Source organism: Gordonia sp. AC31 (assembly GCF_031844505.1).
Lineage (GTDB): Bacteria > Actinomycetota > Actinomycetes > Mycobacteriales > Mycobacteriaceae > Gordonia > Gordonia hongkongensis.
On record NZ_JAUZVK010000027.1, the window covers coordinates 1 to 49,735 of the forward strand.

Below are 49,735 nucleotides of genomic sequence, written 5' to 3' on the forward strand. Positions count from 1 at the left end.
ACTCAGGCAGCTGCTGACCGTCGTCGTGCTGCTTATCGTCTAACGCCATGCTCATAGATTGTCCTCTCACTGATGAGCACTGGACTTACACAGACCATCTGACACCCCCAGATCGTGCGGTTGACCAAGACGAGCACTCCACCCGGGCATACCCATTGGTCGTGCCGCACGATGGCCGCCCATGTTGGGGTGAGTCCGGCTACCGTGCAACGCATTTGGTCTGATCTTGGGCTTAAGCCGCATCGGGTGGACACGTTCAAGGTATCCAACGATCCGCAGTTCGAAGAGAAGCTGATCGATGTGGTCGGCTTGTACCTGACACCGCCGGACAAGGCGATTGTGCTGTGTATGGACGAGAAATCACAGATCCAAGCCCTCGACCGAACCCAGCCGTCGTTGCCGATGGTCACCGGCCGTGCCGCTACGATGACCCACGACTACAAACGCAACGGCACCACCACCTTGTTCGCCGCGCTCGACGTGCTCACCGGCACGGTGATCGGACAATGCTTACCCAGACATCGCCACAGCGAGTTCATCACGTTCCTCAACACCGTTAACCGTGAAGTCCCCAAGGGATTGCAGGTGCACGTGATCCTGGACAACTACGGCACCCACAAACATCCCGAAGTCCTGCGATGGTTGGAGCGGCACAAACGTTTTCACTTCCATTTCACCCCGACCTCGTCGTCGTGGCTCAACCAGGTCGAACGCTGGTTTCGGGAGTTGACCGACAAGAACATCCGCCGTGGGATCTTCGCCAGCGTGCCCGACCTCATCGAGAGCATCGAGGAATACCTCAACGCCCACAACGACAACCCGACACCATATGTCTGGACCGCAACCTCCAGGTCGATCCTGGCCAAGGTCGCCCGCGCCCGCGCCGCACTCGAACAAGGAGTTAGCTAAAACCGAGACACACCACTAGGTGTCTGCGTTGCCGTTCTTCCATTGTGGCCACGGGATGTTCCAATCGCCGAGTCCATCAACTCCCGGCAGTGTGTCGGCGTTGGTGTTCTTGACCGTGACGGGGTCACCGCGCAGGGTGTTCTTCACGAGCCATTCCGCGTCAGTGGGACTCAGGTTTGGGCAACCGTTGCTGACGTTGCTGCTGCCTTGCGCCGACATCGACCACGGTGCGCCGTGCATGTAAATGCCGCTGTAGGACATTTGCACCGCCCATTGAACGGGTGTGCGGTATCCCGCTGCGGACTCGACAGGCACTCCGTAGGTGGACGAGTCCATGATGATGTGCTCGACGCGATCTCCGATCATGTAGATACCGCGGGGCGTCGGAGTGCTGTCTTTGCCGAACGAGGTCGGCATCGTGCGGATGACCTTGCCGTCTCGTTTGACGACTATCGTTTTGGTGTTGTCGTCGGCAACGATTTCCTGAGCTCGGCCAATCGTGAAGTCGTAGGACAAGTTCTCGTCGCCGTAGAGCCCGTCGCCGAGGTCGACTCCGTAAATGTTGACGGCGACACTGACTTTGGTGCCCGGCGTCCAGAAGCGTTCGGGCCTCCACCGGACTTCGGAGTCGCTGATCCAATAGAACGCACCCCGCATCTGGGGGTCAGACGACACGGTGATCGCCGCCTGTGCCTTCTTTCGGTCGGGGATGGGATCGGCGAACCGCACCCCGACTGTGTGGGCGATCCCGACGGTTTTCTCGCCGAGGATGGCAGCGCTGGTCAGTGACTCCGGTGAGGTCGTGGTGAAGCGCTGCGAGACGACCGATCGACCGCCCACGCCCACGGCCTCGGCTTGAACGGAATACCGCTTCGAATATCCCAGGGGTTGGGTGCTTGTCCACGTTGAGCCGTCCTCGCTCAGTGAGCCCGCCAAGGGACGGCCGCTGGCTGTGGGGATACGGACGTTTGTCAACGCGCCGCGGCTGGCCGTGACAACAATAGGAAGCCCAGGTTCGACAACCGCGTTGGGCGCGAGTCGACCGCCACCTTCGGTGGCCACAGCAATGGAAGGCTGTGCGATGTCGGCGAAGCTGTCAACGGCCTGAATCTCGTTGCTGTAGGCGCCTCCGGTTGAGCTGCACGAGGTCAATAACATCACCACAGCCGTCAAGGCTGCGAGCATCAGCAGTCGCGGAATACCTGCCCGGACCGACCCGCGGCATCCACGAGCGCTCGAGCACTGCGGCTGCGCACCGTAAGCCGCCAAGAGATCACGTGGCTCTTCGATAGCTCGAGTCCTTCTTACGCGGCCCATCGATTGTGGCGAACCCTCTCACTCGGCGCCTGGACTAGGTTTACTATCCACGATAGTAGTTGAATGCTGTGCGCTCCTCTACCCGCTGCACAGCGCGAGAGAAGGTTCGAAACGTCTTCGTGGTGGGCGACCGCCGAGCGGTCACGTCGACCTCATTGTTGCCGTGTGGCGACACCCCACAGGTAGTCCCCGCCGATGCGTGTTCGCCACCGCTCGCCGACGTCGAGGCCGTGGTGCGACAACTCTCGCGACACCTGCGGGACCACTCGTCCTCATACCTCCCGCGCGCCGATAAGGCGGGTCGTCCGACGACGTAGACTCCCCGGGTTCTCAACCACGGTGCAGGATCGAGTTTGGGTCCATCTTGCTGCCACACCTTGTAGTGCAGGTGTGGGCCGGTGGAGTAGCCGCGGTTTCCTACCGTTGCGATCTGCGCGCCGGCCAGGACTCGCTGCCAGACGCTCACCAGTGTCTCGCTGATGTGCCCATACACGCCGATCGTGCCGTCGTCTTGCAGCACTCGCATCCACAGCCCGAAGCCGGCGGCCTTCGATAACCGTCCCCGCCCAAGGCGATCTTTGAGGTCGCGGGTTCGGTGTGCTCACGCAGCTGTGACACGCGCAGCAAGTTCGTGGGGTAGTCGGGGCTGCTCGTCTCATCGATAACGACAGTGACGTCTTCGAAGACGTGGCGTTTCTGGGTGCCGTCAGGTGGTCGAGAGTGACCACCCAGGTCGGCCGGGTGCCACCGTCTGTCAGATCCTGCTCGTGGAGTGGGTGGAGTGGACGTGATCAAAAGCGCGTCCGGATCTGAGTCGCCTCCTTCCTTCGTTGCTCCACACGAGTCCGTTAGCTGAGCGTGTAGAGCAATTGTTCGTTTGCGGCGTATGCATTTTCGGCGTTTCTGGCGACCAGCGCGTTGACACTATTGATGGTGCTGCGTTGTTCCCAGTGTGTGCCGTCTGGGCTGCGCCAGACGGTGTCGGCGGTGTCGATGCCCCAGAGCGTGCCATCGGGTGCGGCCGCCAGGAGAGCTAGGGCCGGCGCATCGGGAACGGTTGTGAAGGTCTGGGCGTCGTCGGTGCTGTGTTGCAGGCCATCTGGGGTAGTCGCCCATACGCCGCGGTCGGTGATCGCGAGTGCTGCTGCGGCCAGGGGCGCGCCGGGGGTCCAGCTTCTCCCGTCATCGGTCGATACGAGCAGGCCGTTGATTCCGTCGAAGCCTACGAGTAGTTGTCCGTTGGTGGCGAGCGCGTGGAAGTCGATGTCGCCGGCCACCGATCTCGGTGTCCATGTCTGCCCGCCATCTTCGCTGGCGACGAGTCCCAGCGGGTTGGGTGCCGAGCTCCGCGGGCCGGGATGGCCGGAGGCGAAGATCCGATCAGAGCCGGTTACCCCGGCCAGTCCCATGAAGTCGTCGTCGGAGACGCCGACCCGGCTGGTGGTTCCATCTGCGGTGAGGGCGATTACGCCGGTGTGAGTTCCGGCGAGGATAGTGCCGTCGGCGCGGATGTGCAGGGCGTGGAGGTGGTCGAGTTCTGGGGTCAGTGTTGCGCTCTCTGCTGAGGTTGCCGACGGTGGTGGGGATGTGGGTTGTTCCCGGGTGGAGCAGCCGGTTAGCACAATCAGCCCACCATCGCGGCGGCCGGTTGCAGGTCGGTGACTCCCGTGACTGGATCGACGGTCAATCGCACGGCGCTGACGGTAACCGGGCACTCGGATTCGACGTGTGCGCTCGCCCCGATCACGGCGGGGAAGACGAGCGTGTCGGGCGCACACCAGGTGTAGAGCTGATGGCCTGCGACGGTGAATCGGTGCGGGGTCGGATTCAGGGTCAATCCCCACCCGAGGACCCGGCCCTGCTCGTCGTATTCGATGTCGGCGCCGATCGGTGTCTCTTCGAGATCTCCGGCGTCGACACCGGCTGCGGCCGCCAACTCCGTGACGGTGACCGGCGCTCCGTGGGCCAGCAGCCGCAGCGCGGCCCGCAGCAGCGCCCGGTCACGGTCGGCTGGTGCGATCGTGGCGAAAACGTCGGCGGGAATGGAGTCGGTGCTCATGAGAGTCAGCCTTTCCGAGAATGCGTCGGGTGCGATGTCGATGACGGTAGGGTCTGCCCCCGGGGGCAGAGTCAAGCCCGCGTCGGGCATCGGCACGGACCTCGGTCCAGCACACATCGTCGGCGGCCCACCGCGCACGGTGGATGCTGGTGAAGTCGTCGATGCGGTCGAGGATCTGCTGGGCGTCGCTGATCCGGCGGTGCAGCCGCTGTCGCGACCGCTCCAGTAGCTCGGCCAGACGCGCGCCGACCGCTCCGTCTCCACTATCGACGGCGTCATCGGTGAGCTGGCAGATCTCGGCGATGGTGAGCCCAAGCCCGCGCAGCTCGCCGATGAACCGCACACACCACAGTGCGTCATCGGTGTACAGGCGGTAGCCGGCCGCGCTGCGCCCCAGGGTGTGGATGAGCCCGAGGTCGGTGTATTCACGCAACGCCTTCACCCTCACCCCGGTCCGCGCCGACAACACGCCGATCGTCATGTGCCCGTTCATCTCGGCCTTTCCTGGAGGAGATCGTCAGCCTGCGCAGCAGGACAGTTTCGTCACGTCGGTGGTGAAGGTCTGGGCGGTCAGTTTCAACGCTTCGGCCATGGTCAGATACGGCGCCCAGCTGTGGGCGAGCCGGTCGACGGTCATACCCGCGGTCATCGCGTATCCGGCGGCGGTGATCAGGTCTCCGGCACCCTCGGCCAGCGCGTGCACGCCCAAGATCCGGCCGGTATCGGCGTCGGCGACGATCTTGGCCAGGCCACGGGTATCGCGATTGACCAGCGCCCGCGCCACACTCGACAACGCCAGCGTCCGGCACCGGCACCGGTATCCGGCCGTCACCGCCTCGGCCTCGGTGAGCCCCACGGCGGCGATGGCGGGGCTGGTGAACGTCAGCCGCGGCACTGTGGCGTAGTCCAGGACCCGATCCGCGTCGGCGAACGCGTTGTCGGCCACCAGCGTTCCCTGCGCGGCGGCCACATACACGAACTGCGGGCCCCCGGCCACGTCCCCGGCCGCCCAGATCCGGGCATTGCCGGTGCGCTGACGGTCATCGACGATCACCGCGCCGCGCCCGTCGACACCGACCCCGACCGCCTCCAGGCCCAGCCCCGCGGTGTTCGGGCGGCGACCGGTCGCGACCAACACGTGTTCGGCCCGCAGCTCGCTGACCCCGGCCCGAGTGCGCACGCTCACCAGCTTGTGGCCGCCACCGGCCAGGACCTTCTCGACGGTGGCCGCGGTCAACACGGCGATATGCTCATCGGCGAAGACAGCCTCGATCGCGGCCGAGATTTCCGGTTCCTCGCCCGGCGCCAGCCGCCCCAGGGCCTCGATCACCGTCACCCGGGTGCCGAGGCGGGCGAACAACTGGGCTTGTTCGAGCCCGACAGTGTTGCCGCCGATCACGATCAGCGACTCCGGGAGCCGCTTCAGGTCCATGGCGGTGGTCGAGGTCAGATACCCGGCCTCGACCAGACCGTCGATCGGCGGGATCCACGGCGTCGCACCGGTCGCGATCAGGTAATGGCCAGCCTCGATCACCCGGGTCCCGCCGTCGTTCGCTCCGACCCGCAACCCCGGCGCCGCACTCGTGCCGTCGAACACTGCCGTGCCGGAGACGATCTCCCACCCGTACTCGCCCGCCAGCTCGATGTACTTGTTTGCCCGCAGCTGCGCGACCAGCGCGTCCTTACCGGCGATCAGGCCCGGAAAATCCAGCGGCACCGCAGCGGCACCCAGGCCGGGAAACCGGTCGGCGGCGGCTGCGGCGTGGCGGGCCTCCGCGGCGGCCAGCAACGTCTTCGACGGCACACACCCGACGTTCACGCAGGTGCCACCGACGGTGTCGCGCTCGATCATCACCACGGACCTGCCGTGGCCGACCGCGGCGATAGCGGCGGCGAACGCCGCCGAACCGGACCCGACGATCGCCAGATCCGGACGGGATTGTGTCGTGGCCACGCCTGCCTCCTGAGGGGTTGAGCAACCGCGTCGCCAGCCAACGGCTGCTATTCGCATTGACGAATACCTACAGGGCTCATACTATGCGCTTAAGCGAATAGTTCAAGTGGTGTGGAGGTGCCCCATGTCCCGGTCCACGACCGCCGTGCCCGGCGACGAGCTGGCGTGCACACATCTGGATACGACGGCGAAGTTCTTTCGCGCCCTGTCGGATCCGACCCGGTTGAAGCTGCTGGAATACATCCTCGCCGGCGAACGCACCTCGGCCGACTGCGTCGCCCACGCCGGCATCTCCCAGCCGCGGGTGTCGGTGCACCTGTCGTGTCTGGCCGATTGCGGATACATCGTCGCGCGCCGCGACGGCAAGAAGCTGCGGTACACGGTCGGAGACCCGCGCGTGGCCGAACTGGTGCTGCTCGCCCGGTTGCTCGCGGCCGACAACGCCGCCGCCCTGACGTGCTGCACCCGCATCGACCAGGTACCGGACGGTGACCGGACATGAACGCCCTCGACAGCCCTCACGTCTCGGCAGCCGCTCACCGTCGGCGGGTTCACCGCGGCTGGGACTGGGTGTCAAGCTCGCCGAGGTCGATGCCGAGCTCGCCGAACTCACCGCGGTCCGGCGACACCCTGGCCGCCGCGCTGGCGGCCGGACGCGAAGACCTGCTCGAGCGCAGCGAATCCCCCTGCTGCCCTGTCCCATCGACACCGAACCCAGCGCCAGGCAGCGGTGGCTCGGCGAGCTGCGGGGGAGGCCGTTGTGGCTGCTGCGACCTAGACACGCCGCTGGCGGGCTTGCATCGGGACCGCGGCACTGCTGCCTGGGCTGTTGCGCGGTGGTGCCCCGCTGCTGATCGCGGCCGTAGCACTGAGCAGCGGCACGCTGCTGGTGAGCCTGTCATGGCTCCAACCGCTCGGATTCGCCCATCGGACTCGGGCTCCTCGGACTGATCTGGTCCCGCCAATGACTCGCGCCCGCGGCTGCGATGAGGGCTGCGCAGCCACACCTTCCGGCGACGCGGGCACTCCGGCCCGCACCACCGCCGCGACCTGGCTCAGGCCGTCACCGAGTTTGGCGCCTGCGAGGCCACCACGGTGATCAGCACCGTAGCCATCAACGGCGCCATCGCCGGTGCTCACCGCGCGCCGAGACCCGCTGCCCGGTCCCGGCGCGCGGTACACCTGGGGTGAGCCACGCCAGCGTCAGTGGGATGACGATCAACACGAGGAACGCTTCCAGGAACGGTCCGGCCTCCACGAACTCGGCCAGATCCGACGTAGAGCCGCAGCTGGTGGCAGGGACACCGCTCCGCCGCGCCAGCTGGGTAATACGCATCATCACCACCCCGCGACCCTGAACCTTCGACTCGACTCGAAGGTCAGACCGGCCGTGACGGTTGCCCCCGAGGGCGGTGTGGCCCCGGCGGCCGGTCCCGTGTCCGCGACGAATCAACCTGGTCTGATCGCCGCGCTACTCAGCGGCGGCCCGTGGTGCGCGAGTGTTGGGTGGGCGAAACCTGAGGGCGGGCAGCCACCAGTTCCAGCCGCCGAGCAGGCGCATGAGGGCGGGGACGAGGACGAGGCGGATGAGGACGGCGTCGATGGCGACGGCGACGGCAAGGGCGAGTCCGAGTTGTTTGAGTTCGAGGATGTCGGCGGTGAGGAAGCTTGCGAAGATGGCGATCATGATCGCGGCGGCCGCGGTGATGGGGCGTGCGGTGTGGGTGAGCCCGGCCGCGACGGCGCGCTGGTTGTCGCCGCTGGCGTCCCAGTATTCGCGGATGCGACGAATCAGGAACACCTCGTAGTCCATCGAGAGCCCGAACAGTAGCGCGAACACCACGGTGGGTAGGTAGACCTGCACGAATCCGGGGCTGGTGAAGTCGAGGACGTTCTCGCCCAGACCCCACTGGAACACCGCGACGGTGATACCGAGGGCGGCGCCGGTGGCGAGCAGGTTCATCGCGATGGCCTTGAGGGGTAAGGCGATACTGCGGAAAGCGGCGATGAGGAAGACCAGCGAGGCGGTCAGCACCAGGGCTACGACCAGCGGAAGTTTGGTGGTCATTTCGTCGGAGAGATCGACGAATTCGGCGGTGCTGCCGCCGATGCGGATCTCGGCTCCGGCTGCGCCGGCGGCTGTGTTGCGCAGGTCGCGGACGAGGTCGGTGGCGGCCATCGAGTCGAAGGTGACCGAGGGGATCGCCATCGCGAGCATTCGACCGTCATTGAGCTGGGCGGGCAGGACGGTGTCGATGCGGGCGTCGCCGTCGATCTCGGTCAGGAATCGGTTGACCCGTGCTTCGGCGTCTGCGGTGAGTGGGGTGTCGCTGGGGCCGGTGGCGATGATCTCGACCGGGGAGAGTGCTCCGGGCGGGAAGTTGGTGTTCAATGCGGTGCTGGCGCGTCCGGTCGGGGTGTCGTCGAGGGCGGTGGTGCCCATGTCGAGGCCGTAGCGGATCCCGAATACCGGCAGCGCGGCGAGGACCAGCACCGCTGCGGCCGCGGTGCCGAAGAGGACGGGTCGGCGCATGACGAGATACGCCCAGCGCGCCCAGCGGCCACCGAGAACGCCGGGAGCGTCGGTGGCGCTGTCGGCAGGGCGCCAGCGGGCCGGGAGACTACCGCGGTTGACAGCCGGGCCCAAGGCGGCGAGCAGGGCGGGTAGCAGGGTGACGGCGACGGTGAGCATACTGGTGACGGCGGTGGCGACGCCGATGGCGATGCCACGGAAGATCGGTGCCTGGATGATGATCAACGCGCACAGCGAGATCATCACCACCAAGCCCGAGACCAGAATCGTTTTGCCTGCTGTGGCGAGGGAGCGACCGACGGCGCCGCTGATCGCGGCATGGTCTGGCCCGGTGTGGTGGGTGAGTTCTTCGCGGAAGCGGCTGACGATGAACATCGCGTAGTCGATACCGACGCCGAGGCCCACCATGGTGGCCATGGCCACGGTCAGCGAATCGAACGCGGTCACAGCAGTGAGGGTGAACAACACTCCGACCGCGGTCAGCATCCCGGCGATGGCCACTGCGATCGGGACCGCCGCTGCGGCCAGGGCGCCGAGGGCGAGGACGAGCAGGACCAGCGCGACCGGGATGCCGATTGCCTCGGCGCGGGCCAGGTCGGCGTTCTGCAGTTCGGTGGCCGCGTTCTGTACCGCCGAGTACCCGGTGACCCCTACGTCGATGGAATCGTCGCCGGTGGTGGCGATGGCGTCTTGCAGGTCGCGCGCGACTTTCGCGCGTTCGGCCATGTCGCCGTCCATGCCGGCGAGCGCGATCGCGACGTGACCGTCGGCCGAGATCTGGGATCCGGGCAGCCCGTCGTAGGGGCCGACGACGTCGACCACGCCCTCGACCGCGGTGGCGGCGGTGATCGTGCGAGCCACCGCTGCACGGAACTCGGCGTCGGTGGCGGTGACCGCGCCAGACTGCAGCACGATGACCGCCTGTTCCGTACCGAACTGCGGGAAGTGCCGGGCAACCAGGCGATCCACCTCGGTGGACTCCGAGCCCTCGACACCGAAATCCATCGCACCGAGCCGGTTCTCGAGCAGCGGGTAGGCCACCGCGCACACCACCAGCAGCAGTCCCCAGACCGCCAGGACCGCACGTCTGCGCCGGGCCATCAGAACGCCCCACCGATATAGCACTCCGGGCGAGCCCGGCGGCGATGGTTGCTGAGGCGAGTTCTCGACGACGGCGGACTTCTGCTGGTTCACGCGTCCTCCCTCCGTAGCGACCACGAATTGATCGCCATATCACGATGTAATCGTTGAAACGAGATTAATCACACTCTCACTCGATATCAATAGCTTTCGCCGCTATCATCGCTTTATGGCGATTAATGATGGCGGGGGTTGCCTCGTCGAGACGCAGGGGTTGGATCCGGCGGTGGCCCTGTTCCACAGCCTCTCCGATGCGACACGGTTGGCGATCGTGCACCGGCTGGCGTGCGGGGAAGCGCGGGTCTTGGACCTGATGGCCGGGCTCGGACTGGCTCAGTCAACGGTATCGGCGCACGTAGCGTGCCTGCGCGACTGCGGGCTGGTCGTGGGCCGCCCGCAAGGGCGGCAGGTGTTCTACAGCCTGGCCCGCCCGGAGTTGATGGACCTACTCGCCTCGGCAGAGACCTTGCTCGCGGCGACAGGCAATGCGGTGGCGTTGTGCCCGAACTACGGCACCGACTCCACCACCGAGACGGAGAGCGCGGAGGTACGAGCATGAGCGACGCATGCGGCTGCGGCCACGACGAACCCGCCGGTGACGGCGAGGCCGAGGAACGCGAACCCGAAAAGCTCTGGGAAGTCAGTGAACTGCGCGCCGCCGCGGTCGCCGGAGTGCTGCTGGTCGCGGCACTGATCGTCGGCTGGACCGGCGGCCCACGCGCCGTCGAGTTGGGGTTGGAGATCGCCGCACTGCTCGTCGGTGCATACACCTTCGTCCCCTCCACGCTCAAACGGCTGGCCAAGGGCAAGATCGGTGTCGGCACGCTGATGACGATCGCCGCGATCGGCGCGGTGATCCTCGGCGAGGTCGGCGAAGCCGCCATGCTGGCGTTCCTGTTCTCCATCAGCGAGGGCCTCGAGGAGTACGCGGTCGCGCGCACCCGCCGCGGGCTGCGCGCCCTGTTGAACCTGGTACCGGACCGGGCCACCGTGCTACGCGACGGCACCGAAACCGTCATCGCCCCTGCCGAGCTGCGCGTCGGGGATCGGATGCTGGTGCGCCCCGGTGAGCGGGTCGCGACCGACGGGGTGATCGTCGACGGGCGTAGCGCGCTGGATGTTTCGGCGATCACCGGCGAATCGGTACCGGTAGAAGCCGGGCCGGGCGCGGAGGTGTTCGCCGGGGCGATCAACGGCACCGGTGTGCTGACCGTCGAGGTCACCACGACCGCCGAGGACAACTCCCTGGCACGGATCGTGCGGATCGTGGAGGCCGAGCAGGCCCGCAAGGGCGACGCTCAACGCTTGGCCGACAAGATCGCCAAACCGCTGGTGCCCGGCATCATGATCGCCTCCACAGCCATCGCGGTGATTGGCGCGCTCTTCGGGGATCCGGTCACCTGGATCGAACGTGCGCTGGTGGTGCTGGTCGCCGCCTCACCGTGCGCGCTGGCGATCTCGGTGCCGGTGACCGTGGTCGCCGCGATCGGTGCGGCGAGCAAGCTGGGTGTGCTGGTCAAGGGCGGTGCCGCACTCGAGGCGATGGGCCGGGTGCGCGAGGTCGCGCTGGACAAGACCGGCACGCTGACGGCGAACAAGCCTGCCGTCGTCGAGATCGCCGCCACCGGCGGTGTGCACGGGGACCGGGTGCTGGCGGTCGCGGCCGCGCTGGAATCGCGCAGTGAACATCCCCTCGCCCGCGCCATCCTCGCCGCCGTCGACACCGTCACTCCCGCCACCGACGTCGAGGCGGTCACCGGTGCCGGGTTGACCGGCCGCGTCGACGGACGCCGGGCGCGGCTGGGCCGTCCGGGCTGGATCGAACCGGGTGTTCTGGCCGCCGATGTGGAACGGATGCAGCACGCGGGGGCGACCGCGGTGCTGATCGAGCTCGACGGCCAGGTGATCGGTGCGATCGCTGTGCGCGACGAACTGCGGCCCGAGGCACACGAGGTCATCGACCGATTGCACGCGCTGGGAATCCGGGTCTCGATGCTCACCGGTGACAACGCCCGCACCGCCGCCGCTCTGGCCGCTGAGGCGGGGATCGAGGACGTGCACGCGGATCTGCGCCCGGAGGACAAGGCCCACATCGTGGGCGAACTGCGCAGCGACCGGTTCACCGCGATGGTCGGCGACGGCGTCAACGACGCCCCCGCACTGGCAACCGCCGACCTCGGTGTGGCGATGGGCGCGATGGGCACCGATGTCGCTATCGAAACCGCGGATGTGGCGTTGATGGGTGAGGACCTGCGGCACCTGCCGCGGGCTCTCGAGCACGCTCGTCGGGCTCGCCGGATCATGTTGCAAAACGTCGGTTTGTCGTTGGGGTTGATCACGATCTTGATCCCGCTCGCGCTGTTCGGGATTCTCGGGTTGGCGGCGGTGGTGCTGGTGCACGAACTCGCCGAGATCGTCGTCATCGCCAACGGTGTCCGCGCCGGACGCACCAAACCCCTGGCCTCGCTGACCGATTCGGCGGCAAAGCCCGCACCGGTACTGGCCGGAGCGCCCGCGTGACCGCCACCGCGTCGTCTGCTCCCACCGTGTCGCGGTGGGGGCGGCGACTGCGGTGGGTCGCTGCCGCGGCCGCGCTGGCCGGTATCGACCTCACGCTCAAAGCGTGGGCGCAGACCACGCTGGCCGGGGCCCCGATCGAGGCGGGTCCGGTGGACCTTAAGTTGGCGTTCAACCCGGGAGCGGCGTTCTCGATCGCCGCCGACGCACCGAGCTGGGTGATGCTCACGCTCACCACGGTGATCACCACCGCGGTCGCGGTCGGCGGATGGGTGGTCGCGCCGCGCGCGAACCTGCTCACCCGCGTCGCGCTCGCCGCGATCCTGGGCGGTGCCGCCGCCAACGTCATCGACCGGGCCCCCGACGGTGTGGTCACCGACTACCTGCACACCGGCTGGTGGCCCACCTTCAACCTCGCCGACACCTTCATCGTGCTCGGCGCGACCGCCCTCATCATCGCCACTCTGATCGGAAACTCCGATGAGCGAGAACCACTCTCACCCGAACACCACGCCGACGACCGGGACTGAGCCGGGCCCGTCACGTCGGTGGGCAGGGCTGGCGGCGCTGGTCGTCGCCCTGCTCACCGTCGGGCTGGACCTGATGGTTCTCAACGTCGCCCTGCCCACCCTGGCCCAAGACCTCGGCGCGAGCACCACCCAGTTGCAGTGGATCGTCAACGCCTACACCCTGGTCTTCGCCGCGCTCATGCTGCCCGCCGGCGGCTTCGGTGACCGCTACGGTCGCAAACGGCTGCTGCTGATAGGTTTGGTCGCCTTCGTCGCCGCCTCGGCCTGGGCCGCTTTCAGCGGGTCCACCGGCTCGCTGATCGCCGCCCGCGCGGTCATGGGCATCGGGGCCGCGATCATCGTGCCGCTGTCGCTGGGGATCCCAGCCCACCAGGCAAACCCGCTCACCCCACACCGAAACGACGCCGACTATTTCAGCAGTCTCCTAAGCTGCGGGCGCGGCACCCTCCCGGGTGTTGCGAACCCTGTCGTCGAGAACTCTCAAGGAGTGGTCATGGCTGGAATCGCAGACAAGTTCGACAAGGCATACGAAGACAAGTCGCTGGCCGAGCTGGCCGACGCACCTGTCGCGGCGCTGCAAGGCGTCAGCGACGGCGACGCCGAAAAGCTCCAGGCGGCGTTCAACATCAAGACCGTGCGGGACCTGGGCACCAACAAGTTCTTCCTCTGGGCCCAGGCGGTCGCCAAGCTCGCCGAATAGATCGGCCAGCCCGCGCGGAATACCGCGGGCGGGGCCGCCGTTGACTGGTGCGACGGTGGCGGGCTCATTGCCCCGGGCCTCACCCCTTTCCGTCGCTGCGTGCGGCCACTCGCCGAGAGGCGCACTGACCGGCACCGTCCCTCAACACGCTGAAGCCGTCAACCCCTGATGCGGATCGGCGGCTTCAGTCGTCATATCGGCAACAAACGACCAGAACGGGCAGACGGCCGCAATGGCGCCGCTGCTCGTGAAGTCGGACAGTCGGATAGGCGAGTATGGAGACGTATCTACCGTCGACAAGGACTGACCGGCCACCGTGACCGCGCACCTCCCCCGCCTTAACCCGCAGTTGACGTTGCGGTGGATCGACACCGCAGACGTTCGCGCCCAGCAGTGGGGCTTCCTCACCACTGGCCAGTGCGCTCGATTCGAGATGACGGCGACTGACCTGAAGAGGTTGCGGCAGAACAAGTATCTGGTGCCAGTCGCGCATCGAGTCATGCGCGACCCCCCCCCGTGTCGGTGAGGGTGTCCTCGAGTCAGCTCGGCTGGCGTGGGTCGCGGCAGGCACGTTCCTGTTTCCCGGCGAACGCCTGGCGGCCACCTGGCCTGACCACGTCGTCACCGGAACGACCGCATTGGCCATCCATGGGCTCGCCGATGTCACCGGCCCGCTACCCCAGCTCGCCGTGATCCGCCACCGAAGTCGCACGCATCGCGAACTTCGACTCCGAGCGTGAGAAGCTCCGCGAAGACCACCCGACGATCGCCTTCGGTCGCGACACTCCAAGCGGACCTCCCCCGGCCGCGCCGTCGAGGTCCCCCAGTCCGTCGAACAAGAAGCGCAGCGCGATCAAGAAGGCCAAGGCCAAGAAGAAGACCCAATACATCCACGACAACTCATTCGCGCGACAAGCTCCCCAACGACGCTACGGTCGCGAAATCTACGCTGTCGGACACATTCACGTCGTCGGCGGCGGCCTACCAGAGAGCGGTCGCCGTAGACACTAAGCCCGGCCATCCAACCGGTGGGGGTCCACCAGCGCCCGGGTTACATGAGCTGACCACTTCCTTCCGTACCGAAGCGATCTACAACTCAGGTTCATGGGCGGAGGAGCGCTCCACGCTCGGTGGCGTTGACTCGCTGGAGGTCTCGGGTGCGGGCGTGCGGGGCGCCGCGTGTGGTGCGCGGGTGTCGCCGAGCAGCTCTCCGATCGTGCGTGTTCTCTCTGAGGGCCAGACTCCGTCGTCGGGGTTCCACCGGCCGTGCCCAGTCGTGCCTCTCAGGACGGGTTCGATGAGGCTGTTGGCGGCCGTGAGCGCGGTGTCGGGCTGGTGCAGGTGCGCCGGCAAACCGCTGTGGACGGCGTGCTGAGGGTAGTCACGTTCCCAGGTCGGGTTGGGCAGGACCAACGGCACCGGGATCGTCAGGCTGCGGCGGTGTTCTTGGTGGCGGATCGCGGTGTGGAGCTGCTCGGCGTCGAATGACTGCGTGCGGGCGAGGATGACGAGGTCGACCAGATCGTGGGCGCGGGTCGAGGGGGTGTCGCCGTGGGGGCCGTGCAGCTCGTAGAGCGCGGCGACCTTGTCTGCGACCGCTTCGGCGGCGGCTTGCATCCGGATCACGGGCATGGGGTCGAGTTCGTCGAGCGCGAGCACGGGGTGAGGGCTCAACATCTCGGGCGGTAGCAGCATCTCCCGGTGGGTGGCGATGTCGAGTTTGGCGTTGGAGAACCGTTGTCCGGCAATGTTGTAGTGGATACGTCCGGCGAACAAGCCTGGGCTACGGGTCGCGGTGATCCTGACGTCGAACTCGCCGAAGTCGCCGGGGCCGGGTTGGGCGGCCTGGCGCAGCGATCGCTGCATGTGTTCGGCGTCGAGGCGGGTAACTAGGTCGGCGTCGGCGGTCGGGCGGGCTTGGGTCGGTGCCCGGAAGTGCAGGGCGGTGCCGCCGGTGAGAATCCACTGCTCGGCGTAGGGGGAGCGGAACAGCCGGGCCAGGAACAACTGGAGGGTGACGGTTTGGGCGAGCTCGTCGCGGCTGAACCTGCTCGTGCGAGCCCCAGCGGACAGGCGGGCTCTCAGTCCGGCTCGGAAGGCCTCTTCGGCGCATAGGGCATCAGCCGACCAGCACCGGCCCGGCCGGCATCTGGGCCTGATCGAGCAGCGAGGTGAACAGCTCGGCGCCCGAGGCGTAGTTCCAGCGCGGCGCGGCCCGGTCACACACTGCGATCAGTTCGTCGGCGTCGACCAGTGACTCGCTCAGGCAGGTGTGCAGCGCGGTCCCGATGTGCCCGCCGTCGCCGTGGGTGACCAGCAGGTCAGCCACAGTACGGGCGGGTGTGGTCACCGGCAGTCCGTCGACGAGGTCCCAGTCGCGGCCGCGGTCACCGATCGGCCGGCGCCAGGTGCGCACCGAGGGATCGCGAACGCTGATCCGGTGGGGGCTGCTCAGCTCGAGCCCCGATGCGGTGATCGTGCCCAGCCGCAGCACTTGGGCGGCGGCGGCGTGACTCACGACGCTGTCGGGGTGGGCGCGGCGTTCCTCGATGTCGGCGGCCGGGTGCAGCGCCAACCACTGTGCCGCCCAGTCACCGAGGGTCGTCCAGGCCGAGGATTCGGGGAGCTCGTAGACGCCGTGATGGACCCGGACGATGGCCTCACGATCGGCGAGCCGGGCGAGTACGTAGGGAGCGACGCCGAGGTGGCGGGCTTGGGCGGTAGTGAACAGGCCGAACTGGCGATCCGCCAGGTCGCGGATCGCGCCCCACCCGCCAGCGTCGATCATGCAGCAATAATAGCAATCGGTGTGGTGGGTGATCTGCACGAGAACTCCGCCCCTGGACTCAATAAGTCCCGCGCAGGGCGCGCACCACCGAAGGCGCCAAATCCACCGTACGTAGACGGCGCGTCAGGCAATCATCGTTCGTCGTCATAGCGGACAATTGCGGTGAAGATCTCCGCCAGCTGAAAGGTCACTGCCTGTGTCGTCGTCTTGGCTAGGCTCTGCCGTCTCTGAGTTTGGCGAGCGCTGCAAGGCGAAGTTGGCGGGGCCTGGAGAAGCTGAAGCCGCGATTCGGGCGCCGATTGAGCAGCTACTTGCCGCTGTTGGGGCACAACTAGAGCTCGATGTCGTGCCACACGATGAGGTCCGGGACAATGACCGTGGGGTTCGCCCGGACTACGCGATAAGCGTTGGCGGGGCAATCACTGGATACCTGGAGGTCAAGAAGCCGGGCGCCAACTTGGACCCCGACTCGATGCGTGGACACGACCTTAAACAGTGGACCAGACAGAAGGATCTCCCAAACCTTATCTATACCAATGGAACGGAGTGGCGACTTTACAGAGACAGCGAACTCGTTGGGGATCCGATTCATCTTGCCGGTGGAAGCCTTCGAGTAGCTGGCAGTAAACTTGTCGCGCCTTCGGAGTTCGAGCAGCGAATAACCGACTTCCTGCGGTGGGAACCGGCTCCAATCACCAGCGTCATCGCGCTTGTTCGAGCCATCGCACCACTTACTCGCCTTCTGCGCGGTGAAGTGATTGATCAGCTCGCAATGGAGAAACGCAGTATCAGGGCGGGTGGACGCGCCGAGGACCAGCCCTTCCACGGACTCGCCCGAGACTGGCGGCAGTTGCTGTTTCCGACTGCGAGTGATGCGACTTTCGCCGACGGCTACGCACAAACCGTCACGTTTGCTCTACTCCTAGCCCGCACAGAGGACATCAGCCTTGCCGGGGCTGGCGGACTACATGCGGTAGGAACAAAGCTTGCCGGACAGCACTCACTCATGGCTCGAGCGCTTCAACTACTAACCGACTACGTCGCAGATGACTTCAGGGTCACCATCGACCTGCTGGTTCGAGTAACCGAAGCGGTGCAGTGGCCGAAGATCCGTGGCGGTCGTCGCGACACGTATCTACACCTGTATGAGACGTTCCTAGATGTATACGACCCCCTGCTCCGACAACAGTCCGGCTCGTACTACACCCCTCGCGAGGTGGTGGAGCAGATGGTGCGCCTCACCGAAGAGGTCCTTGAAACCCGTCTTGGTCGAAGTGCAGGTTTCGCAGATCCAAACGTGGTCGTGGCTGATCCGGCAATGGGAACGGGAACTTTCCTTCACACGGTTATTGAGCATGTGGCAGAGCGAGTCGCTGAGCGTGACGGAAGAGGGGCGGTATCCGGCGCGGTAAGTCAACTCGCCGAGCGCCTCGTAGGTTTCGAGCTTCAAACCGGACCTTTTGCCGTTGCCGAGCTTCGAGCCACCGATCTGCTGACTGACCTCGGCGCCAGCCTGCCACCGAGAGGTCTAGGGCTATACGTCACCGACACTCTCGACGATCCCCATGCTGAACAGACACAGCTCGGGTCCGGCCTCGAACTAATCAGCCGCTCTCGTTCGCGCGCGGCTCAAATTAAGGCAAAGACGAAGGTCACCGTGGTGATCGGCAACCCTCCGTACGACGAACGAGCTCAGGGCCGGGGAGGCTGGATTGAAAACGGTAGCGACAGCGAAAAGACGGCCAGGGGAAGCGGCTATTGCCCGCTGGACGATTTCCGGGCCGAGGGAAACGGTCGTACCGAGTACGTACTCAAAAACCTGTACATCTATTTCTGGCGTTGGGCGACATGGAAGGTGTTCGACGCGAACGCAAACGTTCCCGATGGCGATGTCGGTGTCGTCTGCTATATCACCACCTCGGGTTACCTCCGCGGTGCCGGATTTAAGGGCATGCGCGAATACCTGCGCCGCACCACCAGCGAGGGCTGGATCATCGACGTTTCCCCAGAGGGAATGCGACCAGACGTCGCCACACGGATCTTCCCCGGAGTACAGCAACCACTCGCCATCGCGATCTTCACCCGTCGCCCAGACTGCGACTCAGATGTGCCGGCAATCATCCACTACACAGCGATTCACGGCCGCCGAATCGAGAAGTACGCAGCGTTGGCTGCGCTGAACCTGGACGGCAACAAGTGGCGACAGGCACGCACGGCGTGGCAAGCACCGTTTACCCCTGCCGCAGACACCGACTGGGACGACTTTCCTGCGCTCAATGATCTGTTTCCTTGGACCGCGCCAGGTGTGAAACCAAATCGCACATGGGTATATGCCCCGGCGAGAGATATTCTGATTAAACGGCTCGAGCGACTCATCGCCGAGAGTGACCTGACCTATAAAAAGGAGCTCTTTAAAGAAACGTCGTCATCAAGCCTCGAGACGGTCACCAAACCACTGGCAGGACCGGATACCGAGCAAGCCACCACTAAACCGCTCTCCGAAGCCAGCCTCACCCACGCCCAAGCAGCAAAGCTTGTGCGAGTCGGGTATCGCTCATTCGACCGCCAGTGGCTCATAGCCGACCGCCGGCTGATGCACCGACCTTCGCCTGATCTCTGGTCTGCTCGTCGCCCTGGCCAACTCTTCGTCGTCGAGCAGCATTCAAAACCGATCAGTGACGGCCCAGGTGTCGTGTTCTCGGCACTCATCCCTGATATGGACCACTTTAAGGGCAGCGAAGGTGGACGAACCGTGCCGCTACTGCATCCCGGTGGTCGACCAAATGTAGCCGCCGGCCTCTTGGGCGCGTTGTCCACGTTAGCGGGACGCCCAGTCACGGCTGAGGATGTAGTTGCATACGTAGCAGGAGTGGTCGCTCATTCCGGTTTCACCGACCGTTTTGCGGACGAGCTGACCACTCCCGGCATCCGAATCCCCGTGACGACAAGGTCAGATCTGTTTCAGCAGGCAATGAGTTTCGGTAGAGAAGTAGTGTGGCTCCATACCTACGGCGCGGTGTTCGTAGATCAGTCGAGCAGGAGACCTGCCGATGATGTTCGGTTACCCGCTGACGACGCTCGTCGAGTGACGAATCTTTCGGCGATAGCCGAGATGCCTACAGAGATGACGTATGACAGGGAGACGCGCGAGCTGCGACTTGGGCGAGGATCTTTTGGGCCGGTGACGCCCGAAGTATGGGAGTACACCGTCGGAGGCAAGAACGTTCTCAGATCATGGTTCGGATATCGCAAGGCAGAGCCTGGTGGGAAGAAGACCAGCCCGCTCGATAAATTGCACGTGACTTCGTGGCTCCCCGAGTGGACCGGCGAACTGTTGGACCTGCTATCGGTGCTGACCCGCTTGATTGCACTCGAAGACGCGCAATCGAAACTGCTGGACGAGATCATGGCTGGGTCGTTGGCTTCTCGAGACATGCTCGCCAGAGCCGGCACTGTCTGGCCCGCCGCCGATAGGGACCCGCAGCGTAAGCCTGACTACGCGAATGCGCGGCCTGAGGTGGATGAGAGCGACGAAGGTCAGTTGGGGTTTGCCTTCAGTTAGAGAACGGGTAGCTGCCGAACCCGAAGCACGAACGCTCCATGCAATGGGCCTGGTGCACGGATAGGTGACAGGGTTAGTCACGCGGCCTGAGGGGCCTCGTGGTTGATGATGGTCTCGAATTCAATGGGGGTCAATCTGCCGAGGCGGTCCTGTCGTCTGCGGCGGTGGTAGGTCCGTTCGATCCAGTGCACGATGGCGGCCCGGAGCTCGTCTCTGGTGGGGGCGGATTCGGATTTAACCGGTGGATCGTGTACCAGTTCGCCGAATTCCCCACTGCCAGTCGGGGAACTCGGTTTCAAGCTGGCTGATCCGTGACCGCGAGAGAATACTTCTCCGGTACTCGCTGCGACGCTTCGCCGCCCACTGGCCGATCGGAAAGCCGTCGATCGTGGCGTCGCGAGGTGGCGAGCTGGTGCCGTGTGCGGCGGCGTAGCGGTGCAGGTGGTCCAGGCCGACGTGGAACGGTGGTCGGGCCCGCAGGGTCCACTGCCAGTCGGGGAACTCGGCTTCGATCTGGTGGACGTGGTCAGGTGGCATTTGTCCGGACCGGTATTCGGCGCGACGGGTGGCGACCCAGGTACCGATCGGGAATCCGTCGATGACGTCGTGCCGGCGGGCATTGCTGGTGCCGTGGCGGGCGACGTAGCGGCGCAGATGGGCCACGCCATCGGCGAAGGACGTCCGGGCGTTGGTCTTCCATCGCCAGTCGGGGAACTCGGACTCGAGTTGCGCGATCCGCTCCGCGGGCAAGACGCCGCGGCGATAGTCGGTGCGTCGTGTGTTGACCCACCGGCCTATCGGGAATCCGTCGATGACGTCCCGCTGGCGTGGGCTGCTGGTGCCGTGCACGGCCCGATACCGATGTAGCTGGGCGATACCCTCATCGTATCGGCTGGTCACGGTCACCTAGTGTGCCTGTTGCCGCCGGGCGGTCGATCACCCACCCGGCGTTTTCAACCTCGACCATCGAGGGGTTCGCGGCGGGCAATCGCGCTGGTGTCTAGCTGTCACACGGCGTGGGATCTATACTGGGATCGAGAGGTGATTACCATGACAGCAGCGCATCCGCGGCCGGATTTGGCCGCCTATGCCGAAGCGGCCCGTATGTCGCAGCCCGAACTCGTGGCTGCGTTGCGCGATCTGCTCGGCGCGAAACTCGTGGCCTACCTGGGTCGGGTGAGCGAGACCCGAGCGGTGCGGCAGTGGGCTGAGGGCACCCGCACCATCGCCAACCCCGAGGACGTCGAACGGCTCCGGATCGCCTACCGCGCCGCCCGCCTGATCACCGAACGCGACACCCCCGCCGTCGCCCAAGCCTGGTTCCAGGGCCTCAACCCGGTCCTCGACGACCGGGCGCCGGCGTTGCTGCTGCGCGACGGCGAGCTCGCCGACGTCGGCCCCCAGGTACTCAACGCTGCCCGCCAGTTCGCCGCGGTGGGATGAACCAACCCCGCACGTCGACGATCGGCACCCTGCACGGCCCGATCACCACCAGCATCCGGGCCGCCACGCCCATCTATCGGGTCGGGTACGCACCCAGTCCGTGGGAGTGGACGCCGTGGGAGTACGCCACCGACGGCCGCTTCGCCGGCCGGTGGGACGACCCTGACGGGGTGTGGCGCACCCTGTACTGCGCCGACACTCCCCTGGCCTGTTACCTCGAAGTCCTCGCCTTCGCCCGACCCAGCCCGCAACTGATCGCCGAGCTCGACGACATCGTCGTCGACGACGAAGACGAGCAGGACCATCCCACGCTGCCGCCCGGGCACGTGCCGCGATCGTGGTGTGAGGCAAGGATGCTCGGCCACGCCACCCTGACCGGACGGTTTGCGGTGCCCGCTGCTCCGGACAGCCTCGCCACCCTGCGAAAAGTGTTTCGTCCGCTCGCGATCCGCTACGGGCTCGATGACCTCGACACCGCCGCGTTACGGGACGGGCGACCCCGCGGTCTCACCCAGGCCATCTCCCGCTGGCTCTACGCCCTCACCGACCACGGACAGGCAGCGGTCGACGGGATCGAGTTCGACTCCCGCCACGGCGACCAGCTGCGCATGTGGGCGCTCTACGAACGCGCCGCCGACCCCGACATCAGCCCCCACATCGACGTGGTCGACCACTGCCCCATCGACGCCGCGGATCCACAACTGGCCCGCGCCCTGACCCTCCTCGGACTCGAGTGGACGCCCGCATAGACCGACCTGAAACAGGCTGTCCCGCATCGTCGAACGAGCAGGAGGCTGGCTCGACCAGCCGTGGTAATGCCTACGACCGTCTCTTCGACTCCGGGATCGCCCACCTGCACCGCTACGCCGCCATGCATGGTTCGAACTCGCCGCCGCGCGGCGCGACGATCGACGGGTTCGCGATCGGTCAGTGGGTCGTCAACCGCCGTGCCGAGTACCGGCGGGGCCATCTGTCGGCCGAGCGGATCCGCTGCCTCGAAACCGAGTTCCCCGGCTGGGTGTGGAATGTGCGCGAAGCGATGTTCGACGTCGGCGTGACCCATCTGCGCCGTTTCGCCGCCGTCCACGGCACGAGCAACGCCGGAGAAGGCGATGTGGTCGACGGTTTCGAGATCGGTACCTGGGTCGCGTCTCGTCGCGCCGACTACCGCAGAGGCCGACTGTCGGCCGAGCGCATCGCGCGTCTGGAGTCCGAGTTCCCGGACTGGCAGTGGCTGCCTCAGGACGAAGCCTTCGCGGCCGCGTTCGAGACCGGCCTGTCCCACCTCCGCCGCTACGTTGCCGCCCACGGGACCAGCCAGGTCCCTCAGCGGGATGTGATCGACGGGTTCCCTATCGGTATCTGGGTCGCCACGCGCCGCGCCGACTACCGCAAAGGCCGATTGTCCGCGGAGCGGATCCGCCGCATCGAAACCGAGTTCCCGGACTGGCGGTGGACGGTACGACCCGCCGCCACGAAAAGCAGGCGGTGACACCGTGCCCAGCAAGCACGACTCCCCGACCGCTGGCCGCCGACGTGCGGACGATCGGCGGTTCGACGCCGGGATCGCACACCTGCACCGCTACGTCGCCGCGCAAGGTTCGAGCTCGCCGCCCCGCCACGCAACGATCGGCGACTTTCGGATCGGCGCCTGGGTCGACAGCCGACGCACCGACTACCGGCTGGGCCGGTTGTCGCCCGAGCGGATCCGCCGCATCGAAACCGAATTCCCCGACTGGCGGTGGAACGTGCTCGATGCCGCCTTCGCGATCGGGATCGCACACCTGCGCCGCTACGCCGCCACCCACGGCACCAGCAACCCCCGCCAGCACGACGTCATCGACGACTTCCCGATCGGCCAATGGGCAGCGAACCGTCGCGCCGACTACCGCACAGGCCGACTACCCCCTGACCGAATCGCGCTGCTCGACAACGAATTCCCGGACTGGCAGTGGAACCCCCAGGACGCGGCATCGGCCGCCGCGTTCGAGACCGGCCTCGCGCACCTGCACCGGTATCGAGTAGTGCACGGCACCAGCAACCCCCGCCAGCGCGACGTCATCGACGGCTTCGCGATCGGCCAGTGGGCGGCGAACCGTCGCGCCGACTACCGTCGAGGCCGACTGTCGACCGACCGGGTCCGCCGCATCGAAACCAAGTTCCCCGACTGGCAGTGGACCATCCGAGGCCGCTCCTGATCCGACACCAGACCGTCGGGTTGAGGCAACGGGTTCAAAACCCGTCCAGTGTCAGTTCGAGTACGGCCGGAGGCACCCAAGCAAACATGGGACGGGATTGTCCGGTTTCGTAACGATGTCCGAGTGGGTTGCTATAGGTAGTTGACATTGGATCGGCCAGTGCGTGCCGGTCGCCGCTTGTGTGAAAGGCTCTCCCGCTCAATGGCTATGCCCCCGCTCCCCCCTGCCGTCTCCTCTCCAGAGTCGCCGGCCACCCCGTCACCTCGCAAGACTCGATCCCAGGTTCTGATCGGCAGCTGCGCGGCTGTGCTGGCCCTGGCGCTGGGGGCGTGCGGGACGACCGACACGACCACCGAGCGTGTCGCTGACACCTCGACCCTGCCTGCGACGACGACGTCCACGGCCGCGGCGTCGGAGGTGTCGCTGCCCACCGCGACGCCGGTCGTCACGGTGTCGGCGGCGCCGGCCGCGAACAAAGCGCTGGCGACACTGGACACCCTCGAGGTGAAGGGTCGCGCACCCAAGACCGGGTATGACCGAGCTCTGTTCGGACAAGCCTGGACCGACGATGTGAACGTCGACAGCGGCCACAACGGCTGCGACACCCGCAACGACATCCTGCGCCGCGACCTCACCAACATCGTGCTCAAGCCCGGCTCGAACGGCTGCGCAGTGCAGTCCGGAACCCTCGCCGACCCCTACACCGGCACCACCATCCCATTCGTGCGTGGCCAGCAAACCTCGTCGGCGGTGCAGATCGACCACGTCGTCGCGCTGTCGGATGCATGGCAGAAGGGCGCCCAGCAGCTCTCCGCGGCTCAGCGAGCGGACTTCGCCAACGATCCGCGCAACCTGCAAGCCACCGACGGCCCCACCAACCAGCAGAAGGGCGACGGTGATGCCGCGACCTGGCTGCCGCCGAACCGTTCCTACCGCTGCACCTACGTCGCCCGTCAGGTCGAGGTCAAAGCTGCCTACCAGCTGTGGGTGACCCAGGCCGAGAAGGACGCCATCACCCGCGTCCTCGGTAGCTGCGGCGCCGCGGTTCCGGCACCGACGACCCGCCAGGTCCCCAACACCCGGACCTCGACGGCGACACCGCTCCCGGAACCGGCCTACACGCCGCCGACGACGACCTACACCCCGCCACCTGCGGTTGAGGCGCCGTCGTCGGTCTACTACGCCAACTGCTCGGCAGTCCGTGCCGCGGGCGCGGCCCCGATCTACGCCGGCCAGCCCGGTTACAGCAGCAAGCTCGACCGAGACGGCGATGGCGTCGCCTGCGAATAGTCACCCCGCCATCCCACACGCCGTCACGACGGTCTTTTCGGATCGTCGTGACGGCGGTCTAGGCTGCGGTCGCGGCACCTTCCCGGGTGTTGCGAACCCTGTCGTCGAGAACTCTCAAGGAGTGGTCATGGCTGGAATTGCGGACAAGTTCGACAAGGCATACGAAGACAAGTCGCTGGCCGAGCTGGCCGATGCGCCGGTCGCGGCGCTGCAAGGCGTCAGCGACGGCGACGCGGAAAAGCTCCAGGCGGCGTTCAACATCAAGACCGTGCGTGACCTGGGCACCAACAAGTTCTTTCTCTGGGCTCAGGCGGTTGCCAAGCTCGCCGAATAGATCGGCCAGCTGCGCGGAATACCACGGGTGGGGCCGCCGTTGACTGGTGCGACGGTGGCGGGCTCATTGCCCCGGGCCTCACCCCTTTCCGTCGCTGCGTGCGGCCACTCGCCGAGAGGCGCACTGACCGGCACCGTCCCTCAACGCACTGAAGCCGTCGACCCACTCGGGTCGGCGGCTTCAGTCGTCACCGGCACCGCGTGTGTTCACCGTGGGATGACGGTGCCTTCGGGGAGGTCGTACTCGGCGAGGATCACTTCGTCGCTGTAGACGGGTGGGAAGTCGTCGCCGGGAGTCTGTGGGACGGCGAACATGAGTTTGAGGAACAGGCCGGGGTCGGCTCCGTCGAAGGCGCGCAGGGAGATTCACGGCCGTGCACCGAACGGGTCGTCGATGTGGCCGTCCCATCCGCCGAGCTGGTCGAGATAGTTGGCGAGGGTGCGGCCGGGGTAGCCGAATCGGGCGGCGTAGTTGATCGCGGTGGTCTCTGCGGTGATGCGTACGCGTTCGATCACGGCGTGAGGATAGACGCCGACCGGGCGGTGAGCGAGGACAGTGGAGCGTATGGCTTCCATGGCGCCGATGCTCGCAACTGCGGGTCCTCCCCCGTCGGGTTCGGGCTGGTCGTGGGAGATGAAGTTCGATGGTCAGCGCTGTGTCGCCCGAGTCGCCAGCGGTGAGGTGTTGCTGTTGAGCCGCAACCTCAGCCCGATCACCTCGACCTACCCCGAGATCACGGCCGCTCTGGTGAACGCCAGTGGTGGCCGCGACGTCGTGGTCGACGGTGAGATCGTGGCGCTTGACGCTGCCGGGCGGCCGTCGTTCTCGCTTCTGCAACGACGCATGCACACGCCGCGGCCGGGCCGGCGGCTGCTTACCGATGTTCCGGCGGCGTTCTATCTGTTCGACGTCCTGGAGCTCGACGGCTCCGACGTCGCACCGCTGCCCTACCTCGAGCGCCGCGAACTGCTCGACACCTCGCTCACCAATATCGGCGCGGTGCAGGTCACTCCGTACTGGCCTGACAGCTCCGCAGAACCGATGCTCGAGCTCGCGACGACGTTCGGCCTGGAGGGCGTGGTCGCCAAGCGAGCAACGTCGAGATACGTGCGGGGGCAGCGATCCCCGGCATGGGTCAAGGTCCCGTTGCGGCTCAGCGCCGAAGTGATCGTGTGCGGGTGGACCGGCCGGCCGGCCATGGTGCGGTCGCTGCTGGTCGGCGGCTACCGGCCCTCGGGTGAGTTGGTCTATCTCGGCGAGGTCGGTACCGGGTTCACCCAGCGGCACCGCCGCGAGATCGCCGAACAACTCGCGGCGATAGCGCGCCCCGAGCATCCGTTCACCACCGAGCACTTCCCCACCAGGATCAGAAACGTGCGGTGGGTGCGACCGGTGTTGATCGGCACCATCGAGTACCGCGAACTCACCCGCCGGCTGCGGCATCCCTCGTGGAAAGGCTTGCGCACCGACAAGACCCCGGACGAGGTGATCTGGCCCGAACACGACACCAAGCCCTGACTACTCGGGCGTCGACTCACCAACCTGCACGCACCACGATGGCCCTGTGGCAACCGACCCGCCGGGAGGGCGGCAGCGCAGCGCCAGCGGAGTCAGCTGGTGGCTTCTCCGAGTCGTTCGACCTGTCCGCCGACCTCGTCGGCGTACGCCTGGGCCTCGGTGGCTTCGTCGTCGGTGTAGACCCGAACACCGGCCGGCTTACCGGGCTGCCGCACGATCAACGTCAGCTCCCCGATCGCGACGCGACCGCGTGTGGGTGCGACGCGATTCGTGGGCCCGGCCCCGGCATCGTTGTTCTCGGTCATCGCTCGGCGGCGTCCTCTCGCGGTTGCAGCGCCTCGGGCGGCACCCACATCGTGATGACGGCCGACGAGACGTGATTGGCGCTTTCGACCGGCATCTGACAAATGCCGCGCCACAGACCATTCGAGACCTGCAACCACGCCATGAGGAGCGCGGGCATGGTCGGTTCGATACGGGCACCGGAGGCACGCACCCGCAGTGACACTCCCCCGCCGGCGGCATATGACCGTCCGCAGGACGGGTCAGCGATCGCCATGTCGATCAGCACGGGCCTGGGCGGGTCGACCACGCGTAGTGTTCGGGTGTCGGGCCAGCGATCGAACATGCTCACAGTGTGATGTATCGGGACATCGGTGACGTTTCTGCATCTGGACATTGGTGACACTTGGTGTGTCAGGACTTCGGTGACGGTGCGGTCTTCTTGGTGGGGCGTGGGCCGCGGGGTTGTCGATTTCCGACGTAGGTGATTCCTGGGGCGGGTCGGGGGTGTTCGACGAGGACTTCGCCTTCGGTGTTGGCGATGACGATTGTGTTGTCGTCGGTGACAACGAGGACCTGGTCGAAGGCGTGGTCCACATCGACCATGTAGGTGACTGCGTCCACGCTGATGGTGCCGGAGGTGCTGACAGTTCTGGCCAGGACGCCGTCGGGTAGGTCGGTGGGTTGCCGCTGTGCGGGCCGAGGGCGTGGTGTCGGCGGATCGAGCAACGGCCGACCGAATTTGGGGTGTGGCGCGTCGGCTTTCGGTGTTGCCTGCCAGGCGGTCAACGGTGTGACCCGCCCGGGCAGTCCTTGGTGAGGCCGCTCGGTGTTGTAGATGTGGTCGAACGCGTCGACCTGGGCCTGCAACTCGGCCAGGGTGTCGGCAAGTGGCTGTTTGTCCAGGTAGCGGAACAGTGTCTGGTGGAAGCGTTCGTTCTTGCCCTGCGTGGTGGGCTTGTAGGGCTTGCCGGTGATTGTTTCGACTCCGAGCGCGTGGGCGTGTTCGACGAGTTGACCGATGCGGCCGCGGCGTGAGGGGTTGAAAGCGGGCCCGTTGTCGGTGAGGAGTCGCTGGGGCACGCCGTGAAACGCCCCGGGTTTGTCGGAGGCTCTCGAATCTGTGAAGGATGGAGAGCATGGCAGCACCACGGAAGTACAGCGTTGAGCTGAAGGAGCGGGCGACGCGGATGGCGGTGGAGGCCCGCAAGGACCCAGCCACGCGACCAGGGGCGCTCAAACGGATCGGCGATCAACTCGGTGTGCACCCGGAGGCGCTTCGCACCTGGGTCAAGCAGGCCGAGATCGACGGCGGGGTCCGCCCGGGCACCACGAGTGAGGACGCTGACCGCATCGCGGCGTTGGAGCGGGAGAACCGTGAACTGCGGCGAGCGAACACGATCTTGAAGCAGGCTTCGGCTTTCTTTGCGGCGGAGATCGACCGCCCACAGCGCTGATCGTGGAGTTCGTCGCGGCTCACCGCGATGAACACGGAGTCGATCCGATCTGTGCGGCATTGCGCGATACGTCCGCCCAGATCGCTCCGTCCACGGTACGAGCCCACCTGAGCCCCCAGAAGACCGAGGCGCCTCGTGTGGTGCGTGACCGGGAGCTCCTTACCCAGGTCCGCGCGGTGCATGCCGACAACCTCGGCGTCTACGGTGCCCGCAAGGTGCATGCCCAATTGCGCAGACAGGGCCATAGGCGTTGCCCGCTGCACCGTCGAGCGATTGATGAAAGCCGATGGGCTGCAAGGGATAGCGAGACTCAAGACACGCAAGACCACGCGCAGCGAGGGAGCTGAAACACCCCGGCCGGCTGACCGGGTCAACCGTCAGTTCACCGCGGCGGCACCGAACGCGTTGTGGGTGGCGGACCTGACCTACATCCGCACCCACTCGGGCTGGGTGTACGCGGCGTTCGTCCTGGACGTGTTCTCGCGGATGGTCGTCGGCTGGCAGGTCTCGACCACCATGCACACCGACCTCGCCCTCGACGCCCTGAACATGGGATTGTGGGCACGGTCGCGTGCCGGCCACGACGTGGCCGGGCTGATCCACCACTCCGACCGCGGAGTGCAATACCGAGCCATCCGCTACACCGAACGACTGGCCGAAGCCGAAGCGGTGACATCTGTTGGCTCCAAAGGGGATTCATACGACAACGCGATGGCTGAGGCGTTCAACTCGCTGTTCAAAGCCGAATGCATCCGTAACCCCGTGATGCGCCCGCGAGGCGGCTGGGCAGGTGTGGGCGAGGTCGAGATCGCCGTCGCTGAGTACGTCGAATGGTTCAACCACCGCCGCCTGCACGGCGAGATCGGACACGTCCCACCCGTCGAGTACGAGAGCGCCTACTGGTCGACCCACACCGTCACCAGCTACCGTGAGAACCCGGTCCCGGCAGTCGCTGGAACCAAGTAAACGAGCCCCCAGCAAACCCGGGGCGATTCACCGTGAGCGGTCACCGCCTTGTCGAACACCGCGATCGCGGCGTCGGAGGTCTCACCGGCGGCCACGTGGGAGCCCACGGCGTAGCGAGAGTGATCGTCGATCAGTTGCAGGATGACGCACGTACGTCCGCCGGTCAGAACGTATTCGGTGCCGTCGAGTTGCCAGCACGCATTCGGTGCGGGATAGACGAACCGCCGCCACGCCGAGCGGGGCTTCTTTTTCGGTTCACGCCGGGCTACTCCGGCATCGCGGAAGATGCGGGCCAGCGATGCTGTCGAGGGGACCTGTGCCATGCCCATCGACCGCATCTTGTCGTGCACGCTGATCGGTCCGTGGTCCAGACCCGACCTTTCCAAGGCGGCGCGCACCGCCACCGCTTGTGACTTGACCTCGTCACTGAGCGCTGACGGGCTCGACTTTGGGCGGCGGGTCCGCGGTTCGAGGGCTGCCGCGGGCCCCTCGACTTTGGCGCGTTTACGCAGCTCGTAGAACGACTTTCGAGAAATTCCGTGTTCGACGCAGAATGTTGAGACCGCTCCGCGGGGTGCATCATCAGGCCACTGCGAGATAGCTAGCCGGACGACAGGGTCGATAGGTTCATTAACAGCCACCGTCTGAGCGTTGAATGCGGCACGTGAGCTGACCCGAGGATGGCGGTTCGATCGGAGCCCAACCGGTTGCTTGTCGTGGACACCAACGCGAAAGCGCAAGCCTGCTTCCAGGTCGGCCACCTTGTCGCCTGCATCGACGTGTGTCAATATTGACGCGTGTCGAATAAGAATCTCCTGCTGCCACCCGGCCGCGGCCTCAGTAGCGACGAGACCGGGGCTGTCACCCCACTGTTGAAGGCACTCGCTGATCCGGTTCGACTGCGGTTGCTGTCGGAGGTCGCTGCGCATCCGGGCGGCGAGGCGTGCGTGTGCGACATCTCCGGGCCGTTCGAGCTGTCGCAGCCGACGATCTCGCACCATCTGAAGGTGCTGCGCCAGGCGGGTCTGGTGACCAGCGAGCGCCGCGCGACCTGGGTGTACTACCGGGTGAACACCGAAGCGCTGCAACAACTGTCGGGCCTGCTGGGCGATCTCGCCACGGTCGTGGGGGAAACGCGGTCGTGTGAGGCCGACCAGTGACCGCCACCGACACCGCGGTCGCGGGCAAGTTGTCGACGCTGGACCGGTTTCTGCCGGTGTGGATCGGCGCCGCGATGGTCGCCGGACTGCTGCTCGGTCGAGTCGTCCCCGGCCTGGGTGACACTTTGGCGGCGGTCGAGCTCGACGGCATCTCGCTGCCGATCGCCCTCGGATTGCTGATCATGATGTATCCGGTGCTGGCCAAGGTGCGCTACGACCGACTCGACTCGGTCACCGGTGATCGTCGCCTGCTACTCGGGTCGTTGGCGTTGAACTGGATCATCGGACCGGCGTTGATGTTCGCGCTGGCCTGGCTCCTGCTCCCGGATCTGCCGGAGTACCGGACCGGACTGATCATCGTCGGCCTGGCCCGATGCATCGCGATGGTCATCATCTGGAACGACCTGGCGTGCGGCGACCGCGAAGCCGCTGCTGTTCTCGTCGCACTGAACTCGGTGTTCCAGGTGGTCATGTTCGCCGTGCTGGGTTGGTTCTACCTCTCGGTGTTGCCCGGATGGCTGGGCCTGGAGCAGACCACCATCGACACCTCGCCGTGGCAGATCGCGAAGTCGGTGCTGATCTTCCTCGGTATACCCCTGGTCGCAGGCTTCCTCACCCGCCGCATCGGCGAGCGAACCAAAGGCCGCGACTGGTACGAGTCCTCGTTCCTGCCGCGTCTCGGGCCGTGGGCCCTTTACGGGTTGCTGTTCACCATCGTCATCCTGTTCGCGTTGCAAGGTGAGCAGATCACGTCGCAGCCGTGGGACGTCGTGCGGATCGCTCTGCCGCTGCTGATCTACTTCGCGGTGATGTGGGGCGGTGGGTTCGTGCTCGGGGCCGCGATGGGGCTGGGGTATGCGCGAACCACCACGCTGGCGTTCACCGCCGCGGGCAACAACTTCGAGCTCGCCATCGCCGTCGCGATCGCCACCTACGGTGCAACATCCGGCCAGGCCCTGGCCGGAGTCATCGGACCACTCATCGAGGTCCCCGTCCTCGTCGCCCTCGTGTACGTGTCCCTGGCACTGCGGAAACGCTTCACCACCCCAACCACTGCCTCCAGCCCGGATGTGTCGAAGGAGCCGGCTCGCGATGCCTGAGGATCTGTTGGACGAGCAGCTAAGTCGCAGTGAACACCGCGCGCAGCCCGAACTGTTGATGCCCCATGCCGTGCTCGCCCGTACCGCCGCTGACCTGGCCGCCAAGTATGAGGGGGTGGTGTCTCGCCAGACGGTGGAACGCTGTGTGTTCGAGTCCTACACCGCCTTACGGCGCACCTCCCGGGTGCATGCGCACCTGACGACCTTGGCGGGCAGGTTCGCGGCTGATCGGTTACGCGCCCTGGCCCAGTCCGATGGATCGGTGCCCAAGGATGTGCCCGAAGTTCTGTTCGTCTGCGTCCAGAACGCCGGCCGCTCACAGATGGCCGCCGGATTGTTGACCCACCACGCCGCCGGGCGGGTACACGTGCGCTCCGCCGGGTCAGCCCCCGCGCACTCGATCAACCCGACCGTCGTCGAAGCAATGACCGAGATCGGCGTCGACATGGGCACGCAGTACCCCAAACCGCTCACCGACGATGTAGTCGCCGCCGCCGACGTGGTCGTAGCCATGGGTTGCGGCGACGCGTGTCCGATCTATCCCGGCAAACGCTATCTGGACTGGACGGTCGCGGACCCCCAGGGCCGTCCCCTCGACGAGGTTCGCGCGATCCGCGACGATCTTGACGCCCGAGTTCGTGGTCTTCTCACCGAACTCACCACCGAACGTGTGTGACGTATCTGATGTTCCTTCACAGCTGAAAGGGCTTGTGTCTCATGTCTACATCTCGACCTAGGGTGCTATTTGTGTGTGTCCACAACGCTGGCCGCTCGCAGATGGCCGCCGGTTTCCTCACCGCCTTGAGCCAGGGCAGCGTCGAGGTCCGCTCCGCCGGATCTGCTCCCGCCGACTCCATCAACCCGGCCGCGGTCGAGGCGATGGCTGAAGTCGGTATCGACATCTCCGCACAGTCACCGAAGATCCTCACCCCCGACACCGTCGAATCCTCCGACGTCGTGATCACCATGGGCTGTGGCGATGCGTGCCCGGTGTTCCCCGGCGTCAGCTACCGGGACTGGGCTCTCGACGACCCAGCCGGCCAAGGCATCGACGCGGTCCGCCCCATCCGCGATCAGATCCGCGGACTCGTCGCGAACCTCCTCGACGAACTGGTACCCGCCGACCAGCAGGTCGGCCAATGAGCACACCACCGCAGGTGTTGTTCGTGTGCGTGTCCAACCGCGGCAAATCGGTGATGGCCGAACACCTCACACCGACAGTCACCGACCGGATCACCCCATCCTCAGCCGGCACCAACGCGAAAATCGGCGGCCAGGTCAACGAACTGTCCGCCCAGGTACTCGCCGAAGTCGGCGCCGACGTCGTCGGACATCAGCCGCGGCAACTCACCGATGAACTGATGCAAGCCGTGGACCTGGTCGTGGTGGTCGGCACCGCCGAGGTCACCCCACCCGACGGCGTCGCCCTCGAAGTGTGGGACACCGACGAACCCTCCGGACGGGGCATCGACGGTATCGAACGAATGCGGCTGATCCGCGACGACATCACCAACCGGATCCGCGCCCTCGCCGACCGCATCGCGCGGTAGGCGAGAACGCGAACCGAGGCTGTCAGCAGCAGGCTGTGCGCGCCTCGGCCTGGTCTGCGGCGTTGCCGCCGCAGCACACCGAACCCTGCTCGGCGTCCTCGGTGGCGTTCTGTTCCAACAGTTTCGGGCTGGTCCCGAACGTCTCGGAGTCAGCCAGCACGGTGTAGACCTCCCACTTCTCCTTCGCCGGCCCGGTCACCCACACCTTGTCCTGCGTCGCGAAACAACAGGTGGAGTTGATCTCCTCCTGGGTGAACAGACCCTCCCCGGACAACCGGGCGATCTCGGCGTGCACCTTCTCGCTCGACTCGACCTCGACGCCGAGATGGTTGATCGTGCCGCCCTGGCCGGGATTCTCCAGCAGCACCAGCTTCAGTGGCGGCTCGACGATCGCGAAGTTGGCGTATCCCGGCTTGCGCTTGGCCGGGGTGGTGTTGAACAGCTTGGAGTAGAACTCGATCGCGGTATCGAGATCATCGACATTGAGCGCGAGCTGCATACGGGACATGACCATCACCTTCACCTGTGAGACATATATCGAACTACTGACACCTGCAGGGTGCCACCTTTTCGACATATGTCAAGTACCAGGGTATGGTCGGGTCATGCCGAAGGCCCTGCCGATGGTCGACATCAGTGCCCCGATCTGCTGTGCGCCCGTGTCGGCGGCCCCTCTCGATGACGACACCGCCCTAGAAATCGCTCTGCGGCTCAAGGCGCTGGCCGATCCGGTCCGGATCAAACTCGTCTCGATTCTGCTCACTGACACCGGTGAGGGGATCTGCACCTGCGACCTCGCGACCGCGGTCAGCCTCACCGAGGCCACCACGAGCCACCACCTGGGGCAGCTCCGCAAGGCCGGCATGGTCGCACCTGACCGACGAGGGATGAACGTCTACTACCGTGCCCGGCCAGAGTCGTTGGAAGCGCTGCGCAGCGTTCTCAGCGCCATCACGGGGTGCTGCTGAACCGTCGCAGGCGCGGTCAGTTGAGCACCTGCGTCAGCCCCCCTCATCGGCAACCGCGCCACGCAACGCAAGGCACATAGCGGTGCGTGGCGGAAACCAAATGAAGAAGTGTCACCACCAAGACCCCTCACACTGTCACCAGTGTCTTGATGCGGAAGTGACACCGATGTCCTGCGAGATGACAGAACATGCTCACAGTTTAACTCCACGGGTCGAATGGATGTTCGATGGTCGTGTAGTTTGTACGGGTAGGCGGGGGTGTGACCGGAAGGGAAGTCCGGAACCGTACGCACCCCCGCCGTTCCCACCGCTGGGAGGTGAATCGGTGGATGCGCGACCACGGTTGCACGTGACCCAACGTGCCATCCTCACCGAGGACGACAACGGTGTCTGGACGGGCCGGTATGGCGGAGAAAACTGGTCTGTGACAGCGGATTCCGAAGAGGACGCTCTCAAACGTCTGCGCGAGAAGCTCGAATCCCTCCTCGACGACGACGAGCGCACCGCACGCATCATCTCCCTCGGGGAGCAGGCCGCCCAGGGCCGCTACACCGGAGAGGGTTTCGAGGCGCGTCTCATCGACCAGGAGGCCTACGAGGATCGGATGATCGAGGCGATGGAGACCTATTTCGACCAGGACTGACCCGTGACGTCTGCGCACCTCGCGGCCCGCCGCTCTTCGCCGTGATGCAGCGGTGGGATCGCCGCCGCAGATCTTCGACCCCGCACTGGATCGTCGGATCGTCACGCGACCTGCTGAAAGGGCGTGGCGATCCGGCCTGCCGGGCCGTTCGCCAGGGGCCTCGCGACGGTGCCCGGGGACTCAGATTGCGCCGCTGTTCGCCGCGAACACCGCGGCGTAGAGGACTGCCACGGTCCGGGATGCTTGCTCGCGGACAGCGCTGTCGGGGTCGTGGAGGTAAGCCTCGACCGTCTCGATGAGATGGACTGGGGTCGGTCGGAACCGTCGGAGGCAGGCTATCGCTGTCGCCCGCACGCTGGGGTCCCCGATCTGGTCGGCAATGAGATTCACATCCTCTTGCTGGCCATGCTCGGTCAGGCACTCGAGGATCCCCGATCGACAGGTGCCCAGTGTGCGGTCTGCTGCGAGTCTCGATAGTTCGTCGTGATGGTCGCGGGATGCCAACTCTCGCAGCGCTTGCGCCGCTTCGGTCAAGGCTTCAGCGCTCACTGGTGGCTGAAGGTAGAACTGGTCGATGAGGGCCTCGGCGGCGCCGCAATCGCGGGTGCCGGTGCTGGCCAGCGACCGGCAGAGATCGATCCGGAGTTGATCGACCTCGCCGCTGTCGGTGAACCCGGACCGTTCCTCGATATGGCCCAACCAATCCACGAGAACGCTCGTGGGATAGGACGTCCGCCGCATGTCGGCTACGCCGAGGTGTCCGTGCGAGTGCGGCGGAGAAGCGGCGTGGGCAAGGTCGGCGGCGAGGCGCTGGTAGACGCGCTCTCGCCTCGACGACGCTGTCACATCGGTCCTGTCGATCGGCGGTCGACTTTTACCTGCGTGGGTAGCGCTGGAACGCAGCCTGGCATCGCGAGTCCTTACCGTCCGGAGCCGCCGCGGATCGGCTGGCTGTTCGGAGGGTCTGATGCATCTGGGCTGCTGGGATGTTCCGCCAGACCGACCGATCGGCCAGAGAGAATTTGTCCGGATCGACTTCGGTGGGTCCGCGCGCCTCGGAGCGTCTGTTAGCAACTGGATTGTCGGACTGGCGCCTCAGGACGTGGCGCTCGACGCCGCGTTCAAGGCCGGGTTGGCGCACTTGCGTCGCTGTGTTGCTACCCATGGCACCAGCAACGCCCGCCGGCGCGACGCCATCGACGAGTTTCGACCGGTACTAGGTCGAAACCCGCCGCGCAACATCACCGAGGGCGGCTGCGGGCCGAGCGTGTCTGGACCCTGGAGACCGAGTTCCTGGACTGGGACGGCGCGATCCGCTCTTGATTCTATGAACGGTCGCCGCGCCGACCGGATTCACGTCGGTCCAAGTCGTCTCCAGACGAGATGCATGAGACTCGGCGCGAAGGGTGCTGGCAACGCGCCTTGGAATGACTCCGTCACCGAACGACGCCACCTGCTAATTGCGGTTGAGACCGTGTCTGCGGGAGTCGAGCGCGTCCTTGAAGTGGTTCTCCGCTGCGTTGATCTCTCGGGTGGGAGTCGCGGGGTCGAACACCCGCAGCAGTGAGAACTGGAAGGTCGCTGGGTCGAGACTGCGGAGTTCAACGTTCCCGCCGTGACCGTTCGTCGCGTAGACGTTCCAGCGTTGGCGGATGCTCTCGCCTCCGTCGGCCTTGCCGACGTAGTGCCGTCCGTCTCGGGTGTCTGTGATCAGGTAGACGCCTCTGACGGCAGCAAGCGCGGTACGCCATGCTGCGTATCGGTGCTCTCGCATCACGCCTTGCAGTTCGGTGTAGGACAGGATCAGTCGGTCGAAACCAGGGAATGGCACAGGCTCCGCGTCCGCGATCTCCAACACGGGATAGCCAGATGCCGTTGAGGCGTTGATCCTCCAGGTACGCGGCGATCTCCAACCGATGACGAGCCGGTTCCTCAGATCTGAGAGGTGCTCGGTCGCAACGAGGTCGAATATTCGGACTGCCCCATCGTCCGAGACGACACCGCGGTTTTCTAACACCGACCATAGGCGGGCTCTGTCGCCGCCCTCGCGTATGAACACCACCCAGAAGCGGGGCGGATTCGTTGGGAACGTGCGTGATCGGGCGGACTGATGGCTGGTGTACTTCAGAATGTCGGCGTCGCTGGAGGTGGCCTCGAGTCCGGGCAGTCCGCTGTCGTCGCGCTCCTGGACGTATGCGTGACGGAGCACATGGGCTTGGCCGGGTTCGATACCGGCGCTCTCCAGTATCGAACCGAACGCGAGCGTGGTCATCGGCGACCACCTTTCTGCTCGATAAGCTATGCCGCCCGGTGGGTGGGTGTTCGATTCGCTTGCCGTCTCCCGGAAGCTTGGGTGAACGATGTCGCGCGGTTATGACCCGTGGAAGCACCAGACCCAACTCCACATCCAACGTTGGCATCTTCGGCAGAATCCTGCCGTTCGTTACTCGACCCGTCGTAGCGTCGATGGCATGGGCGACGAGCGAGTTTTCAGCATCGACGGAAACCAGGCCGTGCCAGCCGAACCTGTGTCACTGGCGGGAGGTAGGGCTTCGAGAACGTAGGGATCTGCAGGAGTGGGTGATCGCTCATCCGGAAATTCTGGGCTCCGGAGTCAAGGTGGTCACGATGGAGTTCGATCGGTGGCAATCCGGAGCCGGTCAACGCCACGCTGACCGACTCGATGTCCTGGGCATCGACACCGAAGGGCAACTCGTCCTTGCTGAGCTAAAACGTGATCGAGCACCGGACACTGTCCAGCTGCAAGCCATCAAGTATGCGGCCATGGTATCGCGATTCACGCCCACCGACCTCGCAGCGCACCACCAGCGCTACCTCAACAGCCGGGGCGGCGACGTCTCCGAGGAAGACGCGCGCGATCTACTCATCGAACACGCCGGCGCGCTCGATCTGGACACCCTCAGACGACCCCGCATCGTCCTTGTGGCGGGGGATTTCGACGCCACGACAACCGCGAGTGCCGTGTGGCTCAACGAGATGGGTCTCAACGTCACGCTGCAGCAGGTGCAGGCCTACCGCATGGCTCACGGGCTGGTGATGACTGTCTCGCAGCTCTACCCCGTTCCAGACGTGGAAGATTTCACCATCTCACCCATTCAGGCTGAGGCGAGATCGTTGACGCAACGACAGCAGAAAAGCGCAAGGGAACAATCGACGGTTGTTCGTTTGGCCCAGAGCGGTCTGCTGCCTGATGGCACCGCCTTGCATCTGAGAACCACTAACGAAGTGGACACTGACGCTCGTGCGCGGATCGACACCTGGATAGACGAAGACGCTCGACGCGGCCGAGCCGTCTGGTTCAACAGCCCCGCCGCACCGTTGAAATGGGAGTACGACCAGAAGCGCTATCGTCCTACCGCGATCGTGACCCAGATACTGCGGGAGGCTGCCGGGCTTGACCGAACCGTACGCGGTCCGCGGTGGTGGGTCACCGGCGATGGCCGAGACCTCACGCAACACGTTGGCAGTAGTCCTGCTCCGTTCAAGTGGGACAAGTTGCACGTAGCTCTGGCTGCGATTCCTTCCGGCATGTGGACGACATATGGCGATCTCGCCGAACTGGTCGGTACAGCCCCTCAACCGTTGGGCAATCACGTCACTCAGTGTGAGGAGTGTCCGAACGCTCACCGCGTACTCGGTGTCGGCGGAACGCCATCGCCGCGGTTCCGTTGGAGCATTGATCCGCTCCGAACCGATTCTCAGCAGCAAGCACTTGAGATGGAGGGTATCGCCTTCACCAACGGTCGTGCAGACCCTGACCGCTACCTCAAAGCCGACAGAATCGCACACACAATTGGCGAGACCGAGGTGTAGTGCCGCGTCCTCGCGCCTACCGCGCCGTCCGCACCGCTAGTCGGCAGATCGAGTACCAGATCGGCGAATGTTCCACTGCCAGTCGGGGAATTCGGTTTCGAGCCGCGTGATCCGGTCGGCCGGGAGGCGACGTCGTCGATACTCGGTGCGACGTTTGGCGGCCCAGGCGCCGATCCGGAAGCCGTCGATCGTCGCGTGGCGGGGTGGCGAGCTTGTGCCGTGTGCGGCGACATAGCGGTGCAGGTGGCCCAGGCCGACCTGGAACGGTGGTCGTGTCCGGAGAGTCCACTGCCAGTCGGGGAACTCGGCTTCGATCTGTTGGACGTGTTCGGCGGGCATCTGTCCGGCCCGGTACTTGGCGCGGCGGCTGGCGACCCAGGTGCCGATGGGGAATTCGTCGATGATGTCGTGACGGCGGGCGTTGCTGGTGCCGTGGACGGCGTTGTAGCGGCGTAGATGGGCCAGGCCGGCAGCGAAGGACGTCCGGGCGTTCGCCTTCCACTGCCAGTCGGGGAACTCGGACTCGAGTCGCGCGATCCGCTCCGCGGACAAGACGCCGCGGCGGTAATGGGTGCGGCGTGTGTTGACCCACCGGCCTATCGGGAATCCGTCGATGACGTCTTGCTGGCGCGGGCTGCTGGTCCCGTGCACGGCCCGATACCGATGCAGGTGAGCGATACCCTCATCGAATCGGCTGGTCACGGCGATCTAGTGTGCCCGCCGACGCGAAGAACCGACCCCATGACCCACCGGCAAACAGCTGGCGGCGCCCGAAGTTGATCACCGCCGACATCAGGGCGATCCACAACCTGTTCGATGTCAGTTGCAGGTTGCCGAGAACTCGAATTGCTTGGTGATGGGTACGGCGAGATCCCAGCTTTCCGCGGTCCCGCGAACCGTGATTCGGGAACCGTCTTCGTCGACGTCTTCGACTGAGCCTTTGCCCTGCTTGGCGGTGTACAGGACTCCATTGAGTCCGAACGACACCCTCACGAGTTTCGGTGGATTGCCTGGTTGGAGATCGGCAGCGAGCCCGGGTTGCCCGTCGGTGGGGTCCTGTCCGGTGATGTTGATGGAATCGCTCTGTCGGTAGCACATGAACTCAGCCGGGTCGATGCCCGGGAGTGGTTGGCCATTGACGGTGACGCTGAGTTCGGCGTAGGGGATGTCGATCTTGGACAACTCCGGCCGCGTATCCGCGGCTTCGGAGGCATCGGATTCCGAACATCCGGCTACTACGAGGCCGACCCACGATGCCACCAGCAGTGGCACCACGAAACGCTGACGGCTAGCCATAACTCTGTCTCCCCCTGGGCTGGTCGTGAGGCTCACGATCTGCTTGCTTGCTGCGGGACTGTACCGGTCGAGACCGCGAAGGGAAGGCACCGGATCGCCGCGGCGCCGATCGGTCACATACCGCCGGGGTCGCCGACGACGGAACACACACCGGCTGGGAACCGGGCGGGGCCCTTGCTGCAACTCATCACCGTGCAGCCATTGATTCGCGCGGCGCCGACAGGGAGATCCCTGCCGCCGAGCACCCGAGGGCGGTCGGCGTCTGCGCCCACGTCCGTGCGCGCGGCGGCCCCGAGCGGCACCGTCCGAGTGCGAGACCCGCTTGCGCACAGGGGCAACGCGTCACTGGCGGCATCGTCAGCCGCGAGGGAGGCCCACCGTTTCTCGGTTGCTGTCATGCAGCTGGTGTGCGAGGTGATCGGACGCCGGCGAGGACCGTCTCGTCTTGGCGAGACGGTAGCTCCGACGGTCGCGGACCAGATCGCGGTACTGGTCCGTCACGACGCCTTCCATATCGCGAAGACGGTTGCCGCGACGGCAAATAGGACCCAGAAGTCCTCGATCGGGCCATCGGTGCATCGACTCCATGTACAGCTGTGTGACCCCTGCGGCGCCGAGATCTTCGGTTCCTTAACCACTGCCGGCCAGGTGCGGCCATTCGCCGCCCGCGTCGAGCGAAGACCGTGTCGGATACGTGCCGGCGCGAGGCCGGTCAGCCGATCCAGTCTGGGCCGTGTCGCCTATCGGTGGCAGCTGGTTGCTCTTGAGTTCTGCTGAGTCCGCGGCTGGCGCTGACATCTGTCATCGGCTCGGCGTGACCTATCCTTTCCCGGTGGTTGCGCAGTCGTCGGTGTTGGCTCGGAGATGGGCCGATTCTGCACCGTTGCGTGCCCAGCAGTGGGGCCTGATCACCAGCGCCCAACTCCAGCGCCTCGGCGTGGCCGGGTCGAGTCAGCTTCTGCTCCGGCGCAACGGATTGCTGGTGTCGGTGGCCAGAGGTGTGATGCGTGAATCCCGCCCGCCGTCGGACGACCTGCTGGCCGCAGCTCAGCTGGCCTGGGTATCGGCAGCGCCAGGTTCGACTCCGGAAGAACGGCTTTCGGCCGAGCGGCCAGACTATGTGGTCACCGCGTACACCGCGCTGGCCCTGCATGGACTCGACGATCCCCCAGTCGAGACGCTGCCGCAGCTGGCAGTCACCGGGCGCTTCCGGCACCGGCAGACCGCCACCTACGCGATCGTTCCTCGCCGGGCAGATTTGTCGTGGGAGGATGTGGCGGTCCTCGATGGACTGCCCGTCTTCACCCCAGCCGCGGCGATCCGCGATCTCGCCGCGCACGGTGGCGCTCGGTTCGCCGACGACCTGGCCGACTACTTCACTGCTGTCGCCGGGGCCGCGGCCGGCCGCCCCGATCGTGCCGCCATCGATGCCGCGATCGCGGCCACCGGTGTCCGCCTGGACGCCCCGTCGTCTCCCCTGCCCCCGCTGCTGGCTGGCAAATGGGCCGATACTGCGTCGCTGCGGACGGCCCAGTGGGGCCTGATCACCAGCGTCCAGCTCCAGCAGCAGGGCGTGACCCGCAGCGATCAAGTGAAGCTGCGCGACGCGGGCCTGGTGGTTCCAGTCGCCAACGGAGTGATGCGCGAGGCCGACCGCCCTGGTGAGGGCGTCCTTGCCGCGGCGAAGCTGGCCTGGGTAGCGGCCGTGCGGGATTCGACCCCTGCTCAACGGTTAGCGGCGACCCGGCCTGACTGTGTGGTCACCGGCACGACCGCCGTGGCCATCCATGGCCTCGGCCAGCCCGGTGAGGGACTGCCGCAGCTCGCGATCACCAAGGAGCGCACAAACGGCCCACGTACGACCACAACCGCGCGCTATCTGGGCCGCTCGACAGCGTTGTCGTGGGACGACGTCGACATCGTCGATGGCCTGCCGGTGTTCACCCCGGCCGCGGCGATCCGCGACCTCGGCCAAGACAGCCGTGGCCGGCTCGTCGATGACCTCGCCGGCTACTTCGCCGACATCGCCATCGCTGCTGCCGACCGCCCCGATCGCGACGCCATCGTGGCGGCGATCGCTGCCTGCGGCGCCCGCCTGCGCACGGTGGTCTGCGATGCGCGCGCCATCCTCGACCGGGTCTACCGCACCGCAGGTGTCACCGACGACGACCTGTTGGCGGCCACCGTCTGGGGTGGCCTGTGGCAGCGGCGCTTCACCGCCGACCGGGTACAGCACATCGTGGCTACTGCGCTGTCGGTCGCCCTCGACACCATCGCCGGCCGAGCCGGAGACGATCTGTCCGCCACCCTGGTTCAGATGTTGGAACGCAACGGACAAGCGCGTAAATGTGTTGTGCCCGAATGCGAATGGTGGGCGGTGGAACAAGACCGCTGCTCCGCGCACGCGATCCAGCGGCGACGCGAGCGCGTGCTACTCGACCCCTCAGGCGTCGATTCCTCCACCACGCCGACTCCTCGCCGGTCAGGACATGGCTGGTGGGGCCACCTCGACGACGACGGCGAGACAATCGCCTGCCATGAATGCGGTGAGCGTTTCCGTGCGCTGACCCGCACCCATCTGGAAACCCACGACCTGACCGCCCGCGAGTACAAACAGCGCCACGGCATCGAACAGCGCATCGGGCTGGTCTCGACCGAGATTCGCGAGCGGCAGCAGCACCAGGTCGCTACCAACCCCCGAACCTCGGAACGGTTCCGCCGAAACCCGAACGCGCCACGCCTGACCGATCTACCGTCAGCCCTCCTCGACGACCAATCTCGCTGATCGAGGTCTCGTTCGACGCTACTGGCCTGTCGCTGCGGCGGTGTCGCGTAGCAGCTCGGCGAGTTGGGTGCGGGCTCGGTTGAGTCGGGATTTGACTGTCTGAACACCGACGCCCTGGTGGGCGGCGATGTCGGCGTAGGTGAGATCGCCGAATTCACGCAGCACCACGGCTTCTCGGAAGTCCTCGGGTAGCTGTGCCAGAGCTTCGCGTACCGCGTCGCGCAGCGCGATCTGGTCATCAAACGCTGACTGGTGGGTGTCGTCGACGAGTTGGATCGGCTGGTCGGGGTCGGTGAAGTCGGTGATGGTGGTGTTGGCTTTGCGGCGCCGCACGACCATCAGGGCGTTGTTCGCGGCCACTCGGTGCAGCCAGGTGCTGAACTTCGACTCACCGCGGAACTTGTGCAGGTTCTGCCACGCCGCGACGAGGGTGTTCTGCAGGGCGTCCTCGGCGTCGTGGGGATTGGAACAGATGTTGAGGCACACCGCCCACACGTGCGTGCGGTGTGCGCCGACGAGCTCGGCGAAGGCGTGCTGGTCGCCGTTACGTGCTTGCAGCAGCAGACGTGCTTCGTCCATCAACTCCCCCAACCCGGTTCTCAGATGTCGTCGTGCGTGTCGTGGGCACCAGGGTGCGGGTCCTCGACACCGGCGTCGTCGAGGTCGACACTCGCGCTGTCCTCCTCGGCGGGCGGGAGCCTTCCCTCCTCGGCGGCGTCTTGGGCGGCGTGAGCCATCGGCGGATCAGCCGGCGCCTCGGGCGGGCCGTCGGGGTTGTCGTCGCCCAGGTCGATGTCCTCATCGAGGTCGGCCGGCGGGGTGTCGTCCATGTCGGGGACGGTGTCGGGGTCGGCGACGGCGTCGGGGTCGAAGGCGGCCTGCAACGCGTTGTCCCACACTCCCGGCGGCAGATCGGCGGCGAGGGTGGCGGGGTCGATGCCGAGTGACGCCAGAACCGGCGACGGTTCGTCCTCCTGCATGTGTTGACCTCCGTTTCTGGTGAGGTGGTCGCCGACGAAGGTCGCCGTCGGCCCGGTCACCAGGTGAGATGTTACGGCCCACCCCTGGTGTTCCCGACCCGGTCCCGACAGCTGTGATGTAATCCTCCTCGCCAGACAGACGCGGATTCGGGGTCGCGGCGATCGTGGGCGGGAACATTCCTCATTCCTGGTGGCAACAGATTCCCGACACGCTCACAGACCGAGTTCGAGAGGACCCACCATGTCCGGTACCCCCAGCAGCGACGCCCCCATCATCAGCCCCGACGAGCCCTACAACCCTGACGCCACCCCCGCCGATGCGCCCACGCCCGCCCCGGATGCCGCCGACGGCCCGGCCGGCGAGGTGGTGCACACCACCGACGACGCCGGCAACGCCATCGACGTGCACTACGACGAAGCCGGCGAGGTGGTCCTGATCGAGGCCGACACCGATGGTGACGGCCAGGTCGACACCGCAGCGGCACCGACCGCCGACGGCGGAGCCGTCATCGCCAGCGACCTCGACAGCGACGGCGTGGTTGACGAAGTCGCCCACCTCGACGCCGATGGGGACCTCACCCAGGTCGATTCCTACGAAGACGGGCAACTGGTCACCCAGACCCTCGACACCGACGCCGACGGAGCACCCGACACCGTGCTGACCGACACCGACCGCGACGGCGCACCCGACACCCTGCTCGTCGACACCAACGCCGACGGGGCCATCGACGCCGTCGCTGTCGACACCGACGGCGACGGGCAATTCGACGCCGTCGCGCTCGACACCGACTTCGACGGCCAGGCCGACGTCTACGGCCAGGACACCGACGGTGACGGCGAGCTCGACCTCTACAGCGACGACACCGGCACCTACAGCGACACCCCGGACGCCCCCGAAGACACCACCCCCGGCGGCCACGACAGCGACGCCCTCGTCTGACCCCCGCCCGAGGTCACCGACGTCGAATGCCCGACCCCCAGCTGGGGGTCGGGCATCGCTGTGCATGGGCTTGACCGCCTCGGCGTCAGAATCCGCGGAAGATGCCGTCGGTGTCGGCGGCGCCGACGAACTCGGCGAAGTCCATGTGGGCCAGGGCGAGGTTGTTCTCGATCGACCACATCGCAGCGGGCACGACCCGCACGCTCCGATTCGAAGTGTCCTCGCCGTCAAGATTGATGGCCAGGATCGGGTGGTCGGGGTGGAACAGGGTCTGGGTATCGCACAGGAACACGTAGAACGGCGGCGGCTCCCCGATCGCGTTCACGAGCTCGTCGACGGTGATGTTGTCGTAGGTGGGGTCATCGACCTGGGTGAGATCGGCAGTGAACCCGTCGACAGGATCGGGGGCCAGCGCCGCATTCGCCACCGTCGTCCACGCCTCGAGATCGCTGAAATCACCGCGGATCAACAGTGACAGGCCTGACAGATGGTCGGCGTCGAGCGGCCCAAACACCGACGGTGCATCCTCGATCGTCACGGCGGATTCGATGCGCTCTCGCACCTCGGCGTCCTCGGACGGGCCACGAGACCCGGGCGGCGTGTAGCGGATGACTTCGAGGCCGGCCGACTCAGGGATGGGCCAGATGTCGACACGCACCTGCAGGACGGGATCTTCGGGTCTCCGGTCCCGGCAGGACATGCGGACCATGTTCCAACCGGCGGCAATCGATGCCAGCACATCGCCAACGATGCTGTCATGTTCGTCCCCCCACACCAGCGGTTGCATCGTCACAGGTAGGTAGCCGAATTCGGCGCCGCCTTGCTCGACGTTGGCCCAGCCCTCGTCGGCAGGCATGAGCGACGGCTCTGCGTCGTGGGTTTCGAGATCGACGACCAGCGGAGCCGGCCCATCAGGGATCAGGAACGTCAACTCGGGAAGCCGCGGTGGGTTGAATCCTGGCTTACCAGGTTCGTAGCTGAGCGTGTAGTCCTTGGTGTCCTGGATGCCGATGCCCAATCGATGTGGGCCAGCATTCCAGGTTTGATACTGCCCGGGCTCGAAAGATGCGAATCCGCCTGTGATGGCGATGAATCCAGTTCCTCGGTGTTCGTACTGCACCTGCGCCACAACCACTCCTCGTTGCTGTTGACCCCCACAGCACGCTCTTCTAACGGCTGCCCCAGCCGCCACCCTAGGGCCGAACTGGCCGTGATCGCGCCGACGACACACCCGCCCAGCTGGCTGGCGTCAACGGGAGTCGTGCAGCCGGGAACATTCCCGGTGCCGCAGCGCACCCAATCCTCAGTTGCTCACGCAGAGCACATTTCTCGCCCCGATGAACGAGGCGGGACTGCCAGCACAAGGCGCGGCGATTCGCTGCGACAGGACCAGAGGACACTCCGATGAACAAGACCGTCATGACCATTGCCGTTGCCGCCGTGTCGATGGGCGCCGTCGCGAGCGGGTTCGCCGCCGGCACCGCCGAGGCCCAGCCGGGGCACCAGCGCAGCTGGGTCACCGACGACGGCTGGAAGGCCTCGATCGCCTCCACCCACGAGAAAGTGCAGAAAGTCGCCCCGCTGTCCTCGGTGCCGACGTCGCGGGAAGCGTTCATGTCGATGCGGGCGGTGTCCACGCTGACACCGCCGGCCGGGCAGGCCGGCGCACCGATCACCGGTGAACTCGAAGCCGGGTACATGATCGGATGCGCGGTGCAGCTGGAATCGGTGACCGGCAGTGTCGGGGCGAGCCTGGGCATCGGCGGTAGCGGCGGCGGCGGTGTCAGCGCGGCCGGCCCCAGCGGCAACCTGTCGATCAGTCCGCAGGCCCTCCTGCAGCCGAGCCTGTCGGTGACGATGTCACCGGGCAAGATCACCACCGTCACCTTCGACAAGAAGGCCGTCGGTGCCGGACGTGCGTCGACGACCACCCGCGAAGGCCACATCAGCATCGACGGATGCGCGGGCCCGGTCGCGGTCCGCTCCTACGCCATCCTCAAGACCAGCACCCCGAAAGCCAACGACGGCAACGCTGTCTACGGCCGCGTCGTCTACCTGTAGGCGTCGATCGGACCGGAATGTGCTGCCCGAGGGAACATTCCACCACCCCGGGAGCAACCCATCTGTGGACGCACCACCGGCGGTGCGCCGCGCACGGTCTGCGACCTCAGACGTGCACACCACCGAGGTCCAGCCGAAGAGCTGGCATGACGAAAGGAACACTCAGATGCGAGTAGGTAAGACGCGAGTGCGTAAGACGATCGGGTCCACCGTGGCGGCCGTCGCGGCGGCCAGTGCACTATCGCTGCTGGGCGGCGGACTGGCCTCGGCCGCCCCGATCGAGCTGCAGCACGGCGAGGACGGGCTGACGACCTACGACTTCGGTGTCGACGGCCAGGACGTCATCGTCGGCGGAATGCACATTCTCGAGTTCTGACCCAGCTCGGCTGAGCTGAAATGACTGCGGGTGGACGTTCAACGGCCACCCGCAGTCTTCGTTCAGTCGGTCGTCACCGACCAGTGTCCTGCATCCGGGTGCCGGGACGGCAGCGCCGAACCGAGACGGGCTGCAGCGTCGGCGAGGATCGGCCACGGCTCGACGAGCTCGCCCTGCCAGCATGACCACGGCACCGGCCCGGGCCCGAGAACATCGCCGAGCAACGGGTGGCGGCTACGCGCAAATGCTGTCGGCGGCCTTCTCCACCGCGGCCACCAGGTCCCATCTGGTCACGTCGGCGACGTAACTGGGCAGCTCGGCCGTAGCCTCTGCGACGGCGTCGACCGAGCTGGGTTCGGTGGCCACAAGGTCGGCGGCACGCGCAGCAATCACCTGCGGGCGCGGCTCAATGGCCGCACCGTCAGGGTGGATTGTTGGGTAGCTCAGCGGCGTCGGATGTTGATCGTGCGGACCCACGCCAGAAGGGTATCGACTAGCAACGACAGACCGAGCCGCTAGTCGAGGATCTTGCGGAGGGTCCTGGTCGCTTGTTTGCGGACCTCGCTGTCGGGGTCGTCGAGGTAGTGCTCGATAACTGGACGCAGACCGGCCGGGAGCGGCTTGTACTGCCGGATGAATTTGATTCCCAGTGCCCGAACGGTTTCGTCGTCGATCTGCTCGACAACGATCTGCAGCCCCTCGGGGGTGCCTTGGGTGATCAGCCATTCCAGTAGCGCGGCCCGGCCCGAGCCCAACGACCGATCAGATGCCAGTGCGGCGATGCGGTCGAAGTCGCTGGGCACCGCGAGGTAGCGCAGTGCGTTCGCCGCCGCATCCAGGGTTCCCGGGCTTTGCTGCGGCTCGCGATAGAACTCGCTCATGAGCAGCGGCACGGCCTCGGTTCCCATCGCGTCGATCGTGGTCAGTGCCCGATAGATGCTGCTGCGGAAGCGATCAAGGTCGAAGGGGTCGGTCAGCGGCACGCGGTGCTCGGCGTGCTTGAGCCAGTCGATGAGCACAGGTATGACGCTGGGGTAGCGCCGGTTGGTGTTGACCAGTCCCGACACGCTGGTGATTGTGAGGCCGTCCCGCCGGGCGGCCTTGGCGATGTCCTTGCCGAGGATGTCGTGGGCGGCCCGCCACTGCGGCGTAACAGGCATCGCTAGTCAGATCCCATCCGTGTCAAGGTAGTGCTCCACTGCGTAGCGCCCCACGGTCTACCAACCGCAGCCGATACTCCCGACGAACCGAACAGCACCCACCCAGGAGACCACAGATGGCTGACCCCGCGTTCACCACTCTCACCGAACCCGCCTTCGAGAGCGACCCCGACGGCGGGTTCCCCGTCTACGACATCGTGTTTGAAGACAGGGACGGCCGGTTGTGGGAAGACCCGGGCCACACGTCCGAAGACTCCCGGGTCGATCCGGCCAGCTGGGCGGCCCAGCATTCGGTTCCCGCGGGCCGGATCGGACCGGTCGGTCCGGGGATCGCTCCGCAGCAGTGGCCGCGCGATCCCACGACGGGGATGCCGATGATGCACGTCATCACCCTGTGGCTCCCCGAGCATTTCCGTCGACGCGGCCCGGACCTCCCAGGGATAGCGCTGTTTTAAGGAGCAGGCGAGGCATTCATGCCGCTACCCGACAACCCCGATCCGGCCGATCCGTTCGTCATCGACCTGCACCACCATCGCCCCCACCCGATCCTCCTCACCGACATACTCGATCTCTACTTCGCAGCGATCTGGCTCACCGCCGATGAACTCACCCAGATCGGCTCACCACCGGAAGACCGCCGACGTCCCGGAGAACACAACCACGACGGACTACCCCGCCATGCGTGGAACCACGACGACCCGCCGATGCTCGTGCGTCTCACGCCGCGCCGCAACGACCCCAACGCCGGCATCGCCCCCGTCGAACGTGACACCACCACAGACACTCCGTACCTCAGCACGTGGGGCGACGGCGACCACCACGATTGGGCCAACAGACTCCAATGGTTCAATCACCTCGGCGGCACAATCTTTCCCTCCCAGTGGATTCCCGACGGACTCACCCCGTACTACCTCGACCTGATCGAACTTCCCGGGATGAACATCGGCACCGGCACCCTCCAGTACGACCTCGAATCGAACGTATTCGACTGGGCCTGTATGTAACTGACGTTTCAGACTCACAGAATACCGTCGAATATTAGGCCTACCCAGATGCAATCGGCCGCCAGGCCGAAAGTCAACCCCGCCCAGAACGCGATCTTTTCTGCCGGTTTAGCACCAGCGATAGCGGCAACGAGGATGCCGAAAGCAACGAGTCCCACTGGGAATACGACCACGATGAGGTAGTCCGGGAGCAGGAGGGAGTATCAGATTAACGGTGTAAGTGGCGTTTTCGGTTAGTTGTCCTCGCTGGCCGGCATGCGGTCGGCGAAGGTGATGGCGAATGCGTTGAGTGCTGGTTTCCACCGCATTGTCCATCGTTTCTGTCCGGTGCCGGTCGGGTCGAGCGACCGGGTCACCAGGTACAGGCACTTTAGCGCCGAT

51 protein-coding genes, 7 pseudogenes and 1 other annotated feature are annotated in these 49,735 nt (G+C 66.0%); of the genes and pseudogenes, 30 read left to right on the plus strand and 28 right to left on the minus strand.

The features are described from left to right. Positions 1-108 precede the first annotated feature (108 nt). Positions 109-909, plus strand: a pseudogene (locus tag Q9R39_RS21590) (IS630 family transposase); the annotation flags it as partial. Positions 910-924: 15 nt separating this feature from the next. On the opposite strand, the gene Q9R39_RS21595 reads toward Q9R39_RS21590, so the two are convergent. From Q9R39_RS21595 to merA, 6 genes and pseudogenes are all read right to left on the minus strand, one after another. After that, a complete protein-coding gene (locus Q9R39_RS21595; RefSeq protein WP_012834376.1) occupies positions 925-2,094 on the minus strand; it encodes an Ig-like domain-containing protein in 1,170 nt (389 codons plus the stop codon). Positions 2,095-2,530: 436 nt separating this feature from the next. Further along, a pseudogene (locus tag Q9R39_RS21600) lies at positions 2,531-2,773 on the minus strand (M23 family metallopeptidase); the annotation flags it as partial. A gap of 301 nt (positions 2,774-3,074) precedes the next feature. Continuing rightward, positions 3,075-3,848, minus strand: a complete 774-nt coding sequence (locus Q9R39_RS21605; protein WP_311278225.1) for a F510_1955 family glycosylhydrolase — start codon at positions 3,846-3,848, stop codon at positions 3,075-3,077. Positions 3,849-3,850: 2 nt separating this feature from the next. Continuing rightward, positions 3,851-4,285, minus strand: coding sequence for an organomercurial lyase (gene merB / locus Q9R39_RS21610; protein ID WP_311278226.1), 435 nt, complete (start codon positions 4,283-4,285; stop codon positions 3,851-3,853). Beyond that, positions 4,227-4,778 carry a MerR family transcriptional regulator gene (locus Q9R39_RS21615; protein ID WP_005179589.1) on the minus strand — a complete coding sequence of 184 codons (552 nt, stop codon included), beginning with the start codon at positions 4,776-4,778 and terminating at the stop codon, positions 4,227-4,229. The genes merB and Q9R39_RS21615 overlap by 59 nt, the downstream gene beginning before the upstream one ends. A 24-nt stretch (positions 4,779-4,802) precedes the next feature. Beyond that, positions 4,803-6,239, minus strand: a complete 1,437-nt coding sequence (merA, locus tag Q9R39_RS21620; RefSeq protein ID WP_012834420.1) for a mercury(II) reductase — start codon at positions 6,237-6,239, stop codon at positions 4,803-4,805. 124 nt (positions 6,240-6,363) lie between these two features. Between merA and Q9R39_RS21625 the strand changes: the two genes are divergently transcribed. Continuing rightward, the gene (locus tag Q9R39_RS21625; RefSeq protein ID WP_005179587.1) at positions 6,364-6,741 is read left to right on the plus strand and encodes a helix-turn-helix transcriptional regulator; all 378 of its coding nucleotides are present in this window, start codon (positions 6,364-6,366) and stop codon (positions 6,739-6,741) included. 612 nt (positions 6,742-7,353) lie between these two features. On the opposite strand, the gene Q9R39_RS21630 is transcribed toward Q9R39_RS21625, so the two are convergent. Then, a complete protein-coding gene (locus Q9R39_RS21630) occupies positions 7,354-7,575 on the minus strand; it encodes a hypothetical protein (RefSeq protein ID WP_005179582.1) in 222 nt (73 codons plus the stop codon). Between the two features lie 135 nt (positions 7,576-7,710). Further along, positions 7,711-9,873: an MMPL family transporter gene (locus Q9R39_RS21635; protein ID WP_007240197.1), complete on the minus strand. Its 2,163-nt coding sequence runs from the start codon at positions 9,871-9,873 to the stop codon at positions 7,711-7,713. A 208-nt stretch (positions 9,874-10,081) separates the two neighbouring features. Here Q9R39_RS21635 and Q9R39_RS21640 point away from each other — a divergent pair, with 208 nt between their 5' ends. The 5 genes and pseudogenes from Q9R39_RS21640 to Q9R39_RS21660 all read left to right on the plus strand — a co-directional run bounded on the left by Q9R39_RS21640 (position 10,082) and on the right by Q9R39_RS21660 (position 13,659). Beyond that, complete coding sequence (locus Q9R39_RS21640) at positions 10,082-10,471, plus strand: helix-turn-helix transcriptional regulator (protein ID WP_005179570.1); 390 nt, start codon at positions 10,082-10,084, stop codon at positions 10,469-10,471. Then, positions 10,468-12,432, plus strand: coding sequence for a cation-translocating P-type ATPase (locus Q9R39_RS21645; RefSeq protein WP_311278227.1), 1,965 nt, complete (start codon positions 10,468-10,470; stop codon positions 12,430-12,432). Before Q9R39_RS21640 ends, Q9R39_RS21645 begins: the two co-directional genes overlap by 4 nt. Continuing rightward, complete coding sequence (gene lspA, locus Q9R39_RS21650) at positions 12,429-12,959, plus strand: signal peptidase II (protein WP_005179567.1); 531 nt, start codon at positions 12,429-12,431, stop codon at positions 12,957-12,959. The genes Q9R39_RS21645 and lspA overlap by 4 nt, the downstream gene beginning before the upstream one ends. Next, positions 12,910-13,317: pseudogene (locus tag Q9R39_RS21655) on the plus strand (MFS transporter); the annotation flags it as partial. The gene lspA and the pseudogene Q9R39_RS21655, both read left to right, overlap by 50 nt. A gap of 135 nt (positions 13,318-13,452) precedes the next feature. Continuing rightward, positions 13,453-13,659 (plus strand): hypothetical protein, encoded by a 207-nt coding sequence (locus tag Q9R39_RS21660; RefSeq protein WP_044508856.1) that lies wholly within the window; start codon positions 13,453-13,455, stop codon positions 13,657-13,659. A 1,089-nt stretch (positions 13,660-14,748) separates the two neighbouring features. Here Q9R39_RS21660 and Q9R39_RS21665 read toward each other — a convergent pair. After that, entirely contained in the window at positions 14,749-15,666 is a 918-nt protein-coding gene (locus Q9R39_RS21665) for a nucleotidyl transferase AbiEii/AbiGii toxin family protein (RefSeq protein ID WP_311278228.1), read from the minus strand. A 112-nt stretch (positions 15,667-15,778) separates the two neighbouring features. Next, a complete protein-coding gene (locus Q9R39_RS21670) occupies positions 15,779-16,447 on the minus strand; it encodes a type IV toxin-antitoxin system AbiEi family antitoxin domain-containing protein (protein WP_311278229.1) in 669 nt (222 codons plus the stop codon). Between the two features lie 196 nt (positions 16,448-16,643). On the opposite strand from Q9R39_RS21670, the gene Q9R39_RS21675 reads away from it, so the two are divergent. Next, positions 16,644-20,009, plus strand: a complete 3,366-nt coding sequence (locus Q9R39_RS21675) for a type ISP restriction/modification enzyme (RefSeq protein WP_269555546.1) — start codon at positions 16,644-16,646, stop codon at positions 20,007-20,009. A gap of 77 nt (positions 20,010-20,086) precedes the next feature. Here the strand turns inward: Q9R39_RS21675 and Q9R39_RS21680 are convergent. Together Q9R39_RS21680 and Q9R39_RS21685 are read right to left on the minus strand one after the other, a co-directional pair. Beyond that, positions 20,087-20,227 (minus strand): annotated as a pseudogene (locus Q9R39_RS21680) (IS3 family transposase); the annotation flags it as partial. A 16-nt stretch (positions 20,228-20,243) separates the two neighbouring features. Then, positions 20,244-20,909 carry a helicase associated domain-containing protein gene (locus Q9R39_RS21685; RefSeq protein ID WP_311278230.1) on the minus strand — a complete coding sequence of 222 codons (666 nt, stop codon included), beginning with the start codon at positions 20,907-20,909 and terminating at the stop codon, positions 20,244-20,246. Between the two features lie 150 nt (positions 20,910-21,059). Here Q9R39_RS21685 and Q9R39_RS21690 point away from each other — a divergent pair, with 150 nt between their 5' ends. From Q9R39_RS21690 to Q9R39_RS21715, 6 genes are all read left to right on the plus strand, one after another. Beyond that, positions 21,060-21,452: a hypothetical protein gene (locus tag Q9R39_RS21690; RefSeq protein WP_040526729.1), complete on the plus strand. Its 393-nt coding sequence runs from the start codon at positions 21,060-21,062 to the stop codon at positions 21,450-21,452. Next, entirely contained in the window at positions 21,449-22,201 is a 753-nt protein-coding gene (locus Q9R39_RS21695; RefSeq protein WP_311278231.1) for an RES domain-containing protein, read from the plus strand. The genes Q9R39_RS21690 and Q9R39_RS21695 overlap by 4 nt, the downstream gene beginning before the upstream one ends. Continuing rightward, a complete protein-coding gene (locus Q9R39_RS21700) occupies positions 22,186-22,944 on the plus strand; it encodes a helicase associated domain-containing protein (protein WP_311278232.1) in 759 nt (252 codons plus the stop codon). The genes Q9R39_RS21695 and Q9R39_RS21700 overlap by 16 nt, the downstream gene beginning before the upstream one ends. A gap of 4 nt (positions 22,945-22,948) precedes the next feature. Then, positions 22,949-23,650, plus strand: coding sequence for a helicase associated domain-containing protein (locus Q9R39_RS21705; protein WP_311278233.1), 702 nt, complete (start codon positions 22,949-22,951; stop codon positions 23,648-23,650). Between the two features lie 207 nt (positions 23,651-23,857). Continuing rightward, positions 23,858-24,940, plus strand: a complete 1,083-nt coding sequence (locus Q9R39_RS21710; RefSeq protein ID WP_396275728.1) for a DUF1524 domain-containing protein — start codon at positions 23,858-23,860, stop codon at positions 24,938-24,940. 127 nt (positions 24,941-25,067) lie between these two features. Continuing rightward, entirely contained in the window at positions 25,068-25,274 is a 207-nt protein-coding gene (locus tag Q9R39_RS21715) for a hypothetical protein (RefSeq protein ID WP_044508856.1), read from the plus strand. Between the two features lie 365 nt (positions 25,275-25,639). Here the strand turns inward: Q9R39_RS21715 and Q9R39_RS21720 are convergent, their stop codons facing one another. Beyond that, entirely contained in the window at positions 25,640-25,789 is a 150-nt protein-coding gene (locus tag Q9R39_RS21720) for a hypothetical protein (protein WP_311278235.1), read from the minus strand. 49 nt (positions 25,790-25,838) lie between these two features. Here Q9R39_RS21720 and ligD point away from each other — a divergent pair, with 49 nt between their 5' ends. Beyond that, positions 25,839-26,792: a non-homologous end-joining DNA ligase gene (gene ligD, locus Q9R39_RS21725; protein WP_211539863.1), complete on the plus strand. Its 954-nt coding sequence runs from the start codon at positions 25,839-25,841 to the stop codon at positions 26,790-26,792. 92 nt (positions 26,793-26,884) lie between these two features. Here the strand turns inward: ligD and Q9R39_RS21730 are convergent, their stop codons facing one another. The 3 genes from Q9R39_RS21730 to Q9R39_RS21740 form a co-directional block, all read right to left on the minus strand. Beyond that, positions 26,885-27,097 (minus strand): hypothetical protein, encoded by a 213-nt coding sequence (locus Q9R39_RS21730; protein WP_211539865.1) that lies wholly within the window; start codon positions 27,095-27,097, stop codon positions 26,885-26,887. Then, on the minus strand, positions 27,094-27,420 hold the full coding sequence (locus Q9R39_RS21735) for a hypothetical protein (RefSeq protein WP_211539866.1): 327 nt from the start codon (positions 27,418-27,420) through the stop codon (positions 27,094-27,096). Before Q9R39_RS21735 ends, Q9R39_RS21730 begins: the two co-directional genes overlap by 4 nt. A gap of 68 nt (positions 27,421-27,488) precedes the next feature. Beyond that, on the minus strand, positions 27,489-28,157 hold the full coding sequence (locus Q9R39_RS21740) for an integrase core domain-containing protein (protein ID WP_396275727.1): 669 nt from the start codon (positions 28,155-28,157) through the stop codon (positions 27,489-27,491). 56 nt (positions 28,158-28,213) lie between these two features. On the opposite strand from Q9R39_RS21740, the pseudogene Q9R39_RS21745 reads away from it, so the two are divergent. Further along, positions 28,214-29,497: pseudogene (locus Q9R39_RS21745) on the plus strand (IS3 family transposase). Continuing rightward, positions 28,492-28,620: a sequence feature (AL1L pseudoknot), on the plus strand. (Overlaps the previous pseudogene by 129 nt.) 29 nt (positions 29,498-29,526) lie before the next feature. Here the strand turns inward: Q9R39_RS21745 and Q9R39_RS21750 are convergent. Further along, positions 29,527-30,096 (minus strand): annotated as a pseudogene (locus Q9R39_RS21750) (IS481 family transposase); the annotation flags it as partial. Between the two features lie 198 nt (positions 30,097-30,294). On the opposite strand from Q9R39_RS21750, the gene Q9R39_RS21755 reads away from it, so the two are divergent. From Q9R39_RS21755 to Q9R39_RS21775, 5 genes are read left to right on the plus strand one after another with little or no spacing between them, the layout of a single operon-like run. Continuing rightward, a complete protein-coding gene (locus Q9R39_RS21755; RefSeq protein ID WP_007240805.1) occupies positions 30,295-30,657 on the plus strand; it encodes a helix-turn-helix transcriptional regulator in 363 nt (120 codons plus the stop codon). After that, positions 30,654-31,757 carry an ACR3 family arsenite efflux transporter gene (gene arsB / locus Q9R39_RS21760; protein ID WP_005179505.1) on the plus strand — a complete coding sequence of 368 codons (1,104 nt, stop codon included), beginning with the start codon at positions 30,654-30,656 and terminating at the stop codon, positions 31,755-31,757. The genes Q9R39_RS21755 and arsB overlap by 4 nt, the downstream gene beginning before the upstream one ends. Then, positions 31,750-32,433, plus strand: coding sequence for an arsenate reductase ArsC (locus tag Q9R39_RS21765; RefSeq protein WP_005179509.1), 684 nt, complete (start codon positions 31,750-31,752; stop codon positions 32,431-32,433). Before arsB ends, Q9R39_RS21765 begins: the two co-directional genes overlap by 8 nt. A 41-nt stretch (positions 32,434-32,474) precedes the next feature. Beyond that, entirely contained in the window at positions 32,475-32,900 is a 426-nt protein-coding gene (locus Q9R39_RS21770; RefSeq protein ID WP_012834432.1) for an arsenate reductase ArsC, read from the plus strand. Continuing rightward, positions 32,897-33,307, plus strand: coding sequence for a low molecular weight phosphatase family protein (locus Q9R39_RS21775; protein ID WP_005179518.1), 411 nt, complete (start codon positions 32,897-32,899; stop codon positions 33,305-33,307). Before Q9R39_RS21770 ends, Q9R39_RS21775 begins: the two co-directional genes overlap by 4 nt. A 22-nt stretch (positions 33,308-33,329) precedes the next feature. Here the strand turns inward: Q9R39_RS21775 and Q9R39_RS21780 are convergent, their stop codons facing one another. Then, positions 33,330-33,815: an ArsI/CadI family heavy metal resistance metalloenzyme gene (locus Q9R39_RS21780; RefSeq protein ID WP_005179519.1), complete on the minus strand. Its 486-nt coding sequence runs from the start codon at positions 33,813-33,815 to the stop codon at positions 33,330-33,332. 97 nt (positions 33,816-33,912) lie between these two features. On the opposite strand from Q9R39_RS21780, the gene Q9R39_RS21785 reads away from it, so the two are divergent. Next, on the plus strand, positions 33,913-34,275 hold the full coding sequence (locus tag Q9R39_RS21785; RefSeq protein ID WP_005179521.1) for an Rv2640c family ArsR-like transcriptional regulator: 363 nt from the start codon (positions 33,913-33,915) through the stop codon (positions 34,273-34,275). 325 nt (positions 34,276-34,600) lie between these two features. Next, positions 34,601-34,918 carry a hypothetical protein gene (locus Q9R39_RS21790; RefSeq protein WP_311278236.1) on the plus strand — a complete coding sequence of 106 codons (318 nt, stop codon included), beginning with the start codon at positions 34,601-34,603 and terminating at the stop codon, positions 34,916-34,918. Between the two features lie 180 nt (positions 34,919-35,098). On the opposite strand, the gene Q9R39_RS21795 is transcribed toward Q9R39_RS21790, so the two are convergent. Both Q9R39_RS21795 and Q9R39_RS21800 read right to left on the minus strand, forming a co-directional pair. Continuing rightward, positions 35,099-35,992: a HEAT repeat domain-containing protein gene (locus tag Q9R39_RS21795; protein ID WP_211539870.1), complete on the minus strand. Its 894-nt coding sequence runs from the start codon at positions 35,990-35,992 to the stop codon at positions 35,099-35,101. A gap of 382 nt (positions 35,993-36,374) precedes the next feature. Further along, positions 36,375-37,190 (minus strand): GIY-YIG nuclease family protein, encoded by an 816-nt coding sequence (locus Q9R39_RS21800; protein WP_311278237.1) that lies wholly within the window; start codon positions 37,188-37,190, stop codon positions 36,375-36,377. Positions 37,191-37,498: 308 nt separating this feature from the next. On the opposite strand from Q9R39_RS21800, the gene Q9R39_RS21805 reads away from it, so the two are divergent. Then, positions 37,499-38,752 carry an MGMT family protein gene (locus tag Q9R39_RS21805; RefSeq protein ID WP_311278238.1) on the plus strand — a complete coding sequence of 418 codons (1,254 nt, stop codon included), beginning with the start codon at positions 37,499-37,501 and terminating at the stop codon, positions 38,750-38,752. A 36-nt stretch (positions 38,753-38,788) separates the two neighbouring features. On the opposite strand, the gene Q9R39_RS21810 is transcribed toward Q9R39_RS21805, so the two are convergent. Together Q9R39_RS21810 and Q9R39_RS21815 are read right to left on the minus strand one after the other, a co-directional pair. Continuing rightward, positions 38,789-39,454 (minus strand): helicase associated domain-containing protein, encoded by a 666-nt coding sequence (locus Q9R39_RS21810; protein ID WP_311278239.1) that lies wholly within the window; start codon positions 39,452-39,454, stop codon positions 38,789-38,791. 117 nt (positions 39,455-39,571) lie between these two features. Further along, positions 39,572-40,048 (minus strand): lipoprotein LpqH, encoded by a 477-nt coding sequence (locus tag Q9R39_RS21815; protein WP_211539873.1) that lies wholly within the window; start codon positions 40,046-40,048, stop codon positions 39,572-39,574. An 832-nt stretch (positions 40,049-40,880) separates the two neighbouring features. On the opposite strand from Q9R39_RS21815, the gene Q9R39_RS21820 reads away from it, so the two are divergent. Continuing rightward, positions 40,881-42,833, plus strand: coding sequence for a MucR family transcriptional regulator (locus Q9R39_RS21820; RefSeq protein WP_311278240.1), 1,953 nt, complete (start codon positions 40,881-40,883; stop codon positions 42,831-42,833). 18 nt (positions 42,834-42,851) lie between these two features. Here the strand turns inward: Q9R39_RS21820 and Q9R39_RS21825 are convergent, their stop codons facing one another. Continuing rightward, on the minus strand, positions 42,852-43,412 hold the full coding sequence (locus Q9R39_RS21825) for a sigma-70 family RNA polymerase sigma factor (RefSeq protein WP_311278241.1): 561 nt from the start codon (positions 43,410-43,412) through the stop codon (positions 42,852-42,854). 20 nt (positions 43,413-43,432) lie between these two features. Beyond that, positions 43,433-43,813 carry a hypothetical protein gene (locus tag Q9R39_RS21830; RefSeq protein ID WP_311278242.1) on the minus strand — a complete coding sequence of 127 codons (381 nt, stop codon included), beginning with the start codon at positions 43,811-43,813 and terminating at the stop codon, positions 43,433-43,435. A gap of 241 nt (positions 43,814-44,054) precedes the next feature. On the opposite strand from Q9R39_RS21830, the gene Q9R39_RS21835 reads away from it, so the two are divergent. Further along, complete coding sequence (locus Q9R39_RS21835; protein ID WP_311278243.1) at positions 44,055-44,753, plus strand: hypothetical protein; 699 nt, start codon at positions 44,055-44,057, stop codon at positions 44,751-44,753. A gap of 85 nt (positions 44,754-44,838) precedes the next feature. Here the strand turns inward: Q9R39_RS21835 and Q9R39_RS21840 are convergent, their stop codons facing one another. Continuing rightward, a complete protein-coding gene (locus Q9R39_RS21840; RefSeq protein ID WP_311278244.1) occupies positions 44,839-45,882 on the minus strand; it encodes a DUF6924 domain-containing protein in 1,044 nt (347 codons plus the stop codon). 275 nt (positions 45,883-46,157) lie between these two features. Between Q9R39_RS21840 and Q9R39_RS21845 the strand changes: the two genes are divergently transcribed. Together Q9R39_RS21845 and Q9R39_RS21850 are read left to right on the plus strand one after the other, a co-directional pair. Next, positions 46,158-46,814 carry an MspA family porin gene (locus Q9R39_RS21845; protein WP_311278245.1) on the plus strand — a complete coding sequence of 219 codons (657 nt, stop codon included), beginning with the start codon at positions 46,158-46,160 and terminating at the stop codon, positions 46,812-46,814. A gap of 166 nt (positions 46,815-46,980) precedes the next feature. Then, positions 46,981-47,190, plus strand: coding sequence for a hypothetical protein (locus tag Q9R39_RS21850; protein ID WP_311278246.1), 210 nt, complete (start codon positions 46,981-46,983; stop codon positions 47,188-47,190). Positions 47,191-47,424: 234 nt separating this feature from the next. On the opposite strand, the gene Q9R39_RS21855 is transcribed toward Q9R39_RS21850, so the two are convergent. Together Q9R39_RS21855 and Q9R39_RS21860 are read right to left on the minus strand one after the other, a co-directional pair. Next, positions 47,425-47,667, minus strand: a complete 243-nt coding sequence (locus Q9R39_RS21855) for a hypothetical protein (protein ID WP_311278247.1) — start codon at positions 47,665-47,667, stop codon at positions 47,425-47,427. A 38-nt stretch (positions 47,668-47,705) separates the two neighbouring features. Beyond that, positions 47,706-48,350, minus strand: a complete 645-nt coding sequence (locus Q9R39_RS21860; RefSeq protein ID WP_311278248.1) for a hypothetical protein — start codon at positions 48,348-48,350, stop codon at positions 47,706-47,708. 116 nt (positions 48,351-48,466) lie between these two features. On the opposite strand from Q9R39_RS21860, the gene Q9R39_RS21865 reads away from it, so the two are divergent. Both Q9R39_RS21865 and Q9R39_RS21870 read left to right on the plus strand, forming a co-directional pair. Further along, the gene (locus tag Q9R39_RS21865) at positions 48,467-48,805 is read left to right on the plus strand and encodes a hypothetical protein (RefSeq protein WP_311278249.1); all 339 of its coding nucleotides are present in this window, start codon (positions 48,467-48,469) and stop codon (positions 48,803-48,805) included. 18 nt (positions 48,806-48,823) lie between these two features. After that, positions 48,824-49,354: a hypothetical protein gene (locus Q9R39_RS21870; RefSeq protein WP_311278250.1), complete on the plus strand. Its 531-nt coding sequence runs from the start codon at positions 48,824-48,826 to the stop codon at positions 49,352-49,354. Between the two features lie 233 nt (positions 49,355-49,587). Here the strand turns inward: Q9R39_RS21870 and Q9R39_RS21875 are convergent. Beyond that, positions 49,588-49,735 (minus strand): annotated as a pseudogene (locus tag Q9R39_RS21875) (IS256 family transposase); the annotation flags it as partial.

Bases quoted from the DNA above. Each gene is read 5' to 3' on its own strand.
- Q9R39_RS21690 (WP_040526729.1), top strand. From the start codon at position 21,060: ATGACAGCAGCGCATCCGCGGCCGGATTTGGCCGCCTATGCCGAAGCG.
- Q9R39_RS21730 (WP_211539865.1), bottom strand. From the start codon at position 27,097: ATGACCGAGAACAACGATGCCGGGGCCGGGCCCACGAATCGCGTCGCA.
- Q9R39_RS21710 (WP_396275728.1), top strand. From the start codon at position 23,858: ATGCCCCCGCTCCCCCCTGCCGTCTCCTCTCCAGAGTCGCCGGCCACC.
- Q9R39_RS21850 (WP_311278246.1), top strand. From the start codon at position 46,981: ATGCGAGTAGGTAAGACGCGAGTGCGTAAGACGATCGGGTCCACCGTG.
- Q9R39_RS21785 (WP_005179521.1), top strand. From the start codon at position 33,913: ATGCCGAAGGCCCTGCCGATGGTCGACATCAGTGCCCCGATCTGCTGT.
- Q9R39_RS21635 (WP_007240197.1), bottom strand. From the start codon at position 9,873: ATGGCCCGGCGCAGACGTGCGGTCCTGGCGGTCTGGGGACTGCTGCTG.
- Q9R39_RS21770 (WP_012834432.1), top strand. From the start codon at position 32,475: ATGTCTACATCTCGACCTAGGGTGCTATTTGTGTGTGTCCACAACGCT.
- ligD (WP_211539863.1), top strand. From the start codon at position 25,839: ATGGCTTCCATGGCGCCGATGCTCGCAACTGCGGGTCCTCCCCCGTCG.
- Q9R39_RS21870 (WP_311278250.1), top strand. From the start codon at position 48,824: ATGCCGCTACCCGACAACCCCGATCCGGCCGATCCGTTCGTCATCGAC.
- Q9R39_RS21695 (WP_311278231.1), top strand. From the start codon at position 21,449: ATGAACCAACCCCGCACGTCGACGATCGGCACCCTGCACGGCCCGATC.
- Q9R39_RS21865 (WP_311278249.1), top strand. From the start codon at position 48,467: ATGGCTGACCCCGCGTTCACCACTCTCACCGAACCCGCCTTCGAGAGC.
- Q9R39_RS21625 (WP_005179587.1), top strand. From the start codon at position 6,364: ATGTCCCGGTCCACGACCGCCGTGCCCGGCGACGAGCTGGCGTGCACA.
- merB (WP_311278226.1), bottom strand. From the start codon at position 4,285: ATGAGCACCGACTCCATTCCCGCCGACGTTTTCGCCACGATCGCACCA.
- Q9R39_RS21780 (WP_005179519.1), bottom strand. From the start codon at position 33,815: ATGTCCCGTATGCAGCTCGCGCTCAATGTCGATGATCTCGATACCGCG.
- Q9R39_RS21735 (WP_211539866.1), bottom strand. From the start codon at position 27,420: ATGTTCGATCGCTGGCCCGACACCCGAACACTACGCGTGGTCGACCCG.
- Q9R39_RS21845 (WP_311278245.1), top strand. From the start codon at position 46,158: ATGAACAAGACCGTCATGACCATTGCCGTTGCCGCCGTGTCGATGGGC.
- Q9R39_RS21640 (WP_005179570.1), top strand. From the start codon at position 10,082: ATGGCGATTAATGATGGCGGGGGTTGCCTCGTCGAGACGCAGGGGTTG.
- Q9R39_RS21830 (WP_311278242.1), bottom strand. From the start codon at position 43,813: ATGCAGGAGGACGAACCGTCGCCGGTTCTGGCGTCACTCGGCATCGAC.
- Q9R39_RS21660 (WP_044508856.1), top strand. From the start codon at position 13,453: ATGGCTGGAATCGCAGACAAGTTCGACAAGGCATACGAAGACAAGTCG.
- Q9R39_RS21860 (WP_311278248.1), bottom strand. From the start codon at position 48,350: ATGCCTGTTACGCCGCAGTGGCGGGCCGCCCACGACATCCTCGGCAAG.
- Q9R39_RS21825 (WP_311278241.1), bottom strand. From the start codon at position 43,412: ATGGACGAAGCACGTCTGCTGCTGCAAGCACGTAACGGCGACCAGCAC.
- Q9R39_RS21765 (WP_005179509.1), top strand. From the start codon at position 31,750: ATGCCTGAGGATCTGTTGGACGAGCAGCTAAGTCGCAGTGAACACCGC.
- Q9R39_RS21835 (WP_311278243.1), top strand. From the start codon at position 44,055: ATGTCCGGTACCCCCAGCAGCGACGCCCCCATCATCAGCCCCGACGAG.
- Q9R39_RS21775 (WP_005179518.1), top strand. From the start codon at position 32,897: ATGAGCACACCACCGCAGGTGTTGTTCGTGTGCGTGTCCAACCGCGGC.
- Q9R39_RS21630 (WP_005179582.1), bottom strand. From the start codon at position 7,575: ATGCGTATTACCCAGCTGGCGCGGCGGAGCGGTGTCCCTGCCACCAGC.
- Q9R39_RS21800 (WP_311278237.1), bottom strand. From the start codon at position 37,190: ATGACCACGCTCGCGTTCGGTTCGATACTGGAGAGCGCCGGTATCGAA.
- Q9R39_RS21595 (WP_012834376.1), bottom strand. From the start codon at position 2,094: ATGCTCGCAGCCTTGACGGCTGTGGTGATGTTATTGACCTCGTGCAGC.
- Q9R39_RS21815 (WP_211539873.1), bottom strand. From the start codon at position 40,048: ATGGCTAGCCGTCAGCGTTTCGTGGTGCCACTGCTGGTGGCATCGTGG.
- Q9R39_RS21715 (WP_044508856.1), top strand. From the start codon at position 25,068: ATGGCTGGAATTGCGGACAAGTTCGACAAGGCATACGAAGACAAGTCG.
- Q9R39_RS21670 (WP_311278229.1), bottom strand. From the start codon at position 16,447: ATGATCGACGCTGGCGGGTGGGGCGCGATCCGCGACCTGGCGGATCGC.
- Q9R39_RS21645 (WP_311278227.1), top strand. From the start codon at position 10,468: ATGAGCGACGCATGCGGCTGCGGCCACGACGAACCCGCCGGTGACGGC.
- Q9R39_RS21615 (WP_005179589.1), bottom strand. From the start codon at position 4,778: ATGAACGGGCACATGACGATCGGCGTGTTGTCGGCGCGGACCGGGGTG.